Annotated in this window: 54 protein-coding genes, 1 tRNA gene and 1 other annotated feature (1 of these 56 only partly in view); of the genes, 43 read left to right on the forward strand and 12 right to left on the reverse strand. The window is 47.9% G+C overall.

What is annotated here, in order from left to right; genetic code table 11:
* The 3 genes from hydF to hydE all read right to left on the reverse strand — a co-directional run.
* A protein-coding gene (hydF, locus tag HMPREF0980_RS10475; protein ID WP_049728998.1) for a [FeFe] hydrogenase H-cluster maturation GTPase HydF crosses the window boundary here: on the reverse strand, positions 1–774 show its 5' portion. Its footprint begins 441 nt before the window's first position; the window shows 774 of its 1,215 coding nt (coding positions 1–774); it begins with the start codon at positions 772–774; the stop codon falls past the left edge of the window.
* A 100-nt stretch (positions 775–874) separates the two neighbouring features.
* Positions 875–2,296 (reverse strand): [FeFe] hydrogenase H-cluster radical SAM maturase HydG, encoded by a 1,422-nt coding sequence (gene hydG / locus HMPREF0980_RS10480; protein ID WP_049728999.1) that lies wholly within the window; start codon positions 2,294–2,296, stop codon positions 875–877.
* A gap of 37 nt (positions 2,297–2,333) precedes the next feature.
* Positions 2,334–3,374, reverse strand: coding sequence for a [FeFe] hydrogenase H-cluster radical SAM maturase HydE (gene hydE, locus HMPREF0980_RS10485; protein ID WP_049729000.1), 1,041 nt, complete (start codon positions 3,372–3,374; stop codon positions 2,334–2,336).
* Positions 3,375–3,698: 324 nt separating this feature from the next.
* On the opposite strand from hydE, the gene HMPREF0980_RS10490 reads away from it, so the two are divergent.
* From HMPREF0980_RS10490 to HMPREF0980_RS10510, 6 genes are all read left to right on the forward strand, one after another.
* Positions 3,699–4,193 carry a DNA-deoxyinosine glycosylase gene (locus HMPREF0980_RS10490; RefSeq protein WP_049729001.1) on the forward strand — a complete coding sequence of 165 codons (495 nt, stop codon included), beginning with the start codon at positions 3,699–3,701 and terminating at the stop codon, positions 4,191–4,193.
* Positions 4,194–4,213: 20 nt separating this feature from the next.
* Positions 4,214–5,017, forward strand: coding sequence for a protein-ADP-ribose hydrolase (locus HMPREF0980_RS10495; protein ID WP_049729002.1), 804 nt, complete (start codon positions 4,214–4,216; stop codon positions 5,015–5,017).
* Between the two features lie 98 nt (positions 5,018–5,115).
* A complete protein-coding gene (locus tag HMPREF0980_RS10500) occupies positions 5,116–6,060 on the forward strand; it encodes an AEC family transporter (protein WP_049729003.1) in 945 nt (314 codons plus the stop codon).
* A gap of 81 nt (positions 6,061–6,141) precedes the next feature.
* Positions 6,142–6,312 carry a hypothetical protein gene (locus tag HMPREF0980_RS19665; protein WP_157039367.1) on the forward strand — a complete coding sequence of 57 codons (171 nt, stop codon included), beginning with the start codon at positions 6,142–6,144 and terminating at the stop codon, positions 6,310–6,312.
* A 100-nt stretch (positions 6,313–6,412) separates the two neighbouring features.
* Complete coding sequence (locus HMPREF0980_RS18920) at positions 6,413–6,760, forward strand: gp53-like domain-containing protein (RefSeq protein ID WP_049729004.1); 348 nt, start codon at positions 6,413–6,415, stop codon at positions 6,758–6,760.
* Positions 6,761–7,653: 893 nt separating this feature from the next.
* Entirely contained in the window at positions 7,654–8,184 is a 531-nt protein-coding gene (locus HMPREF0980_RS10510; protein WP_049729005.1) for a ferredoxin domain-containing protein, read from the forward strand.
* 178 nt (positions 8,185–8,362) lie between these two features.
* Here the strand turns inward: HMPREF0980_RS10510 and HMPREF0980_RS10515 are convergent.
* Positions 8,363–8,435: transfer RNA gene (locus HMPREF0980_RS10515), tRNA-Ala, on the reverse strand.
* 131 nt (positions 8,436–8,566) lie between these two features.
* Positions 8,567–8,796 (forward strand) — a binding site (T-box leader).
* Positions 8,797–8,907: 111 nt separating this feature from the next.
* Here HMPREF0980_RS10515 and HMPREF0980_RS10520 point away from each other — a divergent pair.
* From HMPREF0980_RS10520 to HMPREF0980_RS10590, 17 genes are all read left to right on the forward strand, one after another.
* Entirely contained in the window at positions 8,908–11,565 is a 2,658-nt protein-coding gene (locus HMPREF0980_RS10520; protein ID WP_049729006.1) for a valine--tRNA ligase, read from the forward strand.
* Between the two features lie 9 nt (positions 11,566–11,574).
* Positions 11,575–13,779 (forward strand): LTA synthase family protein, encoded by a 2,205-nt coding sequence (locus HMPREF0980_RS10525; protein ID WP_049729007.1) that lies wholly within the window; start codon positions 11,575–11,577, stop codon positions 13,777–13,779.
* The gene (locus HMPREF0980_RS10530; RefSeq protein WP_084002732.1) at positions 13,779–15,098 is read left to right on the forward strand and encodes a bifunctional folylpolyglutamate synthase/dihydrofolate synthase; all 1,320 of its coding nucleotides are present in this window, start codon (positions 13,779–13,781) and stop codon (positions 15,096–15,098) included. The genes HMPREF0980_RS10525 and HMPREF0980_RS10530 overlap by 1 nt, the downstream gene beginning before the upstream one ends.
* Entirely contained in the window at positions 15,091–15,225 is a 135-nt protein-coding gene (locus tag HMPREF0980_RS19595; protein WP_006442847.1) for a hypothetical protein, read from the forward strand. The genes HMPREF0980_RS10530 and HMPREF0980_RS19595 overlap by 8 nt, the downstream gene beginning before the upstream one ends.
* Positions 15,226–15,245: 20 nt before the next feature.
* Positions 15,246–16,619: a tetratricopeptide repeat protein gene (locus HMPREF0980_RS10535; protein ID WP_049729008.1), complete on the forward strand. Its 1,374-nt coding sequence runs from the start codon at positions 15,246–15,248 to the stop codon at positions 16,617–16,619.
* Positions 16,591–16,806, forward strand: a complete 216-nt coding sequence (locus HMPREF0980_RS10540; protein ID WP_049729009.1) for a hypothetical protein — start codon at positions 16,591–16,593, stop codon at positions 16,804–16,806. The genes HMPREF0980_RS10535 and HMPREF0980_RS10540 overlap by 29 nt, the downstream gene beginning before the upstream one ends.
* Position 16,807: 1 nt before the next feature.
* Complete coding sequence (locus tag HMPREF0980_RS10545; RefSeq protein WP_049729010.1) at positions 16,808–17,119, forward strand: STAS domain-containing protein; 312 nt, start codon at positions 16,808–16,810, stop codon at positions 17,117–17,119.
* Positions 17,120–17,575, forward strand: coding sequence for an anti-sigma F factor (gene spoIIAB, locus HMPREF0980_RS10550; RefSeq protein ID WP_049729011.1), 456 nt, complete (start codon positions 17,120–17,122; stop codon positions 17,573–17,575). It abuts the gene before it with no gap.
* Complete coding sequence (locus HMPREF0980_RS10555) at positions 17,554–18,267, forward strand: SigF/SigG family RNA polymerase sporulation sigma factor (protein ID WP_049729012.1); 714 nt, start codon at positions 17,554–17,556, stop codon at positions 18,265–18,267. Before spoIIAB ends, HMPREF0980_RS10555 begins: the two co-directional genes overlap by 22 nt.
* A 74-nt stretch (positions 18,268–18,341) precedes the next feature.
* Positions 18,342–18,497 carry a hypothetical protein gene (locus HMPREF0980_RS19145; protein WP_006442841.1) on the forward strand — a complete coding sequence of 52 codons (156 nt, stop codon included), beginning with the start codon at positions 18,342–18,344 and terminating at the stop codon, positions 18,495–18,497.
* A 2-nt stretch (positions 18,498–18,499) separates the two neighbouring features.
* Entirely contained in the window at positions 18,500–19,174 is a 675-nt protein-coding gene (locus HMPREF0980_RS10560; protein WP_049729013.1) for a stage V sporulation protein AA, read from the forward strand.
* Positions 19,134–19,550 (forward strand): stage V sporulation protein AB, encoded by a 417-nt coding sequence (locus HMPREF0980_RS10565; protein WP_049729014.1) that lies wholly within the window; start codon positions 19,134–19,136, stop codon positions 19,548–19,550. Before HMPREF0980_RS10560 ends, HMPREF0980_RS10565 begins: the two co-directional genes overlap by 41 nt.
* A gap of 120 nt (positions 19,551–19,670) precedes the next feature.
* Positions 19,671–20,132 (forward strand): SpoVA/SpoVAEb family sporulation membrane protein, encoded by a 462-nt coding sequence (locus tag HMPREF0980_RS10570; RefSeq protein WP_049729015.1) that lies wholly within the window; start codon positions 19,671–19,673, stop codon positions 20,130–20,132.
* A 118-nt stretch (positions 20,133–20,250) separates the two neighbouring features.
* Entirely contained in the window at positions 20,251–22,974 is a 2,724-nt protein-coding gene (locus HMPREF0980_RS10575) for a cation-translocating P-type ATPase (protein ID WP_049729016.1), read from the forward strand.
* Between the two features lie 55 nt (positions 22,975–23,029).
* Positions 23,030–24,034: a stage V sporulation protein AD gene (locus HMPREF0980_RS10580; RefSeq protein WP_049729017.1), complete on the forward strand. Its 1,005-nt coding sequence runs from the start codon at positions 23,030–23,032 to the stop codon at positions 24,032–24,034.
* A 98-nt stretch (positions 24,035–24,132) separates the two neighbouring features.
* Positions 24,133–24,489: a stage V sporulation protein AE gene (spoVAE, locus tag HMPREF0980_RS10585; protein ID WP_006442835.1), complete on the forward strand. Its 357-nt coding sequence runs from the start codon at positions 24,133–24,135 to the stop codon at positions 24,487–24,489.
* A gap of 83 nt (positions 24,490–24,572) precedes the next feature.
* Positions 24,573–26,213, forward strand: coding sequence for a Na/Pi cotransporter family protein (locus HMPREF0980_RS10590; protein WP_049729018.1), 1,641 nt, complete (start codon positions 24,573–24,575; stop codon positions 26,211–26,213).
* Between the two features lie 229 nt (positions 26,214–26,442).
* Here HMPREF0980_RS10590 and HMPREF0980_RS10595 read toward each other — a convergent pair whose 3' ends face one another.
* From HMPREF0980_RS10595 to HMPREF0980_RS10605, 3 genes are read right to left on the reverse strand one after another with little or no spacing between them, the layout of a single operon-like run.
* Positions 26,443–27,381, reverse strand: coding sequence for a DUF4097 family beta strand repeat-containing protein (locus tag HMPREF0980_RS10595; RefSeq protein WP_049729019.1), 939 nt, complete (start codon positions 27,379–27,381; stop codon positions 26,443–26,445).
* Entirely contained in the window at positions 27,371–27,961 is a 591-nt protein-coding gene (locus HMPREF0980_RS10600; RefSeq protein ID WP_242847379.1) for a DUF1700 domain-containing protein, read from the reverse strand. Before HMPREF0980_RS10600 ends, HMPREF0980_RS10595 begins: the two co-directional genes overlap by 11 nt.
* The gene (locus HMPREF0980_RS10605; protein WP_049729194.1) at positions 27,954–28,274 is read right to left on the reverse strand and encodes a PadR family transcriptional regulator; all 321 of its coding nucleotides are present in this window, start codon (positions 28,272–28,274) and stop codon (positions 27,954–27,956) included. Before HMPREF0980_RS10605 ends, HMPREF0980_RS10600 begins: the two co-directional genes overlap by 8 nt.
* 176 nt (positions 28,275–28,450) lie before the next feature.
* Here HMPREF0980_RS10605 and HMPREF0980_RS10610 point away from each other — a divergent pair, with 176 nt between their 5' ends.
* From HMPREF0980_RS10610 to HMPREF0980_RS10620, 3 genes are read left to right on the forward strand one after another with little or no spacing between them, the layout of a single operon-like run.
* Positions 28,451–29,170, forward strand: a complete 720-nt coding sequence (locus HMPREF0980_RS10610; protein WP_049729020.1) for an ABC transporter ATP-binding protein — start codon at positions 28,451–28,453, stop codon at positions 29,168–29,170.
* The gene (locus tag HMPREF0980_RS10615) at positions 29,170–30,687 is read left to right on the forward strand and encodes a COG1361 S-layer family protein (protein WP_049729195.1); all 1,518 of its coding nucleotides are present in this window, start codon (positions 29,170–29,172) and stop codon (positions 30,685–30,687) included. Before HMPREF0980_RS10610 ends, HMPREF0980_RS10615 begins: the two co-directional genes overlap by 1 nt.
* Positions 30,650–32,068 (forward strand): ABC transporter permease, encoded by a 1,419-nt coding sequence (locus HMPREF0980_RS10620; protein ID WP_049729021.1) that lies wholly within the window; start codon positions 30,650–30,652, stop codon positions 32,066–32,068. Before HMPREF0980_RS10615 ends, HMPREF0980_RS10620 begins: the two co-directional genes overlap by 38 nt.
* 60 nt (positions 32,069–32,128) lie before the next feature.
* On the opposite strand, the gene HMPREF0980_RS10625 is transcribed toward HMPREF0980_RS10620, so the two are convergent.
* Entirely contained in the window at positions 32,129–32,392 is a 264-nt protein-coding gene (locus tag HMPREF0980_RS10625) for a hypothetical protein (RefSeq protein WP_049729022.1), read from the reverse strand.
* A 446-nt stretch (positions 32,393–32,838) separates the two neighbouring features.
* On the opposite strand from HMPREF0980_RS10625, the gene HMPREF0980_RS10630 reads away from it, so the two are divergent.
* A complete protein-coding gene (locus HMPREF0980_RS10630) occupies positions 32,839–33,357 on the forward strand; it encodes a transcription repressor NadR (protein ID WP_049729196.1) in 519 nt (172 codons plus the stop codon).
* A 43-nt stretch (positions 33,358–33,400) separates the two neighbouring features.
* Here HMPREF0980_RS10630 and HMPREF0980_RS10635 read toward each other — a convergent pair whose 3' ends face one another.
* The gene (locus tag HMPREF0980_RS10635) at positions 33,401–34,495 is read right to left on the reverse strand and encodes a KamA family radical SAM protein (protein ID WP_049729023.1); all 1,095 of its coding nucleotides are present in this window, start codon (positions 34,493–34,495) and stop codon (positions 33,401–33,403) included.
* Between the two features lie 272 nt (positions 34,496–34,767).
* Between HMPREF0980_RS10635 and HMPREF0980_RS10640 the strand changes: the two genes are divergently transcribed.
* The 5 genes from HMPREF0980_RS10640 (at position 34,768) to HMPREF0980_RS10660 (ending at position 38,964) form a co-directional block, all read left to right on the forward strand.
* Positions 34,768–35,832 (forward strand): PTS sugar transporter subunit IIC, encoded by a 1,065-nt coding sequence (locus tag HMPREF0980_RS10640; protein ID WP_049729024.1) that lies wholly within the window; start codon positions 34,768–34,770, stop codon positions 35,830–35,832.
* A 190-nt stretch (positions 35,833–36,022) separates the two neighbouring features.
* On the forward strand, positions 36,023–36,547 hold the full coding sequence (locus tag HMPREF0980_RS10645; RefSeq protein ID WP_049729025.1) for a cob(I)yrinic acid a,c-diamide adenosyltransferase: 525 nt from the start codon (positions 36,023–36,025) through the stop codon (positions 36,545–36,547).
* Positions 36,548–36,662: 115 nt separating this feature from the next.
* A complete protein-coding gene (locus tag HMPREF0980_RS10650) occupies positions 36,663–37,370 on the forward strand; it encodes a GTP pyrophosphokinase (protein WP_049729026.1) in 708 nt (235 codons plus the stop codon).
* 117 nt (positions 37,371–37,487) lie between these two features.
* The gene (locus tag HMPREF0980_RS10655; protein WP_049729027.1) at positions 37,488–38,372 is read left to right on the forward strand and encodes a YitT family protein; all 885 of its coding nucleotides are present in this window, start codon (positions 37,488–37,490) and stop codon (positions 38,370–38,372) included.
* Positions 38,373–38,454: 82 nt separating this feature from the next.
* Positions 38,455–38,964, forward strand: coding sequence for a GNAT family N-acetyltransferase (locus HMPREF0980_RS10660; RefSeq protein WP_049729028.1), 510 nt, complete (start codon positions 38,455–38,457; stop codon positions 38,962–38,964).
* 54 nt (positions 38,965–39,018) lie between these two features.
* On the opposite strand, the gene HMPREF0980_RS10665 is transcribed toward HMPREF0980_RS10660, so the two are convergent.
* Both HMPREF0980_RS10665 and HMPREF0980_RS10670 read right to left on the reverse strand, forming a co-directional pair.
* Positions 39,019–39,783, reverse strand: a complete 765-nt coding sequence (locus HMPREF0980_RS10665; RefSeq protein ID WP_049729029.1) for a nucleoside phosphorylase — start codon at positions 39,781–39,783, stop codon at positions 39,019–39,021.
* Positions 39,784–39,789: 6 nt separating this feature from the next.
* Positions 39,790–40,377 carry a TetR/AcrR family transcriptional regulator gene (locus HMPREF0980_RS10670; RefSeq protein ID WP_049729030.1) on the reverse strand — a complete coding sequence of 196 codons (588 nt, stop codon included), beginning with the start codon at positions 40,375–40,377 and terminating at the stop codon, positions 39,790–39,792.
* A 233-nt stretch (positions 40,378–40,610) separates the two neighbouring features.
* Between HMPREF0980_RS10670 and HMPREF0980_RS10675 the strand changes: the two genes are divergently transcribed.
* From HMPREF0980_RS10675 to HMPREF0980_RS10725, 11 genes are all read left to right on the forward strand, one after another.
* Positions 40,611–41,537, forward strand: coding sequence for a substrate-binding domain-containing protein (locus HMPREF0980_RS10675; protein ID WP_049729031.1), 927 nt, complete (start codon positions 40,611–40,613; stop codon positions 41,535–41,537).
* Entirely contained in the window at positions 41,538–42,431 is an 894-nt protein-coding gene (gene pstC, locus HMPREF0980_RS10680; protein ID WP_049729032.1) for a phosphate ABC transporter permease subunit PstC, read from the forward strand.
* Positions 42,424–43,287, forward strand: coding sequence for a phosphate ABC transporter permease PstA (gene pstA / locus HMPREF0980_RS10685; protein WP_049729033.1), 864 nt, complete (start codon positions 42,424–42,426; stop codon positions 43,285–43,287). The genes pstC and pstA overlap by 8 nt, the downstream gene beginning before the upstream one ends.
* Before the next feature lie 52 nt (positions 43,288–43,339).
* On the forward strand, positions 43,340–44,089 hold the full coding sequence (gene pstB / locus HMPREF0980_RS10690; protein ID WP_049729034.1) for a phosphate ABC transporter ATP-binding protein PstB: 750 nt from the start codon (positions 43,340–43,342) through the stop codon (positions 44,087–44,089).
* Positions 44,090–44,743 (forward strand): phosphate signaling complex protein PhoU, encoded by a 654-nt coding sequence (phoU, locus tag HMPREF0980_RS10695; RefSeq protein WP_049729035.1) that lies wholly within the window; start codon positions 44,090–44,092, stop codon positions 44,741–44,743. It begins immediately after the preceding gene.
* 20 nt (positions 44,744–44,763) lie between these two features.
* Entirely contained in the window at positions 44,764–45,453 is a 690-nt protein-coding gene (locus HMPREF0980_RS10700; RefSeq protein WP_049729036.1) for a response regulator transcription factor, read from the forward strand.
* Entirely contained in the window at positions 45,450–46,760 is a 1,311-nt protein-coding gene (locus tag HMPREF0980_RS10705) for a sensor histidine kinase (protein ID WP_049729037.1), read from the forward strand. The genes HMPREF0980_RS10700 and HMPREF0980_RS10705 overlap by 4 nt, the downstream gene beginning before the upstream one ends.
* A 40-nt stretch (positions 46,761–46,800) precedes the next feature.
* On the forward strand, positions 46,801–47,493 hold the full coding sequence (locus HMPREF0980_RS10710; protein ID WP_049729038.1) for a response regulator transcription factor: 693 nt from the start codon (positions 46,801–46,803) through the stop codon (positions 47,491–47,493).
* A complete protein-coding gene (locus HMPREF0980_RS10715) occupies positions 47,466–48,551 on the forward strand; it encodes a sensor histidine kinase (protein WP_242847380.1) in 1,086 nt (361 codons plus the stop codon). The genes HMPREF0980_RS10710 and HMPREF0980_RS10715 overlap by 28 nt, the downstream gene beginning before the upstream one ends.
* Before the next feature lie 115 nt (positions 48,552–48,666).
* Positions 48,667–49,335, forward strand: a complete 669-nt coding sequence (locus HMPREF0980_RS10720; protein WP_049729198.1) for an ABC transporter ATP-binding protein — start codon at positions 48,667–48,669, stop codon at positions 49,333–49,335.
* The gene (locus HMPREF0980_RS10725) at positions 49,336–51,822 is read left to right on the forward strand and encodes an ABC transporter permease (RefSeq protein WP_049729039.1); all 2,487 of its coding nucleotides are present in this window, start codon (positions 49,336–49,338) and stop codon (positions 51,820–51,822) included.
* 283 nt (positions 51,823–52,105) lie between these two features.
* Here the strand turns inward: HMPREF0980_RS10725 and HMPREF0980_RS19245 are convergent.
* A partial coding sequence (locus HMPREF0980_RS19245) for a hypothetical protein (protein ID WP_207643608.1) occupies positions 52,106–52,285 on the reverse strand: 180 nt, incomplete at its 5' end.

The following is a 52,285-nucleotide window of genomic DNA, read 5'->3' on the forward strand; positions in this document are numbered from 1 at the left end:
TACCTTTCCAAATACCTGACTGTCAGTTATAATCATGGCCGGCCTTTTTCCAAGAGCGGAAAGGGTGCGGGATAACTCATTGTCTTTTATGACGACAGCAGCTGCATCAGCTTCCAGAATATCGCGTATGGTCTGCTGCTGAGGTAATATCAGACGTCCCTTAGGAGCAGCCTTGTCAATTGGAACAACGAGTAATATAAAGTCAGACGGCTTGACAAGATCGCTTACAATTCTTAACTTAGAATCATCTGGGGGAACAAGTGTTGCAATAAGTTCTTTCAACTCATATATATTGCTCTTATCTGATGCGCTCACCCACATAAAATAATCTTCCGGGGCTAGTCCAAGTGATGCGGCATCCATAAACCGTCCGGGCACAGCGATATCTGCCTTATTCAAAACGACGACTGATGGGATGGCCTTTTCCTTAATACGTCTTAATATCGCATAGTCTTCTTCGGTCATCCCGACAGTCCCGTCGACGACAAGTATTGCAATATCTGTTTTATTCAATACCTGATATGCTTTTTGTATTCTGAGAGCGCCCAAATCGCCATCGTCATCAAGTCCTGGTGTGTCAATCATAACGACCGGGCCGAGTGGAAGAAGCTCCATTGCCTTGAGAACTGGGTCGGTAGTCGTACCTTTAACATCCGATACGATAGCCAGATTTTGCCCTGTAAGGGCATTGATAATGCTGGATTTGCCTGCATTGCGTTTTCCGAAGATACCGATATGTATACGTTCAGAAGAAGGTGTGCTGTTTAAGCTCATATATTATTCCTTTCCGTCAGGGACATGGTAAATTAAAAAAGGGACAGGGATATTTTAATTGGGGACGGAGTTTTTTTAGAAAACCTCCGTCCCCAATTGTTTAAAATCGGAAGTCTCGTCTGTTGTTTTCGCGTATGAGGCGAAGATTTTCGAGTACGACCTGTCGTGCTTTTTCGTTTGGAACGTTTAAGACTTCTTTATCTATCAATTTGTCTCCTATGGCTTTCGTTTCAGGTGATGCGTAATCCATAAGATATTCTTCCAGCGTCATCAAAGCGTTTGGATGGCAGCAGTTTTGTATCTGCCCGCTCTTGCACAGAGACATGAAGCGGTCGCCTGTACGGCCTTCACGATAACAGGCGGTACAGAAGCTTGGCAGATAGTCCATCTCCATAAGCCAGCGTACGACTTCATCGAGCGTACGGTTGTCGATGACATCAAACTGCTCGGATTTCTCATCTTCCGGCTCCGGTTCGCAATAGCCGCCTACACTCGTCCTGGAACCGCCGCTGATTTGGGAGATGCCAAGATGAAGAACCCTTTCACGCGTTTTCTGGCTTTCACGTGTAGAGATGATCATACCAGTATAAGGTACAGCGATTCGTATACAGGCAACAATTTTAGCAAAGGTGTCATCATCGATGCCATTTGTAAATGCGTCGGCATCGATATCGTCTGCATTACGCAGGCGTGGTACGCTGATAGTATGTGGACCCACTCCGAAAGCGGCTTCCAGATGCTCTGCATGCATGAGCAGTCCGGCAAATTCATAACGGAATTTGTCAAGACCGAACAATACGCCGACGCCCACATCATCTATACCGCCTTCCATGGCTCGGTCCATAGCTTCGGTATGATAGTTGTAATCATGCTTTGGCCCTGTTGGATGAAGCTGTAGGTAGCTTTCCTTGTGATATGTCTCCTGGAAGAGGATGTAGGTGCCGATTCCTGCTTCTTTTAACAACTTGTAATTATCCACCGTTGTAGCCGCGATGTTGATATTGACTCTTCGGATTGCGCCATTTTTATGTTTGATGCTGTAAATGGTGTTGATACAGTCCAGATAGTATTCCATCGTATTGTGTACCGGATCTTCTCCTGCTTCGAGGGCCAGCCGCTTATGTCCCATGTCCTGCAGAGCAATGACTTCTTTACGAATTTCATCCTGTGTCAGTTTTTTCCGTGCAATGTGCTTATTCTTCAAGTGGTACGGACAGTATGTACAGCCGTTTATACAGTAGTTAGAAAGATACAGCGGAGCAAACAGAACAATCCTGTTTCCGTAAAAATCCTTTTTTATCTGTTCTGCCAGACGGAAGATTTTCTCGTTCATATCCGCATCTTCGCAGGCGAGCAGAACAGAAGCTTCACGGTGGGTCAGCCCCTTTCTAAGCTCAGCCTTCTTGATAAGTGACTCGATCAATGCAAGGTTATTTTTGTTCTCGTCGGCATAGGCCAGAGTTTCCTGGATTTCTTCGTGATTGATGAAATCGTCCGCATGTTTTGAGTTTACATCATACATAGTACATTTCCTCCGTCATTTTATAAAATTTTTAAAGTTATATATTCAGTGAATCACCACGTTTGGTGACTACGTGATATCCGATAGACTCCATGCGGCGTTCCAGGCAGTTCCTGCATTCCGCGGCTTCATCTCCGGTACAGATTTTGTTGTCATAAAGAGCATAATCTTTCCTGACAGATGTAGGAGATAGATTTGGCATGACGACATTTGCACCGGCCTGGATTCCAAGCTCCCGCCCTTGAGGATGAATCGTTCCGAGGGCTGTCGTGGCTGGTAGAAGCACTTTAGGAACCATGAGCCTCAGCAGTCCAAGCATAAATAATGTGAGCTCCAGCGTGCCGGAGGGCCGTTCGGCAAATGGTGTGTCACGATGGGAAATGAATGGGCCGATGCCAACCATCTGCGGGTCTAGTTCCTTTATGAAAAGCATATCCTCAGCAAGATGCTCTGCGGTCTGGAAAGGTGAGCCAACCATGAAGCCGGTTCCTACCTGGTAACCGATTTTTTTCAGATTCCACAAGCACTCCTGGCGGTCTGCCGCCCTTAACAGAGGCGGGTGCAGCTTTGCATAGTGTCCGGCATCATATGTTTCATGCCTGAGCAGATAACGGTCAGCCCCTGCGTCATGGAGCGCCTTATAACTGTCATAGCCACGTTCCCCGACCGATAAAGTAATGGCACAGTCCGGCCAGCCTTTCTTTATAGCTGCTATGATGTCACACAGGCGGGAGTCGTCATAATAGGCATCCTCACCACCCTGGAGTACAAAAGTACGGAAACCGAGGCTGTAACCTGTATCACAACAGGAGAGAATCTCCTCCTTAGACAGCCGATATCTGGATACATTCAGATTGCTTTTACGGATTCCGCAGTAGAGACAGTCATTTCTGCAGTAATTTGTAAATTCTATCAGTCCCCGCACATACACATCATGTCCGTAATATATATGGCGAACGCTGCGTGCCTGCCGAAACAGATACTCAGCGAGTTCTGGTGACCGTCCCTCAATCAGTACGTTCCATTCTTGTTTGGATAAAGCCTTGTTTTCCTGCAGCTTATCGATGAGCTCTCTCATATATCACCTCTGGAAGAATATCGTAGGAAATAAAAAAATCTGCACCTACAGGCGCAGACCTTCGTCAAAGGATAGTATCCCCTTTTATATCGAACTTTCTGTGCGCCTTTTCACTCAGGAATGACCTTTGTGATTAGTACGTTTGTATGAATTATAGCATAATGGATAAATTTACTCAATAAAAGTTTAAGAATTCACGAATTTCAACACACCGTTTGACGTGCTGCGCGTGATGCTGTATAGTATGAATGATTGGCGTCAATTGGCTGTTCTTATCCTTACGTTGCTTAGTCAACTGGCGTTATGTGGACAGGAGATATGAAGATGCATCAAGAATATATTATTCACAATTTTGAGCCTATTTATAATGAACAATCCCGTATACTGCTGCTAGGCACAATGCCATCCCCAAAGTCCCGGGAAGCTGGCTTCTATTACGGCCATCCCAGGAACCGTTTCTGGAAAGTTGTTTCGGATGTATGTGGGGCACCGCTGCCACAGACGAAAGAAGAAAAGACAGCATTTGCCCTGAAATATAAAATCGCAGTGTGGGACGTGCTGGCAGGCTGCGAGATAAAGGGGGCGGATGACAGCAGCATCCGTAATCCCGTGGCGAATGATTTAGGCATCATATTGGAAAATGCTCCGATACAGGCAGTGTTTGCTACAGGTACAAAGGCGGCTCAGCTGTATAAGCGGCACTGTCTGCCAAAGACTGGTATCGAGGCGGTTACACTGCCGTCAACAAGTCCTGCAAACTGCAGGATGACCTACGAGGAACTGTATGAGTCATATTTGGCTATAAAACAATATATCTAATAGATAGGAAGGGGTGGCATATGGACAGAGAAGAAAAGATAGAGTATTTGATTGACCAGCTGCTTGCGGAGAACCCGGGTTATGCGTCTATTCCAAAGCCTGTGGATATGCAGGAGAAGAGAAGACTTTTACGAAGTCTGATGAACGTTCGATTTCCGGGGCCGGTATCCCCGGAAGTGTTAAATGTTCAGGATAAACTGCTGCAAGAGGAATTGGACGAAAAAGGGGTTGTAGATGTCAGGAAGCTCCCGGTTATCGGAGACGAATATCCATGTACCGAAATTAAAAATGCCGACCGGATAATTCTCTGGCAGGGGGATATCACCAGACTCAGAGCAGATGCGGTTGTCAATGCCGCCAATTCCCAGTTAATGGGATGCTTTGTCCCGTGCCATGGATGTATAGATAATGCAATCCACTCGGCAGCAGGACTTCAGCTTCGCAATGAATGCGCTAAGATAATGGAGGAACAGGGGCACGAGGAGCCAGCCGGAAAAGCAAAGATAACAGCGGGCTATAATCTGCCAGCTGGCCACGTCATACATACCGTAGGCCCGATAGTTGGAGGAAAGGTGACCAATCAGCAGATAGAACAGTTAAAATCTTGCTACGAAAGCTGTCTGAAGCTGGCGGAAAGACACAGTCTGAAATCTATCGCATTCTGCTGCATCTCAACAGGAGAATTCCATTTCCCAAATAAGCTGGCGGCAGAAATCGCTATCCACGTAATAGATAAATACTTATCCACATCAAATGTGGAACGCGTGGTGATAAATGTGTATAAAAACGATGATTACAATATATACAAAAAAATATTTCGCTAAAAAGGGACACGGCAAAACGAGTTGGGGACGGAGGAAAACTAAAAAACCTCCGTCCCCAATCAAATCTTGGGTGTTCCAAATTCGGACAGGGAGGTACCATGGATAATTTGATTTTTAGTTTAAATGCGACCGTTCCTATTTTTGTGTTGATGCTTCTGGGGCTGTTATTCAAATATATCGGATGGATTGACGACGATTTCGCGGCGAAGATGAACCGGTTTGTATTTCTTGTCCCACTCCCGGTACTTGTGTTTAACGATCTTGCTACGGTGGATTTCAGCCAGGTCTGGGATACGCGGTTTGTCATGTTCTGCTTATTGGCGACTATTGTCAGCATCGCCATATCAGTGACGGTCTCCTTTTTATGGAAGGACAGGACGATTCAGGGTGAATTTATCCAGTCTTCTTACCGCAGCAGTGCGGCGCTTCTGGGAATCGCGTTCATTCAGAATATATACGGAAATGCAGGGATGGCGCCGCTCATGATTATTGGAAGCGTGCCGTTATACAATGTTATGGCAGTCGCTATGCTATCGCTCTTTTGTCCCGGGCGCGAGAAATTAAACAGCAAGATGCTAAAGGCGACGCTGAGGGGAATAGTTACAAATCCGATTATCGTCGGCATTGCAGCTGGTTTATTATGGTCCGCGCTTAAAATCCCGATACCTCATATTATGGAAAAAACAGTTACTGGCATAGCAGGAATGGCAACACCTATGGGGCTGATGGCGATGGGCGCCTCTTTTGATGTCCGCAAGGCTTTTGCAAAAGTGAAACCTGCTCTTGCTGCCTCAGCCTTAAAGCTGTTGGGGTTCTGCGCTTTGTTTCTGCCGGCAGCCGTCCAGATGGGATTTCGGGAAGAGAAGCTGGTCGCAATACTTGTCATGCTCGGATCTGCTACGACAGTAAGCTGTTATGTGATGGCAAAGAATATGGGACATGATGGCATTTTATCCTCTAGCGTTATTATGCTGACTACATTCTTTAGCGCATTTTCCCTTACAGGCTGGCTATATATACTGAAGTCATTGGGGATGCTCTGAGCCGGGGCCAGATAGAGTCCCACTATGTCCCAATTGCATTTGATAGGATACAGCTATCAAATCAAATAGGAGGACATACATTTGGAAGAAACAACAAGCTTCATACCGGAAATCTACATTGGTGAAAACGGCAACTGGTATATAGGAAAAACTGACACGCTGGTGCCGGCCACCGGGTCCGACAGGCGCAACTGGTCCGAAAGGCGACCCGGGTGCTACCGGCCCACAAGGAATTCAGGGCCCAAAGGGTGACAAAGGAGACCAGGGTCCGGCAGGACCAGTGAATATCGCGAATAATCTTGAGACGACGAAAGAGGGATATGCGCTGGATGCAAGACAGGGAAAAGAGTGAATGGAAGAAGTTACAAATTTAAGTGATAAATTGTCCATTTATATTGTCGATTCCGGCACCAGAAATGGAATAATGTATGAACAATGGTCAGATGGAAGATTAAAAATGCATGGGAAAGGAACATCTGCAAGCCAAGCGTTTTCAACCATTACATTCCCTATCTCATTTGTAGATGATAAGTATCATATGGTAGCAACGGCAGAGTACTATTCATCCTCATACATAGCATTCCTGTGTAGTGTGCAGCCTAATAAACCTTCATACGCGTACGTTTACACACGCCAGCACAATGGAGAAGCTATATCAGGGGTCAGTTTTCATTGGATGGCTGAGGGCCGTTGGAAATAATGTAAAGATGAGAGTATGGAAACACGTTCTCTTTCAACATTGGTACAAAATAACTTCCAGGCTGCAGTTACGACAACACCATCCGTAAGAACGGACCGTAAGACGCTGCGTAAGGCAGTTGGATGGAAGCCGAAAGTGGATGGCAGATATACTGGATACAGGAGTCAAACAAGACGAAACATGCCGGTGAGCTGCTTTCGGGGTTGACCATTGGCGGTCTAGTTGCGCTCATGAAGTTGCATAATATATCCATTAGAAAAAATGATTCAGGAATAAAAAGTAGAGGCGGAGCATGTATGTATCAATGCATTCTCCAGCCTCTTTTTTATTAACCTGGCGGCTATAAAATGGAGGTATAATAAACGGACACAATAGGCCGTAGCATACAGAGGAAGAAGTATCGGTTGATTTTGGCAAGGGCGCTAGATGGAAAGCCGCAAAATAATTAGACATCCCGGCAAATACGATTATCTATGAATACCAGCCTGCTAGGATCCGGTATCCTTCCATGGATGAGGTTCGTAAATATTCAAAGCGGAAAATGCAAGGCTTCCATATGATTTCCGAAGCATTTTCCACGTAGGGTTTTCCAATGCCGTGAATCGAATTTTAGTATGAATCCATCATCAACTTTGTAGAAAAGATTCATATTTCACTGTTGACAATATAAAGAACTAATAGTACAATATAGAAAACGGACAATATATTGAACTTATTATTTATTATAACGCACTGAAATTTTTAGAAGAAGCCAAGTTCTTATCACTCAAAGTTTTCGTATCCTAACGTGCGCAGACACGTTTTAGGGGGCTGGAGGCTGTTCATAGGAGAAAATGCCTGCAGCAATAGAGAGTTTACTATTAAAAATATTTTAATAACGAGGAGGAATCACTATGATGATCAGTTCAGAACAAGCAGAAAGAGAAGCGATTATGAATGTGGCAAAACAAATGGCCGCTGCCGCGAGGACGGCTCCAAAAACAAGGGGACGCGACTATCTGGAAACGGTGATAGTTGCCGGAGAAGAGCTGAAGGAATACGCCGCACGCATGGAGGACCTAGGCGAAAAGTACAACCTGCCATTCATGATTCGGGATTCTAAAAGTATAAGAGAGAGCGATGTAGTTGTGTTTTTTGGCATTGGACACCACACTAGAGACCTGAATGAAGCCTGCCAGTACTGTGGGAGCGATAACTGCGGGGAATGTATGGCAAAACAAAACTCTTGTGTATATGACCCTATAGACCTTGGAATTGCACTTAGTTCTGCCGTCAGCATTGCTGCAGACAACAGGATAGACAATAGGATTATGTTTTCCGTAGGCAGGGCTGCTAAATCAACGGGAATCTTTGGGGATGACACCGCCATGGTATTTGGCATTCCTCTTTCTGCAAAAGGAAAAAGCAACTATTATGACAGGTAGATCATAACGGCCGCACGGCCTGCAGGATTGTTCCAAAGATTGTTAATCACACAGAAACAGCAGCAACGAGAGCAATAACTACTAGATAGCTGTATTACCGTAGCTTACCCTCAGAGCCTTGATGGAACACACAGATAAAGGCATAACTTCCAATTCAAAGAAGTTATGCCTTTAGACATGGAGTATACGGGACTTGAACCCGTGGCCTCTTGAATGCCATTCAAGCGCGCTCCCAACTGCGCCAATACCCCATGGCATGATTATAACACAAGATTGATTCGTTGAAAACCATATTTTTCAACTCCTTAAGATATTCTGAAAATCCTCTAAACACCTTGACAAACCGGGCTTAGATGGCTATGATATTCATTAGTTTATTAAGATAAAGGCGTTGAAGAAGAAGAGTACGGCACCACCCTTGCAAGAGAGGACCATCCACGGGCTGGAAGATGGTTTCAAGTAGGAGTGACGGAAGGTAGCTTCGGAGCCGGTTGGCTGAAAGGCAAGTAGGTCATCCCGGAGTCGTTCCCGTTAGCGAATAAGAGGAGATGTATAGAAGCAGTTTCTTCTGTACAATGAAGGTGGTACCGCGGATTTTATTTCGCCCTTTACATGCTGGTAAGGGGTGATTTTTTATTTGGCAGGGTGCTTCCGGCATCCATGGCTTGCCCCGAATTGTGAAAAGAGTGTGAAACATTTACGAAGGAGTATGAGGAGGAAACTATGAGCCAGAACCTTGAAACAACTTACAATCCGAAAGAGATTGAGCCGAAATTATATGAAAAATGGTGTGAAAGCAAATACTTTCATGCTGAAGTGGACAGAAGCAGGAAACCGTTTACAACAGTAATGCCGCCGCCGAATATAACTGGCAAACTGCATATGGGACATGCGCTTGATAATACGCTGCAGGATATCCTTATCCGTTATAAAAGAATGCAGGGCTATAATGCATTGTGGATTCCAGGGACGGACCATGCCGCCATTTCCACGGAGGTTAAAGTCACGAACCAGCTGAAAGAAGAAGGCATTGACAAAAAGGAGCTGGGAAGAGAGAAGTTTTTAGAGCGTACGTGGCAGTGGAAGGATGAATACGCAGGGACGATAGAGGGGCAGCTCAAAAAGCTCGGCGTGTCTTGTGACTGGGACAGAGAACGGTTTACCATGGATGAAGGCTGTTCCAAAGCAGTGGAGGAAGTATTCATCAAACTGTATGAAGAAGGATATATTTACAAAGGCTCCAGAATCATCAACTGGTGTCCGGTCTGCAAGACTTCACTTTCTGACGCAGAAGTTGAACATGAAGAACAGGACGGTTCATTCTGGCATGTAAAGTATCCGATTGTCGGAACAGACAGATTCCTTGAAATAGCGACCACGCGTCCGGAGACGATGCTCGGGGATACCGCCATCGCGGTACATCCCGATGACGAGCGTTATAAAGACATTGTCGGCAGGACGGCATTGCTTCCGCTTGTAGAGAGGGAGATTCCGATTGTTGCAGATTACTATGTAGATAAAGAGTTTGGCACAGGTGCCGTGAAGATTACACCGGCTCATGACCCGAACGACTTTGAAGTAGGCAAGCGCCACGATCTTCCGGAAATCAATGTTATGAACGATGACGCCACCATCAACGAAAATGGCGGCACATATGCAGGCCTTGAACGGTATGAGGCTAGAAAGGTGATTGTAAAGGACCTTGAGGAACAGGGCTATCTCGTCAAAGTAGCGCCCCATTCCCATAATGTAGGCACGCATGACCGCTGCCATACGACAGTAGAACCGCTGATCAAGCAGCAGTGGTTCGTGAGGATGGAAGAACTTGCAAAACCTGCCATTGATGCAATCAAGACGGGTGAGTTGAAATTTGTTCCGGAACGTTTTGACAAAATTTACCTGCACTGGCTTGAAAATATACGCGACTGGTGCATCTCCCGCCAGATATGGTGGGGGCACAGGATTCCGGCCTACTATTGTGACGAATGTGGTGAAGTAGTCGTGGCAAGGCAGAGGCCGGAAGAGTGTCCGCACTGCGGATGTACACACTTCACGCAGGACGAGGATACGCTTGACACATGGTTCAGCTCCGCGCTGTGGCCATTTTCCACGCTTGGCTGGCCGGAGAAGAATGAGGATCTGGATTACTTCTATCCTACCGACGTGCTCGTGACAGGGTATGACATCATCTTCTTCTGGGTAATCCGGATGGTGTTCTCCGGGTATGCGCATACCGGAAAATCGCCGTTCCATACTGTATTCATCCACGGACTTGTGAGAGATTCGCTCGGACGTAAGATGAGCAAATCGCTTGGAAATGGTATCGACCCGCTGGAAATCATAGACCAATATGGCGCGGACGCGCTCCGTATGACGCTGGTAACAGGTAACGCACCGGGCAATGATATGCGTTTCTATAATGAAAGAGTGGAAGCAAGCCGTAACTTTGCCAATAAAGTATGGAATGCGTCGCGTTTTATTCTGATGAACATCGAAGGCAAAGACATCGCGCAACCTGATGCAGGAAAGCTTCTGGATGCAGACAGATGGATACTGTCAAAGTGTAACAGGCTCGTGCGTGAAGCCACAGAGAATATGGATAAGTTTGAACTTGGCATCGCGCTCCAGAAGGTATATGACTTTATCTGGGATGAATTCTGTGACTGGTATATCGAGCTGGCCAAACAGAGGATTTACCGTGCACAGGAAGAGCCGGAGGCGGCCAACGCCGCTCTGTGGGTATTGAGGACGGTGCTCAAAGATTCTCTGAAGCTTCTGCACCCGTTTATGCCTTTCGTGTCGGAGGAGATATATGGTAAGCTCGTACCGGAAGAGGCATCTCTGATGATGTCATCTTGGCCGGAGCATAGACAAGACAGGGATTTTGCAGAAGCGGAAGAAGTCGTGGAACACTTGAAGGCGATTATTTCAGGCGTGCGCAATATCCGTGCGGAGATGAACGTGCCTGCGGCCAGGAAGACGAAGATATACGTGGTAAGCGAAGATGACAAATTGAGGGCCGGCCTTTCTGCACTAAAGGATTCTGTCATCAGAATGGCAAGTGCAAGCGATTTCATCGTCCAGAATGACAGAGAGGGGATTGCGGAAGACGCGGTCTCTGTCGTCGTACCGGATGCAGCTGCCTATGTTCCGCTCAATGAGCTGGTAGATTTTGAACAGGAAACAGAACGTCTGACAAAGGAAGAGGCACGGCTTACAAAAGAAATCGCGCGTGCCACAGGGATGCTGAACAATGAGAAGTTTATGAGCAAGGCTCCGGAGGCCAAGGTCCAGGAGGAAAAAGACAAACTTGTGAAATATCAGCAGATGTTAGACCAGGTTAAAGAAAGGCTGGAAGGACTGAAGGCCAGACAGCCATAAGGGGATAATATGAAGATTCAGATTAATAGACCTGACATAAAAGGTACATTTCATAAATTGAAACATATGAACAAGGAAGATGTCAAAACTTACTGGAAGGCCAGAAGGGAAAGGCGTGCCAGGATTATAGAGCAGCGCCGTAACAGCGCGTTTGCAAGGAAGATGAAGCCGGTGTATAAGTTTATGAACCGTTTTTCCCTTCTGTTCCATGTGATTCTTGCATGCTTCCTCAATCTTGTGATTGAGGCGATATCGAGGCACTCCCTGTTTGAAGCATGGGATTATATGACAGGCACGCCAATGGTATTCTTGTACAATGCATTTATGATATTTATCACATTTTCTATCGTGTATCTGTTCAGGAGAAGAGTATTTGTCAGGATTCTGATCAGCGTGTTCTGGCTCATCCTCGGAGTGGCCAATGGCTATATGCTGCTTAAGAGGGTCACGCCATTTAACGCTCAGGATCTGAAAGTGGCAAAGGATGGTCTGAGTCTCATCAACAATTATTTTAATGGATTTGAACTGGTTATCCTGATTATCGGAATCGTGTCCGTCGTCATCTGGGTCGTGTCCATGTGGAAACGCGGCGGGCAGTTTGAAGGCAAGGTGCATCATGTATGGGCATTGCTCGGCATAATCGTATGCTTTGCAGCATATGGGCTCTTCTCTAATCTTGCAGTAGAGAAAAGAGTCGTATCAACGTATTTCGGAAATATAGCATTTGCATACGAAGACTATGGCTTCCCGTATTGCTTTATGGCAAGCGTCTTCAACACAGGCATCAACGAGCCGAACGATTACAATAAGAAAACGATTGAAAGAATCAGCAATAACGGAGAAATTACTAAAAATGAGACCGGCCGCACGGAAGAGGAACTGCCGAATATCATTTTTATACAGCTGGAATCCTATTTTGACGTGGCAGATGCAGAGTTCTTTACCACATCTGAGGATGCGAGCCCGAATCTTCACGCGATGTACAAGAATTATTCCTCGGGCTACTTTAAAGTGCCATCCGTGGGCGCCGGTACTGCGAATACGGAGTTTGAAGTGCTGACAGGCATGAACCTCAGGTATTTTGGACCCGGCGAGTATCCGTATAAGACGGTACTTAAAAACCAGACGGCCGAAAGTGCCGCTACTGCATTGGCCGCACTTGGTTACGGCTCACACGCTCTCCACAATAACGGTGGAAATTTCTATAGCAGGGCGAACGTATTTAACAACATCGGATTCGACAGCTTTACGAGCAAAGAATTCATGAATATACTTCAGACGACGGAAAACGGATGGGCAAAAGACGATATACTCATCCAGCATATCATCGATGCCATGGATACGACAGAGCAGCAGGACTTTGTGTTTGGCGTCAGCGTACAGGGCCATGGAGACTATCCGGAAGAGCAGATTATAGAAAATCCGAAGATCAAAGTGGAAGGGATTGAAGACGAAGGGCTGAAAAATAAATGGGAATACTATGTGAACCAGGTCTATGAAATGGACCAGTTTGCGGGGGATCTTGTAAAAGCCATCGAAGAGAGAGGGGAACCGACAGTGGTCGTATTCTACGGTGATCATCTTCCGACGATGGGACTGAAGGCGGAAGACCTGAAAGGCCGTTATCTCTACAATACGAACTATGTTATCTGGGATAATATCGGACTGAAGAAGGAAGACCGCAACATACCGTCCTACCAGATTATGGCGGATGTATTTGACCGCCTTGATATCCATTCCGGGACCGTATTCAACTATCACCAGGAGCGCAGGAAGACGAAGAACTACCTGTCCGATCTGGAACTACTGCAGTATGACATTCTGTATGGCAAGCAATACGTTTATAATGGAAAGGCGCCTATTACGGAAGGCCATATGCAGATGGGTGTGAAAGATGTCACGCTCACGAATGTAGTGAAGCATCTTGAGGAGGGCTGCAGCTTGTATGGGGAGAACTTTACAAAGCACAGCAAGATATTTATAAACGGGGAAAAACAGAAGAGTACATTTCTTAACAATACCCGTATAGACCTGCCGGAGACTACGCCGTCAGACGGAGACATCATCACGGTCGTCCAGATGGGATCCAGCAATACGACCTTCCGGACTTCTAATGAATACGTATATCAGGACGGCATGCTGACAGTGAGGGAAGGGACCGGTACTGATCCTGACAAATCGTGGACGGAACAGACCGGCAATGCAGAAGAATAATGGTGAGAGCAGTGAATTATGAACAGGCCGCAGCCTATATAGAGGAGCTGCCTAAATTTACGAAAAAGCATTCGCTGGACCACACCCGGGAGTTCTTAAGGCGGCTGGGCAATCCAGGTGAAGACCGGAAGATTGTCCACGTAGCCGGGACAAATGGAAAAGGTTCGGTGTGCGCATATATACAAGAGATACTGATGGCTGAGGGGAAAAGGACGGGGTTCTTTACGTCCCCTCATCTTATATCCGTCAATGAAAGGATACGGGTTGACAATGTACCGGTGGAGGATGAGACTTTCCTTGACGTATTCTGCCAGGTCATGGAGGTAGTTGGAGAGATGGAGCGTGAAGGCATATCCCATCCTTCCTATTTTGAATTTCTCTATGGCATGGGGATGAAAGTGTTCGCTGCGGCAGATGTCGAGTATATCATCCTGGAGACAGGTCTGGGCGGAAGGCTTGACGCGACGAATTCTGCAGGGAATCCGTGCCTGACCGTCATAACGTCCATCAGTCTTGACCATACGGACATACTTGGAGACACGATTGAAAAGATTGCGGCTGAGAAAGCAGGAATTATCAAGACAGGGGTACCTCTGATTTTTGACGGAAGCTGCCGCTCTGCGGCAAAAGTGATTCGAATGAAGGCAGAAGAGATGGGGGCGCCCTGTAGAGAAATCTCGAAAAATGCGTACGAAATCCTGGAAGTTGGGCGCAAATCTATTGCTTTTTGCAGGACGAATGCGTATGATAAAGATGTTACGTGGAAGATGCCTGTCTGTGGCGTCTATCAGGTTATGAATGCAGTTCTTGCCCTGGAAGCGGCGGATTACCTTCTTGCAGACGAAGGTGTCCACAGGGACCGGTGGCACGAAGCGCTGGCTGCGGTAAAGTGGCAGGGACGGATGGAAGAAGCCGCCCCTCATGTGACGATAGACGGAGCCCACAATCCTGGTGCGGTGGAGGCATTTACAGAGACTGTGCGGATATTGGAAGAAGGGAAAGAAGCCAGGCCTGTGGTCATATTTTCCGCAGTGGCGGATAAGAGCTATGAACAGATGATATCATATCTGTGCCAGAATCTGGATGCAGCTGTTTATATTGTCACGGAAATCGATGACAGACGTAAGGTACCGGCCCGGGAATTGGGACAGGTATTTGTTAGATATACAGATAAAAGAGTGATTGTTAAAAATGAGTTGAGGGATGCCCTTGACACGGCCAGGGATATCAGGGGAGAGGGAGAGATATATTGTCTTGGTTCCCTGTATCTGGCAGGGATGGTAAAAAAGCTGTTGGCAGGAGGCGAAGAACATGCTTGATTTTGAAGAGGAATTAAAGAAATTCCAACCCAGTGTGGAAGTGGAAGATATAGAAGATGCAGTCTATCAGGAGGATTTGACTGATATGACGGATATACTCAAAGAAATGATAGAGCAGACGAAGTAGAAGAAGGGTTACGTAGATATATGGATTATTCAATGAAACTCTTATACCAGTCCAATTATTGGTATAACGATGGACTTAAGAAAGCCAATATCCGGGATTTATCCGGCGCGATAACATCCTTAAGGCGCAGTTTACAATATAATAGAGCGAACATTGCTGCCAGAAATCTTCTAGGCCTTGTATATTACGGCAGAGGAGATGTGGGTGAGGCTTTGGTTGAGTGGATTCTCAGCAAGAATTTCCAGTCTCATGAAAACATATCCAATTATTATATCCAGAAGCTTCAGGAGACGCAGGGAGAGCTTGATACGCTGAATCAGGCGGTTAAGAAGTTCAACCAGGCGCTCGGGTATGCCCGCCAGAACGGCGAAGACCTGGCAATCATACAGCTTAAGAAGGTCGTCGCCGCTCATCCGACCTATGTGAAAGCATATCAGCTTCTCGCACTTTTATATCTCCAGACAGAGCAGTATTCCAAAGCGAGGCAGTGCCTGAGGATAGCCCACAAGCTGGACACGACGGACGACATCACGCTTAGGTACATGCATGAGCTGAACCAGGTACGCAAAGCAAAGAATGTACGGATCAAGGAGAAGGATTCCGAGGAACAGCAGCAGACCGTTACTTATAATATCGGTAATGAAACGATTATACAGCCGGTGTCATCGAGCTACAAAGAACACACAGGGCTGCATACGATTGTGAATATAGCAATCGGAGTGCTTGTGGGAGTCGCGGTCATGTGGTTTATGATTATGCCCGCGATCAACGCCTCAAGACAGGATAAGCTCAATAAGCAGACCGTGGCGTTCAGCGACCAGATTGCGACGCAGAAAGCACAGATAAGTGCTTTGAAGAAAGAGCTTGAGGATTATCGTTCCACGAGCGAGGAGACGGAAAATGCCAAAGCCACGGCTACTTCCACCCAGGACAGTTATGAGATAGTCATGAACATCTCCAAGCATTATAATGCAAAGGATATGAGCAACGATGCCATGCTGGAGGAACTTTTGAAAGTTAATGCGGAATCACTTGGAACCGTGGGGCGGGAACGCTTTGACGAGATAACCGGGGAGCTCTATCCGAGGATGTGCGAGGACCTGTACTCTACATCTAAGAATAATTTTGAAGTTGCCAACTATGATACTGCTATCAGCAATCTTGAAAAGGTAATGCAGATGGATGAAGGATATTCCGACGGCGGTGCCAAGCTTCTGCTTGCCCAGTCTTATGAAAAGAAAGGGGACCAGGACAAGGCGAATATCGAGTATCAGAAGATTATAGAGAACTATCCGAACACCGAGGCGGCATCCGAGGCTCAAAAAGCACTGGACGAACAGAAGACCGGCGGGGAGAACAAGGACGATGGCGGTACGGATGATCAAACTGAATAAGGAAAAAACAGGGTTACAGAAGATAAAGGATATGCAATTAGATTGCATGTCCTTTTTTGGTGACATCGACGAAGAAAGGGTTGGGGACGGAGGTTTTTTAGATTTCCTCCGTCCCCAATTAAAAAATCCCTGTCCCAAATTGAATTTGCCCTGTCCCGATATAAAACATAGAAAAGAGGAGGAGTAACATGAAGTATGAAGTGCAGGAGAATTGCCTTACCATATTCCTGCCGACAGAACTGGATCATCACAATGCAGAGAGCATCAGGCGAGAGGCTGACCATCTGATTGAAAAGAACCATATCCGATATGTAATTTTTGATTTTGCGGATACGGTTTTCTGCGACAGTTCTGGGATTGGCGTGATTATGGGACGCTACAAGCGAATCTATATGTTAGGAGGAGAGGTGTGTGCAGTCCACACCAATGAAAGAATGAAGAAAATTTTGACTATGTCCGGAGCAACAAAAATTATGCAGATATATGAGGAGGATAAGTAGATGGAAAATACGAATGAAATGCAGTTGATATTTGACAGCCGTTCATCTAATGAGTCATTTGCGAGGGTCACGGTAGCGGCTTTTATGACCTCACTGAACCCGACGGTAGAAGAAGTCTCCGATGTCAAGACGGCCGTGTCAGAAGCAGTTACCAACGCAATCATCCATGGATATGAGAGCGAAGTACATAATATCTATATCCGATGCAGGACAGAAGGCAAGACCCTGTTCCTGGAGATTGAGGACAAGGGAAAAGGCATACCGGATGTAAAAAAGGCTATGGAACCGCTCTTTACAACGAAGCCGGAATTAGACCGGTCTGGCATGGGATTTTCGTTCATGGAAGCTTTCATGGACCATCTGGATGTCGTATCTGAACCAGGTAAAGGAACAACCGTAAAAATGGAAAAAACTATTGGTAAAGGACGTAAGGTATGGACCACACAATCGCTTTGATTCAAAAATCTCACCAGGGGGATGAAGAAGCGAGAGCACAGTTAGTAGAGGAAAATGCAGGACTTGTATGGTGCATTGTTAAACGTTTTTATAACCGGGGCGCTGAAGCAGAAGATCTGTTCCAGGTCGGGAATATCGGGCTCTTGAAGGCAATCGATAAGTTCGATATGTCGTATGAAGTCAAGTTCTCGACCTATGCTGTCCCGATGATATCTGGGGAAATAAAGCGTTTTCTCAGAGACGACGGCATGATTAAGGTAAGCCGTTCTTTGAAGGAGCTTGCCTACAAAGCGTACCTCTGTCAGGAAAGGCTTCAAGAGGCACTTGGACGGGAACCGACTATAACTGAGATAGCAGAATATCTTGAGGTCGACCGGGAAGAGCTTACGATGGCGCTGGATGCAAGCGGCGATATCGAATCGCTGCACAAGCCTATATATCAAAAAGAAGGGCAGGAAATCCGTCTCATGGACAAGCTTCCGGAAAAAGAAGGCGGAGAGGAGAAGATTCTGAACCATATGCTGCTCCAGCAGCTGCTGGAATATCTTAACAAAGATGAACGACAGCTTATCTATCTGCGGTATTTTGCCAACCAGACGCAGTCGCAGGTAGGTCAGGAACTGGGAATATCCCAGGTACAGGTATCGCGTCTGGAAAAGAAAATTTTAAAACGACTGCGTGAAAGAATATAAAAAGCATACCCGTGTATATTTTCCCGAAATATATCCATACTAACCCACAAAAGAAGTATAAGGAGGGTGTCAGTATGGATGAGGCCAGGAAAAAACTCCGGGTATGCTTAATTTGTGTAGTAGCAGCGGCCGTCATTATAGGCTGTATCTATTACTTTAATGACGTAAGAAGCAAAAGCGATGTCAGCGAGGGAACGCTAATAATGACTGAAATGGAAAGCAGGGTGTAGGCATGGCGGCAAACAGCGAGACAGTATATATAAAAGCAGACAGAAATGTAGAAGTTACAAAACCTGACGTGACACTTGGGGACGTGCTTACGATGGAATGTTCCAATCCGTCGGTTGTTCCGAAGCTGAATACGCTGAAGCTTTTGAAATTTCATCACACAGATAAGAAAAGCCAAAACAGAGTTGCAATATCCATCTTAAAAGTTATAGAAATTATTCATGAACAGTTTCCTAATATGGATATACAGAATCTGGGGGAACAGGACTTTATCGTAACATACGAGCAGCAGCAGACGGCCGGTGGATTTGCACATGTACTGAAAGCGGCATGCGTAATCGTCATTACGTTTATAGGCGCTGCATTTTCTATTATGGCCTTCAACAATGACGTTGATACGGTCAAACTCTTCTCCCAGATATACGAGCTCGTAACTGGTCGGAAGACAGATGGCTTTACGATACTGGAACTGACGTACTGTATCGGGCTTATAATAGGAATTCTCATCTTCTTTAATCACTTTGGCAAGAAAAAGTTCACCGTAGACCCGACTCCAATGGAAGTTGAGATGCGTCTGTATGAAAATGATATTCAGACGACATTGATAGAAACATATTCCAGAAAGGGCAAAGAACAGGATGTGGGCAGCACAAATCCTTCTGGCACTCATCGGACTTAGCGCCGGAGTAGTTGTTGCCGGCGGTCTGTTTTCCTTTATCATCGGACTTGGAGTCGTATCCGATTTTGCAGACCGTACGCACACCGGAGAACACGTCTTATTGTATGAAGACTGCGTCGCACTCGGGGGTATGCTTGGCAATATATTTTTTATTTACAGGATTGCCATTCCCCACGGCGGATTCCTGCTGCCTATATTCGGGCTGTTTGCAGGCATATTTGTTGGCTGCTGGTCCATGGCGCTTGCAGAAATCTTAAACGTATTTCCAATTTTTATCCGGCGTGTTAAGCTACTAAGATACATCCCTTATCTTATCGCCGGCATGGCATTTGGCAAAGGAATCGGTTCATTGATATTCTTTTTCAACCGCTGGTAAAAAGGGACACGGTAAATTCAATCAGGGACAGGGATAAGTGAGGTTGGGGACGGAGGTTTTTTAAAAAACCTCCGTCCCCAACCTCACCCGCCCGAGTTATCCCCAAAAGGAGGAAAAATTGTGGATAAGCAAAAACAGCAGCAGGCTTATGAAAATTATGTAAAACAAAAAACGCCGGTACACAACCTTCCGGCTAATATGGCGAAGGCTTTCGTTGTCGGAGGCACCATCTGTGTCATTGGACAGGCAATTTTGAACTATTGTGAGAAGGCAGGGCTTGATAAGGACACGAGTGCCGGATGGACTTCTCTCATCCTTATCCTGCTCAGCGTACTGCTGACCGGAATTAATATATACCCAAGCATCGCCAAATGGGGGGGAGCCGGCGCACTCGTGCCCATAACCGGTTTCGCAAACTCTGTGGCAGCGCCTGCCATAGAATATAAGAAAGAAGGCCAGGTAATGGGCATCGGCTGCAAGATTTTCACAATCGCAGGTCCGGTTATCCTATATGGTATCTTTACAAGCTGGGTCATAGGACTTGGCTATTGGATTCTAAAACTTGCTGATATCATCAAATAGATTTTGCGATAGACAACATATTCCCGATTCTTACCGCATAAGGTTGTACTAGGACAGGAAGTACAGGCCTGTTGAATTCCATTTAAAGGGGTTAATGTGGATAAGGAGAGGGAATATTATGTTTGAGAACAAGACAGTCAGGGAGGCATGCGAAGAACTGAGAACCGATTCAGAGAATGGCCTTTCCTATACGGAAGCAGCACAGCGCCTGCAGGACAATGGTGCAAATGAACTTAAGTCTGCCAGGAAGAAGACCAAAATCGAGTCGTTCTTCGAGCAGCTTAATGACCCGCTCATATACGTCCTGCTTGCCGCGGCGGCAGTTTCTATACTGTTACAGGAAGTCAGCGACGCTATCATTATAATTGTCGTAGTGCTCATGAACGCATTTGTCGGTATCATTCAAGAAGGAAAGGCGCAAAAAGCGCTGGATTCCTTGAAGAAGCTGACAAGCCCAAAGGCAATCGTAATCCGCGAAGGAAAGGAGCAGGAGGTACAGGCCTCATCGCTTGTACCTGGTGATATCGTATGCCTGGATGCCGGCTGCCAGATACCGGCTGACATGAGGCTTGTCAAGGCGAATAATCTGAAGGTAGAAGAATCCGCGCTGACCGGTGAGTCGCTGCCGATTGAGAAGAATGCGGACTTCCTTGCCGGGAAAGGGAAGGGACGAGGATACAAAGCGTCGTCCGTACCGCTCGGTGACCGCAGAAATATGGCTTATATGTCCACAATAGTGACAAACGGGCGTGGGCTCGGCATCGTGACAGCCACAGGGATGAATACGGAAATCGGAAAAATAGCCGCTCTGATTAATGACAGCCAGGAAGAGATAACACCGCTGCAGAAGCGGCTGGGGGAACTTGGCAAGATGCTGAGCATACTGTCTCTTGGTCTGTGCGCCGCTCTGTTCTTCATCGCTGTACTCCAGCACCGGAATATGGCAGAGATGCTTATCACAGCCATCTCACTTGCAGTGGCAGCAGTACCGGAGGGGCTACCGGCAGTCGTTACCATCTGCCTGGCGCTGAGCGTGACACGGATGGTGAAGGTACATACGATAGTCAGGAGGCTTCCTTCTGTGGAAACGCTCGGAGCCGTAAGCGTCGTCTGCTCTGACAAGACGGGGACGCTTACACAGAACAAGATGACAGTAGAGGGCTGCTATATCAATCAGAGAATCATAGACGGGAAAGAGCTCAATGTAAGGGAACATAGAGAACTGCTGCAAGGAATGACGTTATGTAACGACGCTGTGCAAAAGGATGGAAGCAGCATCGGAGACCCGACAGAACTGGCCCTTTTGAATCTTGCGGAACAGTACGGTATCCGAAGGGAAGCACTGGAAAAGGAGATGCCAAGGAAAAAGGAACTGCCCTTTGACTCCGGCCGTAAGATGATGAGCACGATGCACAAGAACGGTTCTTCAAATGTAACTTATACGAAAGGCGCTCCGGATGTGGTGCTCAAAAGATGCAGCCGCATACTGATACGAGGAAATGTAACGGCCATGACGGAGACGCACCGCCGTCAGATTCAAGAAGCAATCGAGAAAATGTCTTCACAGGCGCTGAGAACGCTGGCAGTTGCTATGAGAACCGGGGGTACGGCACCGGTGGAGCGGGAACTGACCTTCATCGGAATGGTTGGAATGAGGGACCCGGCCCGTCCGGAGGCAAAAGGGGCGGTAGCCAGATTTAAACAGGCAGGGGTTACTACAGTTATGATTACCGGGGACCATGTTGATACTGCATTTGCCATAGCCAGGCAGCTTGGAATAGTAGAACGCCAGGAACAGTGCATGACAGGAGAAGAGGTACAGAATCTGTCGGAGGAAAAATTTTTGAAAAAGCTGGATGATGTCCGTGTGTTTGCCCGGGTGTCGCCGGAACACAAAGTTCGTATTGTGAAAGGTTTTAAGACAAGGGGAAATATAGTTGCGATGACGGGCGACGGTGTTAATGATGCCCCTTCACTTAAATCTGCAGATGTGGGAATAGCGATGGGAATGACAGGGACCGATGTGGCCAGGCAGGCATCGGACATCATATTGACTGACGATAACTTTGCAACGATAGAGAAAGCGATTGAAGAAGGCAGAGGAGTGTACGAGAACATCCGAAAGACGGTAATATTTCTCCTGTCATCCAATCTCGGCGAGATAATGACGATGTTTCTCGCTGTGCTCTGTGATATCGCTTCGCCCCTGAAATCAAGCCATATCCTCTGGATTAACCTGATTACCGACTCCTTGCCGGCACTGGCGCTCGGCGTCGATGAGAACGATGGGGACAGCCTGATGGAAGAGCCTCCGAGGAAAGCCAAGGAAAGCCTGTTTGCGAGAGGGGGCCTGGCATGTACATGTTTCTATGGGCTGCTTATTGCGGGAATCAGCCTGACTGCATTTTTTACGGTTCCTTATGAATTGCTCATGAGCAAAGGTGCCCCGTTTTCGATTTCCAATATCGCGCTTGCGCTCCAGAACGAAGAGATACTTATGAGAGCTCAGACATATGCATTTACAGTACTGGGTATGTCCCAGCTGTTTCATGCGGTTGGGATGCGGGATATCCACAGGTCTGTGTTCCGCATGAACCATTTGGAAAATAAATGGATGATAGTAGCCTTCCTACTTGGATTTGTGCTGCAGATATCTGTGACGGAGGTTCCGGTGCTCATCCAGGCTTTCGGTACGGTTCATCTCGAGTTGCACGAATGGATCAGGCTGACGATACTGGCAGCGTTTCCTTTACTGGCCCATGAGCTTATGGTGTTTTTGCAAAAACCAGAAAAGGATGTATGTAATCAAGTGAAAATGGAAAGCATAAGAATCGATAGGTAATCCTATCGGTTCTTTTATGTTAATAAGGAATAGTAAGATAGGAAGGGAAACAAGGATGATTCAGGGATTACAAAGCATTGCGTTTGAAAACTCGCCTTATATAGCCGGCAGCGCATCCGTTGTTGGAAAAAAAGAAGGAGAGGGACCGCTTGGAAGCATGTTCGACATGGTGGAAGAAAATGACCTTTTCGGTGAAGAGACGTGGGAAGCGGCGGAGAGTACCATGCAGAAAGAAGCATGCGTACTTGCCCTTGGCAAAGCACATATGGATGCACGGGACATAAGATACCTTTTCGGCGGAGATCTTCTCAGACAGGGGATAGCCACTTCCATGGGAGTAGAGGCACTGAGCATACCGATGTTCGGCCTTTACGGTGCCTGCTCTACTTCTGGTGAAGCTATCGCACTGGCATCCATGAGCGTAGCTGCGGGATATGGCGATCATATGCTGGCGGTTACATCCAGCCATTTTGGAAGTGCGGAAAAGGAATTCCGTTTTCCGCTCGGATATGCGAATCAGAGACCGCTCTCCGCACACTGGACTGTAACAGGCAGTGGAGCATTTGTGGTCGGAACGAAGCGCAGCCATGTACGTGTGACAGGCATCACCGTAGGCAAGATTGTAGATTACGGATTGAAAGATTCCCAGAACATGGGGGCATGCATGGCACCCGCCGCCTGTGACACAATACTGAGAAATCTGGAAGATTTCGGCCGTACGCCGGACGACTATAACCGTATCGTGACAGGAGACTTGGGATATGTAGGACAAAGTATCCTGTTCGACCTGATGAGGGGAAAAAATGTTGATATAAAGAAAAATCATATGGACTGCGGAATGACAATCTATGATCAGAAGACACAGGACACCCATGCCGGAGGGAGCGGCTGCGGGTGTGCGGCCGTTACACTTTCATCCTATATACTGCCCAAGCTGGAACGAGGAGAATGGAAACGGATACTCTTCGTGCCGACGGGCGCCCTCATGTCCACCGTCAGTTTCAACGAGGGAGAAAGCGTGCCGGGAATAGCGCATGGTATAGTACTGGAACACTGCTGAGAAGGGACACGGCAAATCCAAAAAGGGACAGGGAGAATTTAGTTTGGGACGGAGGTTTTTTAAAAATACTCCGTCCCCAATTTACAAGGAGGTAGGATATGGATTATGTTAATGCATTCTGGATTGGGGGACTGATTTGTGCTCTTGTGCAGATTCTGCTGGACAGGACGAAGCTTATGCCGGGCCGCATCATGGTTCTGCTCGTTTGCTCGGGCGCGGTGCTCGGGGCACTTCAGATATATGAGCCATTCCTTAAGTTTGCCGGCGCCGGTGCGAGCGTACCGCTGCTTGGATTCGGCAATGTACTGTGGAAGGGCGTTAAAGAGGCTGTAGACAGTCACGGATTCATCGGAATCTTCATGGGGGGATTCAAGGCCAGCGCAGTGGGAATTTCTGCGGCTCTCATCTTTGGATATCTGGCATCTTTGATATTTGAACCTAAAATGAAAAAATAAAAAATCTTGTTGTTTTCTCCTTATGATAATGGTATTGTAAAAATGATGGTTTTAAAGGATATGAGTACATTAGGAGGAAATCAATGGACTACGTAAATATTATAATTCCCTTTGTCGGCGGTCTCGGCATGTTTATCTATGGCATGCAGATTATGGCGCAGGGGCTGGAAAACGCAGCAGGTAATAAGATGAAGTCCCTGCTGGAAGTGCTGACGAAGAATAAGCTGATGGGGGTGCTGCTCGGCGCGGCGATTACGGCAGTAATCCAAAGCTCATCTGCCACTACAGTCATGGTCGTAGGCTTTGTAAATGCCGGCATCATGAACCTGACCCAGGCTATGGGAGTCATCATGGGGGCCAATGTCGGTACGACAGTGACCGGCTGGCTCGTCTCATCTGTAGAGTGGGCGCAGTTTCTAAGCCCTTCAAAGATTGCACCGATTGCAGTCATGCTCGGTGTTGTCATCATGCTTATAGGAAAGAGACGTTCCTCAAAGGAAATAGCAAGTATTATCGTAGGCTTCGGACTTCTGTTCATCGGTATTACGACGATGTCTTCCGCGGTCGCGCCGCTTCAGGATTCCGAAGGTTTCCGCAATATATTCGTGACATTGGGGGGCAGCCCGCTTCTGGGCATACTGGCTGGTGCACTGGTCACGGCAATCATCCAGAGTTCATCCGCATCTGTCGGTATTCTGCAGAGCCTTGCTGCAGCAGGCCTCGTACCGTTCAGTGCGGCAATCTATATCATCATGGGACAGAACATTGGAACGTGCGTGACCGCCATGCTTTCCAGTATGGGGGCCAAGAAAAATGCCAAGACGGCGGCGCTCATGCATCTCCTGTTTAACATCATCGGAACGGTCATATTCAGCCTGATTGCCATCCTGTACTTCGAGGTGCTGAATCCGCTTGCAGGAACCGGTGTCATCACTCAGACACAGATAAGTATGGTTCACACAGCTTTCAATATCGGTACCACCGTACTTCTGTTCCCTATGTCCAACTGGATAATCAGACTGGCAAAAAAGATTGGACGTGTGGAAGAGGCAGAGCAGGACAAGAGCAAGGTGCTGCTGGACGACCGTATTCTGGAGACTCCGGTTATGGCACTACAGTCAACGGTGAAGGAAGTAGCCCGTATGGGTCAGATTGTTGAGGATTCCCTCGAGGTTGCAAGAAATGTCTTGTTTACGAAGAGCCACGACGATATCCAGTTCCTGAAAGATGAAGAGTCCACGGTGGACAGGCTAAGTGCAGGCATAACGGCATATTCCATCAAGCTGAGTTCCCTGCAGATAAGCGAACGGGAACACCAGGATGTGGCACATCTGCTTCAGATGGTGTCGGATATAGAAAGAATCAGCGATTACTGTGAAAATATATCTGAGTTTGCGGAGACGTTGTATGAGAAAAAGGTGACATTCTCCGATGTGGGAAAAGAACAGCTGGAAGAGATGCTCGACGTGTGTATCGACAGCTATAAATATGCACTCAGAGCTTTCGTCGAAGGAAGCAGAGAGATGGCACTGAAGGTGATTGAAAAAGAGACAAAGGCAGATGACCTGGAGATTACGCTTCGCAGCAGACACATCAAGCGTCTGACCAACAATCAATGCAATACAGAAGCTGGTATTGTATTTCTGGATACGCTTGTCTGCCTGGAACGTATCTCAGACCATGCAAGGAATATTGCAGAAGAAGTATTGGAACAGATAGCATAACCGTGCAGGAGGCGGCAGCCTCATCAGGGAAGGCGCAGAAAGGCCGCGGGCGAGGTGCAGATGCTGCTGTAAGAAGAGCCGGAATCAGGCTATGATATGAGATGTTATATCCAGAACATCTCTGCCTGATTCCGGCTCTTCCTATTCCTATGCTGGCACAGCCAAGGTCTTTCAAACAGCAGGCAATGCCGCAAGACGCGTCCGGAGCCTGCCTTGCGAAACTCCCAGCTTACCGGGCATCAAAGATACGGATATCCCCGTCTTCACAGCTGACTTCTACCGTCTTTCCGGAATTGCCCGTCACACGGCACTGGCTGCCGTCATCACCGGAAATGACGTCATATTCCGGTATCTGTATGTTGCCATATTCTGTTACGAGGTCCAAAGAATAATCTTTGACGGCGGCGGACATACCGAGTTGTACATCACCGTATTCGTTTTCAATCTCCGCACTGCCGGTGATGAGACGTTCTACGGTAAAGTCACCATCGCTGAGCTCAGCATCGAGCGTATTGCTTTCCAACTCTTTCAGTGAGATATCGCCATATTCGTTCGTCAACTCAACCCGTTCCGATTTGATCTTCTGCCCCGTAAAATATCCGTCGTCAAGGGAGGCGGAGAGCGTAGTTCCCTCGAACGCTTTCAGGGTGACATCACCATACTCTGACTTGATATTCAAAGTGTCGGCTTTTAGGGACGGCAGCTTGATATCCCCATCTTCCGTCTGCAAATGAACGGTATTGAGCACGATGTTTTCCGGTATATAGAGCTTTACATAGTTATCCGTATAGTCTCCTGTCTGCGGTATCATGAAAGTAAAGTTGAAGAAACGTCTATATTCCGCCTCTCTTACCGTCAGATGCCCCTCCTTTACCGTGCACACCGGCTTTTTCGGGCCTACGAGGCAGTATTCGATTCGAAACGTATCTGACGGGATTATCTGAAGGTCTGCGTAATCCAGGTCTATGTCTATGCTGGTAAATTCCTGAAGCTTACTCTCACCGCGGATATAGCTTTTCTGATTAGCATCATCTGTTCCCGAGTGTAACCCGTCGCCGTCGAAGTAGAATCCCGGGCGGCCGCCCAGAAGCATTCCGAGTATCAGTATAACGATCCCTGCCCCGAAACAGATAAAAGATATGATCCATATTTTCTTCTTATTTTTCATGTCTGTTTCCCCCCTTGGCAATCCTTCCGAATAGTTTTGTCATAGTGTTCAAGAACCATCTGCAGAGCGCTATGCAGCCCATGATGACCCAGATTCCGATTCCGGCGCCGATAAGACCAGCTCCTATCGTCGCAACTCCGTTGGCGGGCGAGGTGAACAGGAACCAGATGCCGATTACTATGGCAGGTACCGAGGATGCCGCAAATGCCAGTGCGGTACAGAACACGGCAAATATGAGCGATACGATGACAAGGACAAAGGACAGTCCAAGCGCAGCTGCGGCGAACGCAAGCGGAAGGCCTATCGGCGCCGCAAATACAGCCAGGATGCCAACCCATACCGCAGAGAAGCTTCTCTTAACATTCTTAGTGGGCTTCTGTGCATTTTCTACCGCAAAGTCCCGGATAATCTGGTCGGCGGCAAGTGCCGGAGATCCTAAGTCCTCAATTGCCTGATTCTCATTTTCGGAACCGGCGTCTTCAAAATATTCTTCAAAATAGCTGATAGCACGGTCATAGTCTTCTTTCGGAAGCCGTCTGAGCCCATGCTCCAGGCTTTTCATATAATCTGCCCTATTCAATGTCCATACCTCCCTTTACAACCTGGTCTACTGCATCTTTGTACAGCGACCATTCCTTGCTGAGCATTTCAAAAGTCTGCTTTCCTTCATCAGTGATTCTGTAGTACTTCCGGTTCCTCCCCTGATATGGCTGATCGTATGCTGTCAGGTAATTCTGTTCCTGCAGCCTTCGCAGTACCGGATACAGCGTAGAATCTTTCGTGTTCGAAACCTGCTTGATTACCTGGCTTATCTGGTAACCGTAGGAATCTTCCCTGTCTACCACTGCGAGGACAAGAAGATCAAACATCGGTGTATTCATTGGGAAAATCATTTCCTCACCCTTTCTATATGTTTTTTGTAAGCATATTATATATTGTATAATATACAATGTCAAGGCATATATAATGAAAAAGCATATAATAAGCCATATTAAGAAATAATTCATAATTTCATATGGTAAGTCTTTCCTTTTATATAGTAAACTGTATGATAAGATAGGAGGGACGTATGGGAAAAGTAATTGAGGTAAGAGATTTGTACAAATTATACCGTGTCGGAGATGAAGTTGTACGTGCTCTCGACGGCCTTGATTTCAGCATCTATGAAGGGGAATTCTGTGCAATCGTCGGCACATCGGGCTCTGGAAAGTCTACATTGCTCAACATGCTGGCCGGACTTGAGAAGCCCACGAAGGGCAGCGTTGTCATCGGAGGCCGGCACATAGAGAAGCTGAATGAAGAACAGCTCGTAAAGTTCCGTCGTGAAAATGTCGGGTTTATATTTCAGTCATTTCATCTTCTCGGCACATTGAATGCGCTTGAGAACGTGGCGCTTCCGTTAAGCTTCCAGGGAATGCCGAAAGAAAAGAGGCTGAAGAAGGCAGATGAGATGCTTGATCTTGTGAATCTCAATAAGCATAAGAACCACAGGCCGAACCAGATGTCCGGCGGGCAGCAGCAGCGGGTCGGGGTTGCGAGGGCGCTAGTAGTGGATCCGAAGATTATATTTGCCGACGAGCCGACAGGGAACCTGGACTCGCATACATCGGAAGATGTCATGGGGCTGATGAAGCAGGTCGTGCGTGAACAGAAGAAGACGCTTGTGATGGTCACACATGACGCCCACCTGGCTACATACGCTGACCGGATATTCCACATAAGGGATGGCAGTATCATAAAGATAGAAGAGAACAGAGAAAAAGAAACTGTTGAGGGAGGATTATCATGATGAAGACAATGAAGAGATTACTGACTGTGCTGATCGTATCCGCCGTAACAGCGGCTGCCTTCATGCCGCTGCCGGCAAAAGCGGCGGACGGAGATATCACGTTATCGGTTCAGAAGGTGCTGACTTACCAGTACCAGAAGCCGCAGAAGTTCGCGGTGGAGGTGAAGAATAATACAACCAATGCTATCGGCAATATCGTCGTGTCACCGGACATGAAAGATGATGTGAGCCAGTGGCCGTTCAAGACGGAGTACCAGAAATACGAGGCGAAGATCGATACGCTGGCAGCGGGTGATACGAAGACGGTGGAATTTAACTTTACCGAGCGTGACGATGTGCCGAGTACCCGTTTTACGTTGCTTTTTAAGTATACTGCGGACGGAGGCATCACCGGAAGCCAGTCTTTCTATGTGCTCACGACGGCGAAGCCTGCAGATAAGAACGCGTCTGGACAGGACGATAACAACAAGCCGGCGAAGAAGCAGGAGGACAGTGGCTCCGGCGGCGCGGCCGCGATACCGTTAGCGGCAGATGCGGGCGGCTTCAGCAATGGAGATGCATCTTACAGCGGCGGAGGCGGTGAAGGAGGTTCCGGCGGCAGCGGATCTGTCCCTCGGGTCATCGTCACAGGATTTGACACGGATCCGGCGGAAGTGCGGGCAGGCAGCAACTTTACGCTGACCATCCACCTGAAGAATACATCGAAAGCCACCAGGGTAGGCAACATGCTTTTTGATCTGAACGCCCCGACGGAAGGTTCTGACGAGCAGACGACGGCACCGGCTTTCCTGCCGGCATCCGGATCCAGTTCCATTTATCTGGACGGTATCAAGGCAAACGGCACGGCAGACATATCCATTCAGCTGAATGCCAAGGCGGATCTGCTGCAGAAGCCGTACAGTATCGATTTGAGCATGAAATATGAAGATGCGGATGCGGCCCAGATTGAAGGGGCCTCCAGCATATCTATACCAGTAAAGCAGGATGCCAGATTTGAATTCAGTGAATTTGAGATAAGCCCTGAGGCCATCACAGTTGGGGAAGAGGCAAATGTAATGTGCAGCCTGTACAATCTCGGACGTATCAAACTGTACAATGTGAAAGCTGCATTTGAAGGCAAATGTGTCAAGAAGGCCGAGACGTTTATAGGAAATGTGGAATCGGGCGCGACGGCATCTATCGACGCCACGCTGGAAGGGACGGAAGAAAGCACGGGCAGCGAAAAAGTGACGATGACGCTGAGCTATGAAGACGAGGCAGGCAAAGTCTCATCCATGACAAAGGAGTTTCAGCTTGAGGTCGGGCCGGAAGGGATGGATGATATGCCTGCGGCAGAGATGGAAGAGATGGAGCAGGGCGGCTTCCCTGTCATCCCTGTAATCGTCGTTGCCGTCATCATCGCAGCAGCCGCAGCGGCAATTATCATCATAAAGAAAAAGAAGAAAAAGCAGATGGCAGATGAAGAGGAGGGATTGCTGAATGAATTGGATGGATCTGCTGAGGATGAGCGGGAGTAACCTCAAAAGAAGAAAACTCAGGACATTTCTGACGGTTCTGGGAGTCGTCATCGGTACAGCATCCATCGTAGTAATGATTTCTCTTGGACTGGGAATGCAGCAGTCACTCTATAAGGAAGTAGAACAGTCTGGCGGGCTCACGACCATAACGGTAACGGGAAAAGAGGCGGGAGAATCTATGATGGGGTATTCCGGACAGGATAACTCCGAAGAATCTACCCAATATGTGACAGATGAGACGATAAAGCAGCTGTCGGAATTGGAGCATGTCAAAACTGCGGCCCCGGCTTACGATATGTCGGCAATCATGCTGAAAGGCAAATACGAGGCTTATGTACAGCTGACGGGGCTGACACCCGATGGGCTTAAGGCAAAGAACATAGAATTAGGAGAAGGGAATTTTCCGAAGCAGGGAGGAAGCCAGCTGGACATATTGTACGGCAATGCAGTCATAACGAATTTCACAGAGAGAAATTCCCAGAAAAGCTATTGGGAAACCGGAGAGCTTCCGGACATCAATCTGATGAAAGATTCCATTTTTCTGATTCTAGATCAGGAAGGCTATTATAACAGCCAGGAGCAGTCCTTTGGAAATACGGGCGACAATGGGGACGCATCTGAAAATGCAGGGAAAAGCCAGCCGTCACAGCCGGTCAAGAAGCATGCGGTGACAGCCAGCGGCATCGTTGCCGGCGGGCCGGACGACTACAATGCGAACGCCTACAGCGCCTACTGCGATCTGGAGACGCTGAAGAAGGTCCTGAAGAAAGATTTTGCCGGCAGGGCTGTTCCCGGCCAGCCTACGACCAAATCGGGCAAGCCGTATAAAGAGTTCTGCTATACATCGGCGCAGGTGAAAGTAGATGATATAGACAAAGTGGAAGAAGTGTCATCCATCATTCGTGAGATGGGCTATAATACGCAGACGAACGCAGAGTATCTGGAAAGCATGAAAAGCCAGTTCGCCATCGTACAGGCGGTGCTTGGAGGAATCGGTGCGGTGTCCCTTCTCGTTGCGGCGATAGGAATCGCCAATACGATGATGATGTCCATCTATGAGCGCACGAAGGAGATAGGAGTCATTAAGGTCCTTGGATGCAGCCTGAAGAATATCAAGCAGATGTTCCTGATGGAAGCGGCATTCATCGGACTGATTGGCGGAGTTGCAGGAAATATACTTAGCTTTCTCATGTCGGGAATCATCAATGTCCTGACCGGGAACGGGGCGGCGATGGGAATCGACGGGAACATATCGTTCATCCCGTGGTGGCTCGTCCTGCTGTCTATGGGATTTGCGGTATTCGTCGGCGTGGCGGCCGGATATTTTCCTTCATTGAGAGCCATGCGGCTCAGTCCGCTGGCAGCGATACGCAACGAGTAGAAAGAGATGTGATGCAGGCTGAGGGGGCTGGTGATAATAGTTGTCACCAGCCCCCTGCTTCTATTCCTCAATCACATGAATCTCCAGATAGTCAAAGTCTATGGAATCTACAAAGTTGTCCTGATAGAACCTGGCTTTGTCATGCCGTTTGAATTCTTGGACCGTTGCGTCGAGCCATATTGGCTTGCTCAGGTCAAATTCATAGCAGATTGCATCCAGAGCGTTGAATATCTTATGCGTGCGGCTCTCGTCACTGTCATCGTAGATGACCGTGTCCCGGAGCATCTTATTATCTTTAAATTCTTTTCCCCATAATCGGAACATGGCGTGGCCCTCCTTTGTGTCATATATCTGTACCGTACCGGTAAAGTTGAGTATATCACCAGATTAGGGAGATGTAAATGCCCGCTGTCACGAAAAAAAGATGCAGCCGATGTAGCTGCATCTTGAGGAAAGGGAATGAAAAAACAATCTATACTTATTGAACTTAATGTCTTTAGGCGAAGCTGGCGGAAATACAAGTAGTATCTGCTCTGCACTAACGTCAGCTTCATTTGATGATTTAAGTATATAAGATAATTGTGTCTAACATGTGACGGCTGTCTAAAGAAAAGATGAAGATATGATAATAAACTTATAAAGTATATAAACCAATTGTGAATATAAAAAAATCTGCACCCGGACTTGCATTTTATGGCGGTTTGGTGTATGAAATATACATACCCCTGACAGCACGGGGAAGTTCAGATGACAGTGAAAGGATCAGATGTATGGACGGAGATAAAAGAAGAGAAGCGATACTGGAGCTGCTTAAGACGGAGGAGGAACCTCTTTCTGGAACAGCTCTTGCAAGGCAGATGGGTGTGAGCAGACAGATAATCGTACAGGACATTGCTCTGCTGCGCGCCACGAATAAGAATATCCTGTCAACGAATAAGGGATACATCCTGTATGGCAGGGATAATAGTGCAGGCACATACAAGCGGGTGGTAATGGTCAAGCATGATAACAGAAAGATGGCAGAAGAGCTGTACTGCATAGTAGATGCAGGGGCCAAAGTCCTGGATGTGATCGTAGAGCACGAAGTATATGGACAGATTGCTGTGGATTTATGTATCAACAGCAGAAAAGATGTCGATGAATTCATGGAGAGGATTCTTTCAGATACAGCCAGGCCATTAAAAGAGCTGACCGGTAATATCCATTATCATACGATAGAGGCGTTGGACATGGAGATCTTGGACGAGGCTGAAAAAAGGCTGAGAAAAGCCGGAGTGCTGGTTGACTGATGTCTGCCCGTTGCTCCGGCTTCTGCCGTTTTTAATGTTTATTCTACTCTTCTACCCAGCAGGCATCTGCGGGCACTTCTTTCACGAAGAGCCTTCCGATGTTTTCCGGATTCTTTGCCTGGTGGTACTTGAATATCATATGGCTGTCATCTAATCTGCCGAGGATTTCTACCTTGCCATCCGGATTAGACAAGGCATACCGGAAGCACTTTCCATTGCCGTTCTGCATCCTCTTCACCTGTTCTACGATATCGTATCCTGCCTGAATCGGCACCTGGAACTGGTTCTTTACACCTGTTACCGGCCGGCACTGGAATACGTAATACGGTATGATACCCACCTTCGTAAACTGTTTCATCAGGCCTGCAAGTACATCCGGATTGTCATTGATGCCTTTCAGAAGCACGGTCTGGTTCTTGACAATCAGGCCAAGGCTCTGCAGGCATTTGACTGCTTTTACGGACTCCGCTGTAAGCTCAGACGGATGGTTGAACTGTGTCATGATATAAATCTGCTTCCTTGAGCTGTATTTCCGGAATATGTCCTGAAGCTCCCCATCTTCTGTAATCCTCTCAGGAAAGACGACAGGTATCTTCGTTCCGAAACGTATGTAGTCTATATGGCTCATGGAGCATAATGCGGACAGATACCGTTCAATTACAGCGTTGTCAAGAAGAAATGAATCGCCTCCCGAGATGAGTACATTGCTTATCTCCGTGTGCGCTTCAATATAAGATTTTACCTGATCAAAGTCTTCCACGACCTCTCCCGTATGGCTTCCGACCATCCGTTTGCGGAAGCAGTACCGGCAGTACATGGCACACCTGTTTGTGGAAAGCAGCAGTACGGTCTGCGGATACTTGTGCTGCAGCCCCTTTAACTTCGTGTTGGACGATTCTCCGCTCGTATCAAAGGTACCGGATATATCCATTTCTGAAAATGAGGGGATACTCATCTTGCGGATGCAGTCGCTTTCATCACCCGGATCAATTAACGACAAATAATATCTGGGGACGGACATAGGGTATTTCTCCAGAATGCTGCGCGCATTATCGTCGCTCGTGTCAATACCGGGAATGCATGCGGCCAATTCATCCAGCGTCGTTATGTTCTGTCTTAATTCATCCTGCCAATTCATATAGTCTGTGCACCTCCATTCCCTGTCGGTATTTCAGCTGCCGGCTGATACATGTATCATGCTGCGGCAGCTGGAAATAACAACATATAATTTAGTATATCATGAAGAACGGGAAGAAAAAAAGGAAATAATTATTAACTATTATTAAATTTGCCAAGCACTAATTGATGCTTTGAACACTGAAACAATACTTGATTTCAATACGGTAATGTGATAGACTTTCCAAGTGACAAGACAGTTGTAATTACAATGGGCGGAATGGGAGATTACATATGGAAAAATTAAAAAAAGTACTGGACCGGGTATTTATTGACGGCTTGAGCGCCATGGCCCAGGGTCTGTTCGCGACACTGATCATCGGTACGATTATTCAGCAGATTGGCACGCTCATCGGTGGTCCTGCAGGGGACATGATATATGCCCTCGGCAAGGTGGCGGCATCATTGACCGGCGCGGGAATCGGCGCCGCGGTAGCGTATCGTTTCAAGGAAGGCCCGCTCGTGGTCGTATCTGCGGCAACTGCCGGCATGGTCGGAGCATTTGCGAGCAAGCTCCTGGCCGGCGCGGTGCTGGTTGACGGTGCTATGGTGTATGCAGGTCCGGGTGAGCCGCTCGGGGCATTTATAGCCGCTTATGTAGGAATCATATTTGGACATCTCGTGTCCGGCAAGACGAAGGTAGATATATTGGTCACTCCTATCGTTGCGATAGGTACGGGATCGGCTGTCGGCCTTGTACTCGGCCCTCCCATATCGGGCTTCATGGCATGGCTCGGTTCCCTGATCAACTGGGGGACAGAACAGCAGCCGTTTCTGATGGGAATCGTGGTATCGGTGCTGATGGGCATGATACTTACGCTGCCAATCAGTTCTGCAGCCCTTGGAATCATACTGAATCTGTCGGGACTCGCCGCAGGGGCGGCCACAGTAGGCTGCTGCTGCAATATGGTTGGCTTCGCTGTCGCCAGCTACCGGGAAAATAAAATCGGCGGCCTGCTTGCACAGGGAATCGGGACATCCATGCTCCAGGTGCCAAACATCGTGCGAAGGCCGGTCATCTGGCTTCCGGCAATCGTGTCCAGCGCAATACTCGGACCGGTTGGAACTATGGTGCTGCATATGACAAGCAATGCGACTGGTTCTGGTATGGGAACCGCAGGGCTTGTAGGACAGATAATGACATGGCAGACGATGATTCAGACAGAAGCGGCGTCTGTTGTCATGATTAAGATTCTGGTAATCCAGATTATTCTTCCGGCGGCAGTCACGCTGGCCGTCTCTGAGTTCATGCGGAAAAAGCAGTGGATCAGGTTTGGAGATATGAAGCTGGAGCTATAGAAGAAAAATACGGCCCCGAGCCATTTGTATTTGGTTCGCGGCCGTATTTTTCGGTATATTCCGGCAGCCGCTGACGTGTCTGCAGGTAGTCAGGTAAATAGATCGAAACCGTGCTATACATTTACCCGAACGGATATTATAATAGAAGTATCAGCTATAATACAAACATGAAGAAGAGCGAGGGGGACTTATGACAGGTACGGGGAGAATACACATTTACTATGGAAACGGCAAGGGAAAGACGACGGCGGCGATGGGGCTGGCCGTGCGTGCAGCCGGATGCGGACTTAAGGTGCTTGTGTTTCAGTTCCTGAAAGATAATTCTTCCAGCGAAAGGAATATATTGGAACGGATAGAGAATATCACGTGCCTGCCGGGAAGAGAGCATGTGAAGTTCGTCAGCCGAATGAACGGAGATGAGAAGGCCGAGCTGCGCCATTACAATACAAAAGCGCTGGATGAGATTGTGAAGTTCTGCAGCCCTTTTGATATGCTCGTGCTGGATGAGATTCTGTGCGCGGTGCAGCTTGGCGTACTGAGTGAAGAAAAGCTGATACGCTTTCTGGAACATAAGCCGAGGGGGCTTGAGGTTGTCATGACAGGACATGAAATATCGGAACGTATGCTCGGGCTGGGGGATTACGTGACGGAGATGCGTAAGATCCGACATCCATATGACGAGGGGAAGACGGCCCGGGAGGGCATTGAATATTAGCCAGTCTCGTGCTGACTTTCTTAAATAACTGTGAAGTTTATGACAATATAAAAAGATTATGATATAATAACGGTGTACGAAAATAACTCTTCGCAAGTGAGAGGAGAGGAGTAGCATGACGGCAGCGATTAAAAACTACGAGGATGTTGACAGTTGGAAGACAATTATGTTTTTGTACACTTCAGCGTTAAAAGAAGTCGGTACTAAGCTGGAGATTCTAAATGATGAATTTCAGCATGTGCATCAATATAACCCAATTGAACATATCAAGACGAGAGTGAAGACACCGGAGAGTATAGTCAAGAAGTTAAGAAGATATGGATATGAGACGTCCATTGAAAATATGGTAAAGTATGTGAATGACATTGCAGGAGTCAGGCTGATTTGTTCCTTTACATCTGACATATACAGACTGGCGGAGATGATTGGGAACCAGAGTGACCTTAAGGTACTATCTATCAAGGATTACATCAAGAATCCGAAGGAGAGCGGGTACAAAAGCTATCATATGCTCGTATCGGTTCCAATCTTTTTGTCAGACAGTGTCGTAGATACGAAAGTAGAGATACAGATACGGACGATTGCCATGGATTTCTGGGCGAGTCTGGAACATAAGATATATTATAAATTTGAAGGGAACGCGCCTGATTACATCAGCAGGGAACTGCGGGAATGTGCGGAGATGGTAACAACTCTCGATGAGAAGATGCTGTCTCTGAACGAAGCGATACAGGCGTGTCTGGAAGAACAAGAAGAGTTTAATAAACGTACAAAGAATGATACCGGAAACAGCAGGAATAATGACCGTATCATACAGGCCTGAGCAATAGCTCAGGCTTTTTTTGTTATATTTTAGATTATTGTTGTAAATCGCTAAAGCAAGTGCTAGAATGGGTCTTGATCATTTGAGAATTTACAGTCATTTGCAGGAGGTCATGCCATGAGCGGTTTTAAGGAGAACAAGAGGGAATTACTGATACAGGCGGTCTATGCTGTCATGGGAAGCTTGCTATTCGCATTAGGCGTGAATCTGATTATCGTTCCGCTCGGCCTGTACAACGGGGGATTTATGGGTGTCGCCCAGCTGCTGCGTACATTTTTTGTAGAGGTCTGCCGGATTCCAATACCTACAGGAATAGATATGTCAGGTATCATCTACTTTATCATCAATATACCGCTGTTCTATATGGGCCTTCGCATACTGGGCAAGGAATTTGCCGTAAAGACCCTGATTACAGTTACCATACAGAGTATATTTCTTGTCGTCGTGCCAATACCGGCGGCTCCCATCATTGAAGATTTCCTGACGTCATGTATCATCGGCGGGCTGATAGCGGGAACAGGAACGGGGCTTGTACTACGCGGAAGAAGCTCCGGCGGGGGACAGGATATCATCGGCCTCTGCTGTGCCAAGAAATATCCTAATTTCAGCGTGGGCAGAATTAATATCATGATGAATATACTCGTCTATGTAATCTGTCTGTTCATGTTCAATATTGAAATCGTAATCTACTCACTGATATATACGACAGTACTTGCAATGGCGCTTGACCGGGTACATATACAGAATATCAACACGAGCGTCATGATATTTACGAAGAAGCTTGGCATATCCAAGGCGATTATAGAACAGACCGGGCGCGGCGTGACGAACTGGGACGGAGAAGGCGCATACACAAACAAGACATCCTACATCCTTTTCGTGATGATATCAAAGTATGAAGTCGGTCAGATAAAAAGAATCGTACATAGCATAGACCCTGATGCATTTATGATATTTACCGAAGGATGTGCGGTAGAAGGGAATTTTGAAAAGCGGCTGTAAAAAGGGACACGTTGAAAGCTTGTTGGGGACGGGGTTTTTTTGAAAAAACCCCGTCCCCAACAAAAATGAAAGGAGATAGGTTATGGAGAAGATTACTTATCGTAGAGCGAAGGAAAGTGATGCAGAGAAGATTGTGGCCTTCTACAATTATGTAGGGGGAGAGACGAGCTACCTGAGTTTTGAGAAGGATGAGTATCCGATGGGGGCAGAAGCCCAGGCAGAGTCTATTAGAGATCTGGAAGGGAATGAGACGAATATCATGCTTATAGCCATGGACGGGGAAGAGATTGCGGGGATTGCCACAATCAGTTCATCTCATAAGATTAAGGCTCGTCATGATGGAGAGCTTGGAATCGTCGTTGCGAAAAGATATCAAGGACAGGGGATTGGGACAGAACTGATACGCCAGCTTATCGAATGGGCAAAAGGAAACGGCATGACGAGAAGAATCAGTCTGGATACGCGTGCGGACAACGTCAAGGCTGTAGAATTATATATGAAGTTCGGATTTATCGTGGAAGGGTGCCGGCGCAACGCTACTTTGCTGGATGGAAAATACTATGATTTATATGTGATGGGAATGATGTTATAAAACAGACACGTGCGGCAGACTTGATGCTCAAGTCTGCCGCATGTGCCGCTGAACCTACATTGCGAGCCCGCATTCCAAAGCCAGCGCCATATATTTGTCACATTTGCCAAGACCGTAGTCCGTCAGGTCCCGCGGCTGCCATTCCTCACCGGACAGGCTGTCTGCCCCGTAGAGAAACTGGACAAAGCGCACATCTCTGAACTTGGCTGCGGCGAGCAGTGCGGAATATTCCATATCTGTCCCTACACAGCCAAGCTCCCTGTAACTGCGGATGGCATCTGTCGTCTCCCGGTATATGGCGTCTGTCGTCCATATTTTCCCGCAGACATGCGGATAACCGCACTTTTCCATACAGCATTTCAGAAGTTCCGTGTCACAGGGGGCGGGGGAGACTTCCGTGTCCGGCGCAAGATAATGGTAGCTCGTTCCTTCTTCTCTTATCGCGGCCGTCGGTATGATGAGGCGGCCATTCACCTTGTCGTCATCGAGCACGCCGCAGCACCCGAAGTAGACAAACTTACGTCCCCCGAGCGCTATCATTTCTTCAAGGCAGCAGACAGCGGCAGGTGCACCGACGAGAGAAAGGAAGAAGGCAAATTCCCTGTCTCCATATGTAATCTTATATATGGGATTCGTTCCGTTGGCAGTGTACATATCGGCGATTTTTTTTACATTATCCAAAGCCGCGATTCTGTCTATAATCTGTCTGGAGAAGGTAGATATGCATATCTCCGGGAAACCTTCGGCGGGGCTGACAGAATCTGCAGGATTGATAAATGCAGGGGAAGATGTTCTGCTTTCATAAAATACTGTTTTCATATAAACTCACTCACTTTCCGGCAATAATAATTGCCTGATCTGACCAGTTATTCTTCGTGGTATTTCTCTGCCGATAGGCATCAGCCTGCTGTACATCCTTACGCCCTGGTAGGAGAAGACGATCAGGTCAAATACGGCCGCGGGCTCCACGCTTTTGAATTCCCTCGTACGCATTCCATATTCTATGAGTTCCGTCCACATTTTCTTAGATTGCACATACTGCTGCAGGATAGAATCATCTCCCCCCGATACGTCTCGGCTGCTGAAGTATTCATATATAGCGATGCTCAAAGAATTGCTGCTGTCGATCATTTCCCTTTCATATCGGTCCAAAACGTCCTCAAGTATCTCAGAGGCACGTGCATTATCACGAATCTTTTCTGAAAATTCCTCCTCCTGGTCCCCCAGCATCGCAGATATAATTGTATAAAATATCTGGGCTGTGTTTTCATAATGACGATAAAGCCCTCCGCGGCTAAGTCCTGTCCTCCCGCATATATCCTGCATCGTAACTTCCTTGAACCCCTTTTCGGCAAACAGCTTATACGCCTCAGAGCAGATCAGCTCCTTCGTCTTGTCTCCCTTTGCGCTCATTCTTGCTCATCTCCTTTGCGACACAAGTGTCTCTTTTGCTATATTATGCGACACTGTTGTCGCTTTGTCAAGCGGAATGCTGATATGACGCTTGATAAATTCAGATTTTAACGACTTTACATAGATTTAACATTGAGCTGGTTTCAGATTTTACATTCGTCCTTTATGATTGCACTTGTGAAGAAAACATAGCAAACAAACGATCTTAGTAAGAATTAAAGGAGAAAGAGATTATGAAGATGAAAAAGTTTATTGCAGTATTGGCAGTTGTCGGAATGATTGCAGGACTTGCGGCAGGATGTGGCAGCAATGATGGAAAAACAGATTCAGATAAAGATTCAGAGAATGGCACAGAAGCCTCTTCCGACTGGGATGCATCCGGGGATATTACGATTGTATCTAGAGAAGACGGTTCGGGTACAAGAGGGGCCTTCATCGAACTTTTCGGGATTGAAGAAGAAAAAGATGGTGAAAAGGTAGATATGACGACAGAAGAGGCTCAGATAACGAACAGTACGTCTGTCATGCTGACTACGGTGGCCGGAGATGACTACGCTATTGGCTATGTATCACTCGGCTCACTTGATGACAGTGTAAAAGCTCTCAAAATTGACGGTGCGGAGGCGACGGCAGAAAACGTAAAGAGCGGAGACTATAAAGTATCCAGGCCATTTAACATAGCGACGAAGGAAGACCTTGACAATGAAGTGGCAGCAGATTTCATCGACTTCATACTGAGTGACGAAGGACAGAAGGTTGTGGAAGATAACGGATATATCGCGACAGATGATGTAAAACCGTATGAAGGCACCTCTCCAAGCGGAAAAGCAGTCGTCGGCGGATCATCCTCTATATCACCGGTAATGGAGAAACTGATCGAAGCATACAAAGCAGTCAATGCAAATGCAGAAATTGAACTGCAGACGACAGATTCTACCACAGGCATGACATCAGCGGTAGATGGAAGCTACGATATCGGTATGGCTTCAAGGGAGCTGAAAGATACGGAAACATCAAAAGGCCTGAAAGCCCAGGTTATCGCTACAGATGGTATCGCGGTCATTGTCAGCAACAACAGCACCGTTGATGAGCTGAGCAGCGAGCAGGTGAAAGCAATCTACACAGGCGAAGCGCTTACATGGGATGAGGTAATTGAATAAATGAAAGCAAAGGCATGGAAAGAAAATTTCATGCGGGGAGTGTTCTTCATTGCCGCCTGCGCCTCGGTGCTGGCGGTAGCTCTCATTTGCATCTTTCTATTTGCAAATGGGGTCCCTGCAATGAAGGAAATAGGATTTATGAAATTTCTGTCAGGCGAGATGTGGCGGCCGAAGAACAGCATTTACGGAATATTTCCTATGATCATCGGAAGCATATATGTCACCGCCGGAGCTATATTGTTTGGCGTACCTATCGGTATACTGACGTCTGTGTTTATGGCGAAGTACTGCCCGAAAAGAATCTATAAGCCGCTCAAGTCCGCTACAGAGCTGCTGGCAGGAATACCATCCGTCGTATACGGCTTTTTCGGGCTCGTTGTCCTCGTGCCATGGATACGGGAGCTTGGAAGAACGCTGAAAGGCATGGGGCTCATTTCTTCAAGCGGAAATGGCAACAGTATACTGACGGCATCTCTGCTGCTCGGCATGATGATATTACCGACGATTATCGGGGTGACAGAATCAGCTGTCAGGGCCGTGCCAGACCACTACTACGAGGGCGCGGTGGCGCTTGGAGCCACGCATGAACGTGCAATCTTCCGGGTCATACTTCCGGCCGCCAAGTCCGGTGTCGTTGCGGGAGTTGTGCTCGGGGTAGGACGCGCGATTGGTGAGACGATGGCAGTCATCATGGTAGCAGGCAACCAGGCCAGGATGCCATCCGGTATCTTCCGGGGTATCCGTACGCTTACGGCCAATATCGTCCTTGAGATGGGATATGCGGCAGATCTCCACAGGGAAGCGCTCATCGCGACCGGAGTCGTTCTGTTCGTATTTATCCTGCTCATCAATTTCTGCGTAGCAATACTGAACAGGAGGACCAGCCATGAGTAGCAATCAGGTAACATTGAAGCAGAAGCTCAAAGCATACAGAAGAACACCAGGTTCCTTTCTCGTCATGCTGCTTGTCATGCTTTCCGCCATATTGACATTTACGGTGCTAATATTTTTAATTGCCTATATTCTCGTAAGGGGCGTTCCCTATATTACACCGTCATTATTTTCCTTCACATATACTTCCGAAAATGCGTCCCTTATGCCGGCGCTTATCAATACGGTTGTCATGACGCTGCTGTCTCTGCTTATCGCAGTTCCGTTCGGAATCTTTTCGGCCATCTTCCTTGTGGAATATGCGGGCCGGGGAAACCGATTTATTGAAATCATCCGGCTGACGACTGAGACATTGTCCGGAATACCATCCATCGTCTATGGACTGTTCGGAATGCTCTTTTTTGTCACGACATGCGGATGGGGATTTTCCCTGCTTGCCGGTGCGTTTACGCTGGCAATCATGATACTGCCCCTGATTATGCGCACGACAGAGGAGGCGCTCAAGTCTGTTTCCGACTCTTACAGAGAGGGAAGCTTCGGGCTTGGGGCAGGGAAGCTGCGGACCGTGTTCCGTATCGTTCTGCCATCTGCGGTGCCCGGCATACTTGCAGGCGTCATACTGGCGGTAGGACGTATCGTAGGGGAGACGGCGGCTCTCATATACACGGCCGGGTCGGTGGCGGATGTCCCGTCGAGCGTTATGGGGTCAGGAAGGACACTGGCGGTACACATGTATAACCTTGCAAGCGAAGGCCTGTACATGAACCAGGCATACGCGACCGCGGTGATACTGCTTGCGCTCGTGGTAGGAATCAATACATTGTCAAGCATAGTGGCAAAAAGACTGACAAAAGCGTAAATTTTGAAAGGGGTCTGACCCCCTTCAAAAAAGAAAGGAATTGTATATAAAAATGGAAAAATTAAGTATTAAGAATCTGGAGCTTTTCTATGATGATTTCCATGCGCTCAAGAATGTGAATCTGGAAATTGAGAAGAACAAGATTACTGCGTTTATCGGTCCGTCCGGCTGCGGCAAGTCTACGCTTCTGAAGTCCATCAACAGGATGAACGACCTCGTCGAGGGCTGCCGGATTGAGGGGGACATCTTCCTGGACGGACAGAATATTTTCAACGGTATGGATGTAAACCTGCTGCGAAAGCGCGTCGGAATGGTGTTCCAGAAGCCGAATCCGTTTCCGATGAGCATATATGACAACATCGCATTTGGTCCGCGGACACATGGCGTCCGGTCGAAGGCGAAGCTGGATGATATCGTGGAGAAGTCGCTGCGTGACGCGGCTATATGGGAGGAATGCAAAGACAGGCTCAAGAAGAGTGCCCTTGGCATGTCCGGCGGGCAGCAGCAGCGTCTGTGCATTGCGCGTGCACTGGCGGTGCAGCCGGAAGTGCTGCTGATGGATGAGCCGACTTCCGCGCTTGATCCGATTTCTACATCTAAGATAGAGGACCTTGCGACGGAACTGAAAAAAGATTATACTATTGTCATGGTAACGCACAATATGCAGCAGGCTGTCCGCGTATCTGACAATACCGCGTTTTTCCTGCTCGGGGAAGTAATCGAGTACAATGATACGGAGAAGCTGTTCTCCATACCATCGGATAAACGCACGGAAGATTATATAACAGGGAGGTTCGGTTAAATGCGGAACAAGTTTGATATGCAGCTGGATTTGTTAAAAGAGCAGCTGACCCACATGGGTGAATTGTGCGAGATAGCAATCAACAGGGCGACGGCAGCGCTTCAGGAAGGGAGCACCTCGAAAGCCAGAGATGTCATCCGGGCGGATGAGGAGATTGACCAGATGGAAAAGGACATAGAGAGGCTCTGCCTGAAACTTCTGCTTCAGCAGCAGCCGGTGGCGAAGGACCTGAGGCAGATATCGGCAGCACTGAAGATGATTACGGACATGGAACGTATCGGGGACCAGGCGTCAGATATCGCGGAAATAATCATCTCCGAGAAAATGTCAGAAGCGAACGAGATTCCGAAGATAGGGCAGATGTCTGAAGCCGCAGCCAGGATGGTGAGAGACAGTGTATCGGCTTATGTGGAAAAAGATCTGGAGCTGTCCCGCAAGGTGATGGAGTCTGATGATGAAGTAGATATGATGTTCGTGGAAAATAAGCAGGAGCTGATTGACTTCATAGCGGAAAACAAAGGAGATAAAGGAAAAAGGGCAATCGATCTGATTATGGTGGCAAAGTATTTGGAACGAATTGCAGATCATGCTACAAACATTGCCGAGTGGGTGGAATTTTCCATCACAGGCATCCATAAAGAGAGCAAGATATAAGAGACTGAAGGAGCATCAATATGATATTTTGTGTAGAAGATGACGGCAACATTCGCGAACTGGTCGTATATACGCTGGAAAGTACAGGTATGAAAGCCCGCGGTTTTGAAGATGGAAGAGAGTTTCTGGAGGCTCTGGCGCTTGAGACGCCGGAGCTTGTTCTGCTTGATATCATGCTGCCCGGAGAGGATGGGATGGAACTGCTCAGAAAGCTGAAATCCTCGGTAAAGACGAGAGAGATTCCCGTCATCATGGTAACGGCCAAGGGGGCGGAATACGACAAGGTGATGGGGCTTGACGCCGGAGCCGACGATTATGTAACAAAACCCTTCGGGATGATGGAGCTTGTATCAAGGGTCAAGGCGGTTCTGAGAAGGACGGCGAAGAATGACTATAAAAGAGAAGATAAGATTGCCCTTGGCAATATCGAGATAGACATTAAAAAGCACGAAGTGCGATCAGACGGCGATGCGGTAAACCTCACCCTGAAAGAATACGAGCTGCTGAAGCGCCTGATGCGGAACCCGAACATCGTGCTGACGAGAGACCAGCTGCTGGAAGACATATGGGGATATGACTTCGACGGTGAGACACGCACCGTGGACGTGCATGTGAGGACGCTGCGCCAGAAGCTTGGATCGTGCGGAGAGATGATAGAGACGGTACGGGGCGTGGGATACCGGATGTGTGAACAGGAGAAGGGCGCATGAGAAAAAGAATACAGAAGAGCATGATACTGGTGATTTTCACCACCCTGTTCATATCCTATGGGGTGATGACCGTGGTCGTATACCGTCAGACGGTGAGCCTGCTTGAAGACGAGACAAGGCAGGAGGCCGATTATATACGGGCGGCGGTCAAGACTGCCGGCACGGCATATCTGGAAGAGATGGACGCCGTCAGAAAGAATACGCGCGTGACGCTCATAGGAGGCGACGGCCATGTGCTCTACGATTCCAAGGAAGATGAGTATACGCTGGAGAACCACAAGGACAGGCCGGAGGTAAAGGAGGCCCTTCGCGATGGAAGCGGGCAGGATATCCGGCAGTCGGATACGCTCGGCAAGGAAATGTTCTACTATGCACTTCAGATGCCGGACGGTACGGTGCTCAGAGTATCCAAAACGATTGACAACGCGTTCCGTATGGCGGTCCAGGTACTGCCTGTCATGGGAGGGCTTGCCGCCGTCATGCTGCTCTTTGCGTGGGGGCTGTCCAAATGGCAGGTGTACAGGCTGATCCGACCGGTGAACGAACTGAATCTGGAACAACCGCTTGAAAATGATGTGTATGAGGAGCTGAGACCGTTGCTGGAAAGTATTGACAGACAAAACAAAGAAAAAGACGCCGTTGCCAATATGCGCAAAGAGTTTTCGGCAAATGTATCCCACGAGCTGAAGACGCCGCTGACGTCCATATCCGGTTACGCCGAGATTATGAAAAACGGACTCGTAAAGCCGGAAGACATCGGAGTCTTTTCGGAACGGATATATAACGAGGCAAGCAGGCTTATCACGCTTGTGGAAGACATCATCAAGCTGTCCAGGCTGGATGAGGGCAAAGTGGAGATGGAGAAGGAAGAGGTCAACCTGTATGAGCTCACAAGGGAAATCTGCAGCAGGCTCTCCCCTCAGGCATCTTCCCGGAACGTTCACATAGAAGTAACCGGGGAACCGGTCGTCTTCCGCGGTATCCGTCAGATACTCGATGAAATGATTTACAATATATGTGAGAATGCGGTAAAATATAACCGGGAGGGCGGCTCCATATCCGTGTGGGTCGGCAGCACACTGAAAGGGAAGAAAGTCATAGTGACAGATACCGGGATCGGCATCCCGAAAGAGGAGCAGGAACGTATATTTGAACGGTTCTACCGGGTGGATAAAAGCCACTCCAAAGAAAGCGGGGGTACCGGCCTCGGCCTTTCTATCGTGAAGCATGGCGCGATGATACACGAGGCTGGTATCCGCGTTGAGAGCGAGCCGGGAAAAGGGACGAAGATGGAGCTGACATTTTAATCGTCCTCGTTATTCCCTGCCGACATGAAGGAGTATAGTTATGGGTAATATATTACTGCTGGAAGATGATGAGAGCCTGAGCAGGGGCATCAGCTTAAAGCTTCAGAAAGAAGGATATCATGTGCTGTGCGCTTCAGGAGCAGGGGAAGCGCACAGGCTGTTTGCAGGAAACCGGATAGACCTTATCATCAGCGACATCACACTGGAGGATGGAAACGGGCTTGATTTCTGCCGTGAGATACGGAAGGTCAGCGACGTCTTCATTCTCTTTCTTACTGCGCTGGATCAGGAGGTGGATATTGTGAATGGATATGATATAGGCGCGGATGACTATATCACGAAGCCGTTCAGCCTGATGGTGCTGATTTCAAAAGTCCAGGCATTTATGCGCCGGAAGGCACATACGGATACGGAAGGGACCATGCTGACAGCCGGCGGCGTCACTTTGGACTGTAAGGAGATGAAGGTGTATGTGGAGGGGCAGGAGACGTCTCTGAGCAAGAAAGAGATGCAGCTTCTGGCACATTTCCTGGAGCATCCGAAGCAGATCATATCAAAGGAACAGCTGCTGGAGGCTGTCTGGGATGTGGACGGACAGTTCGTGGACGACAATACGGTACCGGTCAACATAAGCAGGCTTAAGAAGAAACTTATTGGAGACGGCAGGGACGAATATATCAAAAATGTAAGGGGAATCGGATATCTATGGACGACAGACGTATTGAAAAAATAATGAGCCACAGGGAGAGAGGCTATATCTGGCTGGAAAAGGAACTACGCCTCAACATGCTGATAACGACTCTGCTCATACTGACATTCTTTGCCGTGATGTATATGTGCAGCCCTCCAATCCCGTATTTTTGGCAGCTCCTATCCGCGGCCGTCGCGGCAAATGGAATATGGCAGTATATGAATTATAGAAAACAATACCTGAATTATATCCATATAGCCGGTTATCTGGAACAATTTGAAGAAGGGAACTATAAATACCGCACAGAGACAGATTACATGCAGGCAGGAATCCGCTCACAGATCACAGAGCAGCTGGAACGGATGGGCAACGCATTTGGCAGGCTGCGGTCTGGCCTGGTTGACGAAAAGGAAAATACGAAAGCGCTCGTTACGGATATCTCTCATCAGCTGAAGACACCGGTAGCGGCGCTTTCCATGTGTTTTGAGCTGCTGGAGGATTCTGATATTACGGATGAGGAGCGCGCGGAGTTTGCCTCAAGAGGTTCCCGGGAGATTAAGAAGCTCAAATATCTGACCGAAACGCTGACAAACCTTTCCAGAATGGAGGCGGGTATGATACAGATACACCCGGCACAGGCAAGCCTCAAAGAGACGCTCGTGCGTGCGGTAAACGGGGTATATCTGAAGGCGAACACGAAAGATATCGAGATAGAAATGGAAGATTTTCAGGACATGCTGCTTCCCCACGATACGAAATGGACGGCAGAAGCATTTGCCAATGTACTGGACAACGCGGTGAAGTATTCACCGGATGGAACGAAGGTGCGGATCAGGGTATCTCCTCAGATATCTTACGTGTTCGTAGAGATAGAAGATGAAGGCATCGGCATAGCAAAAGAAGAGTACCAGAACATCTTCAAGAGGTTCTACCGCGGCGGCAGGCCGGAGGTTGAGATGTGTGAAGGAGCGGGCGTAGGCTTGTATCTCGTCCGGCAGATTCTGGAAGAGCAGGGGGGGAGCATAAGAGCTATGGCGGGCAAAACATGCGGTACCATATTCCAGATGACGCTGCCGAAGAAGACTTACTGCCAAGAATAACAAAACTGTTATGTTTTCTGAAAGGCTCTCGTAAGGCTCCTGTATTATGATGTGGAAAGAACAGAAAGCGCAGAAGCTGGCTGGTATTGATGATAAGACAGGAAGGAGTTATATTATGAGAGCAATCTTAGAGACAGAAGATCTGGTAAAATATTATGGAGAAGGTGATAACACGGTCAGGGCAATCGACCATACGAGCCTGAGCGTCGAGGGAGGGGAATTCACGGCAATCGTAGGACGGTCCGGTTCCGGCAAGAGCACGCTTCTTCATATGCTCGGCGGCCTGGACCGGCCGGATTCCGGGAAAGTATATATCGAAGGCAGAGATATCTTTGCATTGAAGGATGAGCGCCTTGCTGTGTTCAGAAGAAGAAAAATCGGATTCATATTCCAGGACTTCAATCTGATGCCGGCTCTGAACGTGTGGGAGAATATCGTGCTTCCCATCGGGCTTGACGGCAAAAAAGTGAACCGGGATTTCGTGATGGATATCGTCAAGAGCATAGGGATGGAAGATAAGCTCCATTCGCTTCCGAACACTCTGTCAGGCGGACAGAAGCAGCGCGTTGCCATTGCACGTGCGCTCGCTTCAAAACCGGCCATCATCCTTGCAGATGAACCAACAGGGAACCTGGATTCCAAGACGGAGATGGAAGTCATATCCATTCTGAAAAACTGCGTAAATAAATACGGACAGACACTTGTCATGATAACCCATGACGAGACGATTGCCCAGATGGCGGACCGGGTAATCATTATCGCTGACGGCAAGGTGGTGAAATAGATGAACATTATTACAAAGACAGCGCTTGCCAATTTCAAGAACAACCGGAGCAGGAACATATTGATAGGTGTAGCGATAGCACTGACCGCCATGCTGCTCACTACCGTGCCGACTGTCGTGTTCGGCACGATTGACCTCCGGTTTGCGGCCGTGGATAATAAATACCCGACATTTCATGGCATGTTCCGCAATGTAGACGAGAAGTCGGCAGATGAGATGCTTGAGGATTCGCAGCTTTCCGATACAGGGCTGAGAGAAGACGCCGCATATATGATATGCGAAGGCACGGATGCCAATATATCTATGGTCTACTGCGATAACCATACGGTTAAGCTGAATCGTCTGAAGCTTAAAGAAGGAAAGATGCCGGAAAGGGCCGATGAGATAGTCGTATCCGAAGGGCTTTTAAAAGCGATGGGTCTGACGGGAGGAATCGGGGATAAGATTACGGTTCCTTTCCAGCCGGTCAAAGCAGGAGGGCTTGGCCAGGCTATGGAAAAGGAGTTTACGATAACAGGCCTGACGGAAGACTCGGAAGAGGCAGAGAGTAGAAACGTCTATTCTTCGTTGGTTTCAGAGGCATTTACAGAAGAAATCATCTCAGAAGGAGAACATGAGTACCGAGTATACTTCTCCATCGCGGATGCAAAAGGAAAGACGACGGATGCCATAAGAGAGAGCATGGAAGAGTTAGGCAAGAGCTATGGTATCGGGAAAGAGGATATCGTCGACAACTCGGAATATCTGATGGCCAACTATGTAGACCCTGCCATGTTCGGGGGTATGATTATCCTGATGGCTGTCATCGTTCTGGCCGGCATCCTTACGATTTACAGCATCTACTATGTGTCTACGATGAACAAGGTGCAGGAGTACGGCAAATTAAAGGCGATTGGTTCCACCAGACGGCAGATCAGGCAGCTCGTGTTCCGGGAGGGTTTTGCGGTAGCCGCGGCAGCGATACCTGTGGGACTTATACTCGGACTGGCGACAGGTATGCTTCTTGTGTATGGAATGGTCAGCTCTGGCCTTGCGTCTGAAAATGAGATGGCGAATGAAATGAAACGGGTGATGGCGGACGGGAGCATCTCGCTTATCAAGCCATGGATACTGCTCCTGGCAGCAGCCGTCGCACTTGTCTCCGTGTATATCTCCCTGCTTCTTCCGATGCGGAAGGCAGCTAAGATATCTGCCATCGAGGCAATCCGTTTCCAGGGGACGGATAAGAAGAATAAGAAAAAGAGCCGGAAAGGCTATGCAGAGTTGAATATCCGGAAACTTACGTCTTCCAATCTGGGCAGGAACAAGAGACGCACGACCGCTACCATTGTCACCCTCGGCATAACCGGAATCTTGTTCGTAGTCGTTGCGACCATATTAAGCTGTATGAACCCAAAGACAATGACTATGGATTCCATCCGCGGCGATGTGGAGATTACGCTGGACAGTGAGAGTGGCAATGAGATGCATCCGGAGCGGGAGCTGAAGAATATCCAGAAAAACAATCCGCTTACCGAAGAATTGAAAAAGCAGATTGAAACATTGGATGGAGTGGAACGAGTAGAAACTTATACAGGCGTAAGCGCAAGCCTGGAAGAACTGCAGGAGGATGACGGAGGGCCTCTTGACACAGGTCTGGGCGGACTGAGCGAAACTGCGATGGAAGAATTGGAACGCTATGTAACGGACGGATCTCTGGATGACGAAAGTCTGATGGACGGAACAGGCATCATCCTGAGCGGGCCCTATATAATAGCATATCCGGGCGCCGACTGGAAGGCAGGTGACAAGGTGCATCTGAACATAAAAGACGGTGACGAAATCATCAAAAAGGAGTATAAGATAGCGGCCATCGTGGATGCACCGTATGGCCTTGCCGGGAACGGCTTTACACTGCCGTCTTCTGTACTGCAGGACATGTGTAAAAATAACGTGACAGATGACTTCATCATTTTTACGGAAAAAGGTAAGGCAGGTGCGGTGACAAAGGAGATAAGAACGATTGTAGAAGGGCAGGAATTCCTAGCGATGAATACGTGGGAGGATGCATATGCACAGTCGGAAAAGAGCATCGGCTATATGATGTACGGCTGCTACGGCCTGCTGTTTGTATTCGGCCTTATCAGCATACTGAATCTCGTCAACACGATGATCAACAGTGTCTATATAAGGCGCCGGGAACTCGGAGTCCTTCAGGCAATCGGCCTGTCCGGAAAGCAGACGGTGCGCATGCTGCAGCTGGAAGGACTGTTCTACACGGCAGGCACGCTCCTGCTGTCTGTCGGAGTAGGCAGCATCGCAGGATACGGCTGCTTCCTATGGGCCAAAGCAGAGAGCATCATGTCCATCAGGACATATGAGTATCCTGCTATACCAGTCATAACCCTGGCAGTTATCATACTTGTGGTCCAGGTATTGATAACCTATATGGTAAACAACAGCTTCAAGAAGCAGAGCCTAATAGACCGTATCAGGTTTGCGGAGTAACTGGGAGTTTAGTGAAGCAGGGCGCCGCTGGGAAGGCAGGGGGCATCTGCTGCGATGCGTCCGGGACTGCGACTATCACACAGATTCCTAAGCCTGTGGAATGTTCGCCGATAGCGGCTCTCATCCCACAAGCTAAGGAATCTGGTGAGGATTCTCCGTCCCTTCCGCTTATACCTTCGCATCTGTCCCCTGCCTCCCCATCGGCTATCTACTTTACTGGCACGGGCGGGGGTGGCTGTGTGACGTTACTGGCGGTCAGAAGGAATTTATCTGTGCCGGTATATTAATAAAAAAGCTGAGCGAGTGAAAACCTTTGAAAAATGAAATTATTATGAGGAAGAGCCGGAATCAGGTACAGGGCTGTTATATGAGATAACATCCCTTGCCTGATTCCGGCTCTTCTTCCAGCAACGGCGTGCACGCCTCGCTGCAAACGTTTAACTGCGATAATATACACCGTACT

The sequence above is a fragment of the Dorea sp. D27 genome (genome assembly GCF_001185345.1).
Lineage (GTDB): Bacteria > Bacillota > Clostridia > Lachnospirales > Lachnospiraceae > Extibacter.

Excerpts from the sequence above, each read along its gene's own strand:
- HMPREF0980_RS10560 (WP_049729013.1), top strand. The coding sequence starts at position 18,500 with ATGGCGGCAAACAGCGAGACAGTATATATAAAAGCAGACAGAAATGTA.
- HMPREF0980_RS10530 (WP_084002732.1), top strand. The coding sequence starts at position 13,779 with ATGGTGAGAGCAGTGAATTATGAACAGGCCGCAGCCTATATAGAGGAG.
- phoU (WP_049729035.1), top strand. The coding sequence starts at position 44,090 with ATGCGGAACAAGTTTGATATGCAGCTGGATTTGTTAAAAGAGCAGCTG.
- HMPREF0980_RS10510 (WP_049729005.1), top strand. The coding sequence starts at position 7,654 with ATGATGATCAGTTCAGAACAAGCAGAAAGAGAAGCGATTATGAATGTG.
- spoVAE (WP_006442835.1), top strand. The coding sequence starts at position 24,133 with ATGGATTATGTTAATGCATTCTGGATTGGGGGACTGATTTGTGCTCTT.
- pstA (WP_049729033.1), top strand. The coding sequence starts at position 42,424 with ATGAGTAGCAATCAGGTAACATTGAAGCAGAAGCTCAAAGCATACAGA.
- HMPREF0980_RS10670 (WP_049729030.1), bottom strand. The coding sequence starts at position 40,377 with ATGAGCGCAAAGGGAGACAAGACGAAGGAGCTGATCTGCTCTGAGGCG.
- HMPREF0980_RS10615 (WP_049729195.1), top strand. The coding sequence starts at position 29,170 with ATGAAGACAATGAAGAGATTACTGACTGTGCTGATCGTATCCGCCGTA.
- HMPREF0980_RS10645 (WP_049729025.1), top strand. The coding sequence starts at position 36,023 with ATGACAGGTACGGGGAGAATACACATTTACTATGGAAACGGCAAGGGA.
- HMPREF0980_RS10555 (WP_049729012.1), top strand. The coding sequence starts at position 17,554 with ATGGACCACACAATCGCTTTGATTCAAAAATCTCACCAGGGGGATGAA.
- HMPREF0980_RS10595 (WP_049729019.1), bottom strand. The coding sequence starts at position 27,381 with ATGAAAAATAAGAAGAAAATATGGATCATATCTTTTATCTGTTTCGGG.
- HMPREF0980_RS10660 (WP_049729028.1), top strand. The coding sequence starts at position 38,455 with ATGGAGAAGATTACTTATCGTAGAGCGAAGGAAAGTGATGCAGAGAAG.
- HMPREF0980_RS10715 (WP_242847380.1), top strand. The coding sequence starts at position 47,466 with ATGGACGACAGACGTATTGAAAAAATAATGAGCCACAGGGAGAGAGGC.
- HMPREF0980_RS10575 (WP_049729016.1), top strand. The coding sequence starts at position 20,251 with ATGTTTGAGAACAAGACAGTCAGGGAGGCATGCGAAGAACTGAGAACC.
- HMPREF0980_RS10630 (WP_049729196.1), top strand. The coding sequence starts at position 32,839 with ATGGACGGAGATAAAAGAAGAGAAGCGATACTGGAGCTGCTTAAGACG.
- HMPREF0980_RS10580 (WP_049729017.1), top strand. The coding sequence starts at position 23,030 with ATGATTCAGGGATTACAAAGCATTGCGTTTGAAAACTCGCCTTATATA.
- HMPREF0980_RS10610 (WP_049729020.1), top strand. The coding sequence starts at position 28,451 with ATGGGAAAAGTAATTGAGGTAAGAGATTTGTACAAATTATACCGTGTC.
- HMPREF0980_RS10725 (WP_049729039.1), top strand. The coding sequence starts at position 49,336 with ATGAACATTATTACAAAGACAGCGCTTGCCAATTTCAAGAACAACCGG.
- HMPREF0980_RS10590 (WP_049729018.1), top strand. The coding sequence starts at position 24,573 with ATGGACTACGTAAATATTATAATTCCCTTTGTCGGCGGTCTCGGCATG.
- HMPREF0980_RS19145 (WP_006442841.1), top strand. The coding sequence starts at position 18,342 with ATGGATGAGGCCAGGAAAAAACTCCGGGTATGCTTAATTTGTGTAGTA.
- spoIIAB (WP_049729011.1), top strand. The coding sequence starts at position 17,120 with ATGGAAAATACGAATGAAATGCAGTTGATATTTGACAGCCGTTCATCT.
- HMPREF0980_RS10540 (WP_049729009.1), top strand. The coding sequence starts at position 16,591 with ATGGCGGTACGGATGATCAAACTGAATAAGGAAAAAACAGGGTTACAG.
- HMPREF0980_RS10545 (WP_049729010.1), top strand. The coding sequence starts at position 16,808 with ATGAAGTATGAAGTGCAGGAGAATTGCCTTACCATATTCCTGCCGACA.
- HMPREF0980_RS10535 (WP_049729008.1), top strand. The coding sequence starts at position 15,246 with ATGGATTATTCAATGAAACTCTTATACCAGTCCAATTATTGGTATAAC.
- HMPREF0980_RS10705 (WP_049729037.1), top strand. The coding sequence starts at position 45,450 with ATGAGAAAAAGAATACAGAAGAGCATGATACTGGTGATTTTCACCACC.
- HMPREF0980_RS10620 (WP_049729021.1), top strand. The coding sequence starts at position 30,650 with ATGAATTGGATGGATCTGCTGAGGATGAGCGGGAGTAACCTCAAAAGA.
- HMPREF0980_RS18920 (WP_049729004.1), top strand. The coding sequence starts at position 6,413 with ATGGAAGAAGTTACAAATTTAAGTGATAAATTGTCCATTTATATTGTC.
- HMPREF0980_RS10565 (WP_049729014.1), top strand. The coding sequence starts at position 19,134 with ATGTGGGCAGCACAAATCCTTCTGGCACTCATCGGACTTAGCGCCGGA.
- HMPREF0980_RS10605 (WP_049729194.1), bottom strand. The coding sequence starts at position 28,274 with ATGATTTTCCCAATGAATACACCGATGTTTGATCTTCTTGTCCTCGCA.
- HMPREF0980_RS10650 (WP_049729026.1), top strand. The coding sequence starts at position 36,663 with ATGACGGCAGCGATTAAAAACTACGAGGATGTTGACAGTTGGAAGACA.
- HMPREF0980_RS10490 (WP_049729001.1), top strand. The coding sequence starts at position 3,699 with ATGCATCAAGAATATATTATTCACAATTTTGAGCCTATTTATAATGAA.
- pstC (WP_049729032.1), top strand. The coding sequence starts at position 41,538 with ATGAAAGCAAAGGCATGGAAAGAAAATTTCATGCGGGGAGTGTTCTTC.
- HMPREF0980_RS10635 (WP_049729023.1), bottom strand. The coding sequence starts at position 34,495 with ATGAATTGGCAGGATGAATTAAGACAGAACATAACGACGCTGGATGAA.
- hydE (WP_049729000.1), bottom strand. The coding sequence starts at position 3,374 with ATGAGAGAGCTCATCGATAAGCTGCAGGAAAACAAGGCTTTATCCAAA.
- HMPREF0980_RS10525 (WP_049729007.1), top strand. The coding sequence starts at position 11,575 with ATGAAGATTCAGATTAATAGACCTGACATAAAAGGTACATTTCATAAA.
- HMPREF0980_RS10665 (WP_049729029.1), bottom strand. The coding sequence starts at position 39,783 with ATGAAAACAGTATTTTATGAAAGCAGAACATCTTCCCCTGCATTTATC.
- HMPREF0980_RS10675 (WP_049729031.1), top strand. The coding sequence starts at position 40,611 with ATGAAGATGAAAAAGTTTATTGCAGTATTGGCAGTTGTCGGAATGATT.
- HMPREF0980_RS10640 (WP_049729024.1), top strand. The coding sequence starts at position 34,768 with ATGGAAAAATTAAAAAAAGTACTGGACCGGGTATTTATTGACGGCTTG.
- HMPREF0980_RS10520 (WP_049729006.1), top strand. The coding sequence starts at position 8,908 with ATGAGCCAGAACCTTGAAACAACTTACAATCCGAAAGAGATTGAGCCG.
- HMPREF0980_RS10700 (WP_049729036.1), top strand. The coding sequence starts at position 44,764 with ATGATATTTTGTGTAGAAGATGACGGCAACATTCGCGAACTGGTCGTA.
- HMPREF0980_RS10710 (WP_049729038.1), top strand. The coding sequence starts at position 46,801 with ATGGGTAATATATTACTGCTGGAAGATGATGAGAGCCTGAGCAGGGGC.
- HMPREF0980_RS10655 (WP_049729027.1), top strand. The coding sequence starts at position 37,488 with ATGAGCGGTTTTAAGGAGAACAAGAGGGAATTACTGATACAGGCGGTC.
- HMPREF0980_RS10720 (WP_049729198.1), top strand. The coding sequence starts at position 48,667 with ATGAGAGCAATCTTAGAGACAGAAGATCTGGTAAAATATTATGGAGAA.
- pstB (WP_049729034.1), top strand. The coding sequence starts at position 43,340 with ATGGAAAAATTAAGTATTAAGAATCTGGAGCTTTTCTATGATGATTTC.
- hydG (WP_049728999.1), bottom strand. The coding sequence starts at position 2,296 with ATGTATGATGTAAACTCAAAACATGCGGACGATTTCATCAATCACGAA.
- HMPREF0980_RS19595 (WP_006442847.1), top strand. The coding sequence starts at position 15,091 with ATGCTTGATTTTGAAGAGGAATTAAAGAAATTCCAACCCAGTGTGGAA.
- HMPREF0980_RS10495 (WP_049729002.1), top strand. The coding sequence starts at position 4,214 with ATGGACAGAGAAGAAAAGATAGAGTATTTGATTGACCAGCTGCTTGCG.
- HMPREF0980_RS10625 (WP_049729022.1), bottom strand. The coding sequence starts at position 32,392 with ATGTTCCGATTATGGGGAAAAGAATTTAAAGATAATAAGATGCTCCGG.
- HMPREF0980_RS10500 (WP_049729003.1), top strand. The coding sequence starts at position 5,116 with ATGGATAATTTGATTTTTAGTTTAAATGCGACCGTTCCTATTTTTGTG.